The following is a 57,671-nucleotide window of genomic DNA, read 5'->3' as shown; positions in this document are numbered from 1 at the left end:
GTGTGCTTGGTGACGGTGTCGACGAACTTGGTTTTCTGCGCCGCGTTCGGCAGTTCGCCGTTCAGCAGCAGGTAGCACGATTCCATAAAGTCGGCGTTGACGGCCAACTGTTCAATCGGGTAACCACGGTACAGCAGCTCGCCCTTGTCGCCGTCGATATAGGTGATCGACGAGTTGCAGGCGGCCGTCGACATAAAGCCTGGGTCGTAGGTGAACTTGCCGCTACCGGCGTACAGTTTGCGGATGTCAATGACGTCCGGACCAACCGTGCCTTTGTAGATTGGAAATTCAAGCGATGGGCTGCCATCGGAGAACGACAGGGTAGCTTTTGTGTCAGAGATATTCATGGGCTCTTCCTTCTCGGGAGTGAGTCGAAATTAAAATCAAAAATTCTGGCTGCAATTCGCACCGCAATTCGGCAGTGCTACAGCGCGCCACTCGCACCGTTTGCAATATATCGCCCAGGCGTCTAGGCAATGCGCAGTCGTTGCAGCAGTGCGCGCACATGCGGCAGATCGACTTCGCCTTCCGGCTCTTTACGGGCCAGTACCAGATCCATTAACGCATTGTCCGATAAATCCAGCAAACGCGTCAGCGCGTCAACTTCTTCATCGGTCAATTCGGTTTCATACGCATCGAGAAAACGGGTCAGGATAATGTCGTTTTCCAGCAGGCCACGGCGTGAACGCCAGCGCAGGCGGGCGCGGTTGGCCGGGTCGGCCTGATGCGAGGACAAAATTGATTCTGTCATTTGGTTTACCACTTTACGTGTGCCTTGCGGCACGCTGCTGCTTTGCAGGCGCCGCCTGCAGGCAAGAGAGGATACCCTCTTCCAGCAAACGGCGCCCGGCGGACGCGATCAGGAGAATCAGATCGCGCGGCGGACCATCAATTCCTTGATCTTGCCGATCGCCTTGTTCGGGTTCAAGCCTTTCGGGCAGACGTCGACGCAGTTCATGATCGAATGGCAGCGGAACAGGCGGTACGGGTCTTCCAGATTGTCCAGACGCGCGCCGGTGGCTTCGTCGCGCGAATCGGCGATGAAGCGGTAGGCTTGCAGCAGGCCGGCCGGACCGACGAATTTGTCCGGATTCCACCAGAACGACGGGCACGACGTGGAGCAGCATGCGCACAGGATGCACTCGTACAGGCCATCGAGTTCTTCGCGCTGTTCCGGCGACTGCAGGCGTTCTTTTTCAGGCGGGATCGAATCGTTGATCAGGAAAGGCTTGATCGAATCGTATTGCTTGAAAAATTGCGTCATGTCGACGATCAAGTCGCGGATGACTGGCAAACCTGGCAACGGACGCAGCACGATAGGCTCCGACAGTTCGTTCAGGTTGGTGGTGCATGCCAGGCCGTTCTTGCCGTTGATGTTCATCGCGTCCGAACCGCACACGCCTTCGCGGCACGAGCGGCGCAGGGCCAGCGAGTCATCCACGTCCGCCTTGATGCGCTGCAGTGCGTCGAGCAGCATCTTGTCGGTGTCTTTCAGTTCGACCGTCAGGTCTTGCATGTACGGCTTGGCATCCTGGTCAGGATCGTAGCGGTAGATTTTGAATTTAAGAGTGCGTGCCATGGTATAGCCTTAGAAAGTACGTGGTTTCGGTTTGAAGGTATCAACCGTCAGCGGCTTGGTCACGACTGGCTTGTATGCCAGTCGGTTGCCTTCCGAATACCACAGAGTGTGCTTCATCCAGTTGTCGTCATCACGTTGCGGATAGTCGTCCTGGGCGTGGGCGCCGCGCGATTCCTTGCGGGCAGCGGCCGAAACGATGGTCGCTTTCGCCGTTTCGATCAGGTTGTCCAGTTCCAGCGCTTCCACGCGGGCCGTGTTGAAGACCATCGATTTATCCTTGAACGAGACGTGCTTGCGGCGCTCGTCAAGCTTCATGATTTCTTCGACGCCCTTGTTCAGCATCTCGTCGGTACGGAACACGCCACAGTACTTCTGCATCGTGGCGCGGATCTCGTTCGCCACGCCCTGCACGGTTTCCGTGCCGGTCGAATTTTCCAGGCGCGCCAGGCGGCCCATGGCAAAGTCGGCAGCATCGGCTGGCAAAGGCTTGTTTTCCTTGGCTTTCAGGCCGCTGTTGACAATGTGGTTGCCGGCCGCGCGGCCGAAGACCACCAGGTCGAGCAGCGAGTTCGTGCCCAGGCGGTTGGCGCCGTGCACCGACACGCAGGCGCATTCGCCGATTGCGTACAGGCCGTTGACGATCTTGGCCGAATTATCCGGACCGGTCGGGGTGACGACCTGGCCGTGGATGTTCGTCGGAATACCGCCCATCTGGTAGTGAATCGTCGGCACGACAGGAATCGGTTCCTTGGTGGCGTCGACGTTGGCGAACTTGTGGCCGATTTCCAGGATCGACGGCAGGCGCTTGGCGATGGTGTCGGCGCCGATATGGCGCAGGTCCAGCATCACGTGGTCCTTGTTCGGACCGCAGCCGCGGCCTTCCTTGATTTCCTGGTCCATCGAACGCGAGACGAAGTCGCGCGGCGCCAGATCCTTCAGGGTAGGCGCATAGCGCTCCATGAAGCGTTCGCCTTCGCTATTGATCAGGATCCCGCCTTCGCCGCGCACGCCTTCGGTGATCAAGACGCCTGCGCCGGCCACGCCGGTCGGGTGGAACTGCCAGAATTCCATGTCTTGCAGCGGCAGGCCCGCGCGTGCTGCCATGCCCATGCCGTCGCCCGTGTTGATGAAGGCATTCGTCGAGGCGGCGAAGATGCGGCCTGCGCCGCCCGTTGCCATCACCGTCGTCTTTGCTTCCAGGATCATGCATTCGCCGGTTTCCATTTCCAGCGCGACAACACCGATCACGTCGCCTTCGGCGTCACGGATCAGGTCGATTGCCATCCATTCGACGAAGAAGTGCGTGCGCGCGCGCACGTTGCGCTGGTACAGCGTGTGCAACAGGGCGTGGCCGGTACGGTCGGCTGCAGCGCAGGCGCGCTGCACCGGCTTTTCGCCGAAGTGGGCCGTGTGCCCGCCGAATGGACGCTGATAGATGGTGCCGTCAGGGTTGCGGTCGAATGGCATGCCGAAGTGTTCCAGTTCGTACACGACTTTCGGTGCTTCGCGGCACATGAATTCGATGGCATCCTGGTCGCCCAGATAGTCGCCACCCTTGACGGTGTCGAACATGTGCCAGAACCAGTTGTCTTCAGCCATGTTGCCGAGCGACGCGCCGATACCGCCCTGCGCCGCAACGGTGTGCGAGCGGGTCGGGAAGACTTTCGACAAGACAGCGACGTTCAGGCCGGCTTCAGCCAGTTGCAACGACGCGCGCATGCCGGAACCGCCGGCGCCAATGATCACCGCATCAAAGCGGCGGGTAGGGATTGCAGATTTATATGCTGCCACGATTACACACTCCAGAGTATCTGTACCGTCCAGCCGGCACAAGCGATCAACCACAGCATGGTGGCAATTTGCAGGGTCAAACGGAGGCCAGCGCTTTTCACGTAGTCCATCCAGATGTCGCGTACGCCGACCCATGCGTGGTAGAACAGCGCCAGGAAAGTCACCAGGCTGAACAATTTAAACCACTGCTGTGCGAACAGACCAGCCCAGCCTTCATAGCTGAAGTTGCTGCCAGTCAAGAAAGAAATCAGCAGGATGGCCACATACGCCACCATGACGATGGCGGTGACGCGTTGCGCCAGCCAATCGCGCAAGCCGTAATGGGCACCGACGACGAGGCGTTTCGGTCCGATATTATTGTCTGCCATGTTTAAAATACTCCAAACAGTTTCAAAGCGACCAAGGCCGTCAACACCAGGCTCACGACCAGTACGGACGTCGCGGTCTTGCGGGCCGAATCTTTTTCGATGGCAACGTGCACATCCATGAACAAATGACGGATGCCGGCGCAGAAGTGGTGCAGGAAGGCCCAGACCAGACCCAGGGTGATCAGCTTGACGAACCAGTGCGAGGCGATGCCCTGGAAGTAGGCGTAGGACATCTCGGAGCGCAGGCTCAGTTCCAGCATGTACAGGATGCATGGCAGCAGGGCGAAAATGATGAAACCGCTGATGCGATGCAGGATCGAGACGATGGCGCCGACAGCCATGCGGTAGTTCGACAATTCGGTAACATGAATGTTACGGAATTGCGGCCGTTCTTTTTTTGGTACTTCTCTTACGGCTTCGGACATAACAAAAACCTCCCCTTTGAATTTCAACTAAATATTGAAGCCGCGATTTTCGCCGATTTTCGCAACCCATACCAATATCTATTGTTACATATAACCAAAATGGTTTTTTACTACAAAATACCGCGCTACTTTCCGTAGTTCACGTAATTTAATTACAGAATCACCGGCAAAGCACGGCCCGCCGGGGCAGGCCATGCTATCGCTGCGCTTTCCGTTGTCTCCGGTGCCCGCCTTGCGGCAGGCATCTTGCAAGCGATGCACGTCAGCCTTGCCGCTTTTCCGGGCACCCGGAGGCACCCGTCCACTTCAGCTGAGTTCATTCTGATAATGATGACGACTGGTCAGGTACAAGCCCCGGCGCAGTTCGACCGGCTTGTCGCCGTAGGTAAACGACACGCGCTCGGAACTGAGCAAGGGCGTGCCGAGGTCGATATTTAACAATTGCGCGGCGCCCGCATCGGCGCACACGGCGCGGATCTGCTCGGACGCGCGTATCATGCGCGTGCCAAATTCCGTTTCAAACAGGCCATACATGGGGCCCTTGTATTCCACCAGGCGCTCGGCCGTCAGGCCCTTGAAGATCAGGCCGGGCAGCCACAGCTCCTCGACGATGGTCGGCACGCCGTCGAAATACTGCACGCGCTTGATGAAGATGACGGCGTCGCCAGACTTCAGGTCCATCAGGCGCGCCACGTCGGCGGGCGCGCGCACGCGTCTGACTTCGATGAACTTGCTTTCAGGATAATGCGGCACGCCTTCGTCCGGCACCAGGCGCAGGAAGCGAAAATGCGCGCGCGCCTCATGGTGGGTGGAAACAAAAGTACCCTTGCCCTGGCGGCGCATGACGAGGTTCTCGGCGGCCAGTTCATCGATGGCCTTGCGCACCGTGCCCTGGCTGACCTTGAAGCGCCCTGCCAGCTCGACTTCGCTGGGAATGAGCTCGCCCGGCTTCCACTCGCCCGATTGCAGGCTCTGCGTAATGAGCGCCTTGATCTGCTGGTACAGGGGACTGAAGGTGGGTGAGGCATTGACTACAGGCGTGGCGACGGGCATCGCCGTAGTGGTATCGCTGCTGGACACCACAGTGACTGGCGTGCTGGCAGCTGCGGCGACGGACGTGGCCGGGGAGCTCGCGGTCGGACTGACCGCCCCGCTTGCAGCAGTGGCATTATTGGTCAGATTGGACGAGGCGGAATTCATAGTCCGACATTTCAACACAAATCACCGCCCGCGTCCAGTAAAACACCTATAGTTATCTGTCTTATATAAGACATAAGATATGATTGACAGATACAGATCAGAGGCCTAAACTGCCCTCGATAAAACTTGTGAGCCAGCGTTTTATGTTGTCGGCCAGCCACTCTGGCCTCGTGCAGCACGAGCGTGACGGCAGCGTACACCAGCAATTCGGTGGCGCCGGCCGGTTTTGGTATCATTATAGTTTTTCCGGATAAGCGTAAGCCCAGCTTCAAGCCCGTTTTCTTTCCCACTTTGGAGATTCATCATGGCTAAAACCCCAATGCGTGTTGCAGTGACCGGCGCCGCCGGCCAGATCGGCTACGCCCTGTTGTTCCGCATCGCCAATGGCGACATGCTCGGCAAAGACCAGCCTGTCATCTTGCAACTGCTTGAAATCCCGGACGAAAAAGCCCAGAAGGCGCTCAAGGGCGTGATGATGGAAATCGACGATTGCGCCTTCCCGCTGCTGACGGAAATGACCGCCCACTCCGATCCGCTGACCGCATTCAAGGATGTCGACGTCGCCGTACTGGTGGGCGCGCGTCCACGCGGCCCGGGTATGGAACGCAAAGATCTGCTGGAAGCTAACGCGCAGATCTTCACGGTACAAGGCAAGGCGCTCGACGCCGTCGCTTCGCGCAATGTCAAAGTTCTGGTGGTCGGCAACCCAGCCAACACCAACGCTTACATCGCCATGAAATCGGCACCGTCGCTGCCGGCGAAAAACTTCACCGCCATGCTGCGCCTGGACCACAACCGCGCGCTGTCGCAAGTCGCGGCTAAGACCGGCACCGCCGTCAAGGACATCGAGAAGCTGACCGTCTGGGGCAACCACTCGCCAACCATGTACGCCGACTACCGTTTCGCCACCGTCAACGGCAAGGCCGTCAAGGACTTGATCAACGACCAGGAATGGAACGCCAACACCTTCCTGCCGACCGTCGGCAAGCGCGGCGCGGCCATCATCGAAGCGCGCGGCCTGTCGTCGGCAGCGTCGGCAGCGAACGCCGCCATCGACCACATCCATGACTGGATGCTGGGCACGGCTGGCAAGTGGACCACCATGGGCGTACCTTCCGATGGCTCGTATGGCATCCCTGAAGGCACCGTGTTCGGCTTCCCGGTCACCACCGACAACGGTGAGTACGCCATCGTTCAAGGTCTGGAAATCGATGCATTCTCGCAAGAGCGCATCAACCTGACCCTGAAAGAACTGACCGAAGAGCGCGAAGGCGTGAAACACCTGCTGGCATAAATCCAGCATTGGCGGCGCGGCCTGCGCGCCGCCCGCCAAGAAGGCCGCCCCGCGAGATTCGCGGCGCGGCTGTTTTATCAAGTAGTTTTTACCTGCAGAAATGCCTTAAGCATGCACCCTTCCGAGGTTTTATTCCAAGGCAAACGCCAGCCGCTGTTGCTCGCCGCTTGCGACCACTACGCCGGCTCTGAAAAGCTGATGCGTAAATCGATTGCTTTGCAACAAGAGCTTGGGCCCCTGTTCGACATCACGTTCGACTGCGAAGACGGCGCCAGCGCCGGCAACGAAGAAACCCACGCCCACATGATCGCCGGCCTGCTGGCCAGCGACGAGAACCAGTTCAACCGGATCGGCGTACGCGTGCACGACGTCGACAGCCCGTTTTTCGCGCGCGACGTGGAAATCATCTGCGCCGCCGCGGCCCGCCTGGCCTACATCGCCGTACCCAAGGTGGGCGGCGTGCAAGATGCCATGCTGGCCATCGACCTGATCAACCTGCACGCGCGCCGCGCCGGCCGCGACAACCTGCCCGTGCATATCCTGATCGAGACGCATGGCGCGCTGCGCGACGCCTACGCCATCGCCGCCCTGCCCCAGGTCGAATGCCTGTCCTTCGGCATCATGGATTTCGTCTCGGCCCATTACGGCGCCATTCCCGCCGCCGCCATGCGCACGCCGGGCCAATTTACGCACCCGCTGGTGGTGCGCGCCAAGCTCGAGGTGGCGGCCGCCTGCCACGCGCACGGCAAGGTTCCGTCGCACAACGTGACGACGGACGTGCGCGATTCGGCCGTGGTGGCGAATGACGCCCAGCGCGCGACGGCCGAGTTCGGTTACACGCGCATGTGGAGCATCCATCCGGACCAGATCAAGCCCATTATCAAGGCCTTTACGCCGCGACTGTCGGAAGTCAACGAAGCCAGCAACATCCTGAATGAGGCGCTGCGCGCCAACTGGGGACCGATTGCGCAAAATGGCCGCTTGCACGACCGCGCCAGCTACCGATATTATTGGACCGTTTTGCAACGCGCCAAACTGGCAGGCCTCGGCTTGCCCGAGGCTGCCGCTGCATTACTCAACGCGCTGCCTACCAGCACCACTGAAAACTGACAGGAATTACACGATGTCCCTCTCCAAATTAGCCATTGCCTGCAGCGTCGCGCTGGGCGCCATGACCCTCACGCTGGCGCCAGCCAGCTTCGCTGCCACGGCCAGCAAAGAGCCGGCAAAAGCCAAGGCTGTGAAGGCCAAGCCGAAGGCCAGGGCCGTCAAGGCCAAGGCAGCCGCCAAGGAAGCGCATCCGCTCGCCATGTCGGTGCTCGACAAGGAAGAAGCCGATGAGCCGAACACCGTTGGCTCGGCCTCCACCGATTTCAATTGTGAACTTGGTAATAAAATTACCATCTACACCAATGCGACTGACGACAAACACATCGCCCTGCGCTGGAAGAAGCGTTTGCACCGCCTGAGCCGCGTTGGCACCACCACCGGCGCCAACCGCTTCGAGAACCGCTTGTACGGTCTGGTCTGGATCGGCATCCCGGCCAAAGGCATGCTGCTCGATTCCAAGCAGGGCCGCCAGTTGGCCAATGAATGCAAGGATGCGGAGCAAGCCAAGTCGGCAGCCTCGGTGGAAGCCCCGCCATCGCTGGGCGTCTTGCCAGTCACCGGCGGCTGATGTGCGTAGCAAGGGCCTCTTCGGGGGCTCAGTCATGTTTTGTAATTTGAATCATCAATAAATAGACGATACCCAACAAGGAGAGGTCATGTCCCGCAACACTCTGAACACGCTCAAGGACTTTAATATTTCGGATAGCAAGAAGGGCAAGCTGTATTCCCTGCCGGCACTGGAAAAAAGCCTGGGCATCAATGTCTCCCGCCTGCCAGTGTCGATACGCATCGTGCTCGAATCGGTATTGCGCAACTGCGACGGCAAAAAAGTCACCGAAGAACACGTCAAGCAATTGGCGAGCTGGGGCCCGACCGCCGAGCGCACCGACGAGATCCCGTTCGTAGTGTCGCGCGTCGTGCTGCAAGACTTCACCGGCGTGCCATTGCTGGCAGACCTGGCAGCGATGCGCAACGTGGCCGCCAAGATGGGCATCAACGCCAAGAAGATCGAACCGCTGGTACCGGTCGACCTGGTGGTCGACCACTCGGTGACCATCGACCACTACCGCGAAAAGAAAGCCCTGGACCTGAACATGAAACTGGAATTCTCGCGTAACAACGAGCGTTACCAGTTCATGAAATGGGGCATGCAGGCCTTCGACACCTTCGGCGTCGTGCCACCAGGCTTCGGCATCGTCCACCAGGTCAACCTGGAATACCTGGCGCGCGGCGTGCACTACGCAGGCAAGAAAGCCGGCGACGTGTACTACCCTGACACCCTGGTCGGCACCGACTCGCACACCACCATGATCAACGGCATCGGCGTGGTCGGCTGGGGCGTGGGCGGCATCGAGGCGGAAGCCGGCATGCTGGGCCAACCAGTCTACTTCCTGACGCCTGACGTCATCGGCGTTAACCTGACCGGCGCGCTGCGCGAAGGCTGCACCGCCACCGATCTGGTGCTGACCATCACCGAATTGCTGCGCAAAGAGAAAGTCGTCGGCAAGTTCGTCGAGTTCTTCGGTGTAGGCACGGAATCGCTGACCCTGACGGACCGCGCGACGATCGCCAACATGGCACCGGAATACGGCGCGACCATGGGCTTCTTCCCGGTCGACGATGCGACCATCGATTATTTCAAGGGCACCGGCCGCAGCAAGGCTGAAATCGCTGCGTTCGAAAGCTACTTCAAGGCGCAAAACCTGTACGGCATTCCAAAAGCGGGCGACATCGACTACACCCGCGTGGTGGAACTGAACCTGGCCACGGTCGCACCGTCGCTGGCTGGCCCGAAACGCCCGCAAGACCGTATCGAAATCGGCAACGTGAAAGCGAACTTCGCCGAGCTGTTCGCCAAGCCAACCACGGAAAACGGCTTCAACAAGAACCCGGCCGACCTGAACACCGTGTACGAAACGACGAATGGCGTGAAAGTGTCGAACGGCGACGTGCTGATCGCCGCGATCACCTCGTGCACCAACACCTCGAACCCGAGCGTGATGCTGGCTGCCGGCTTGCTGGCCAAGAAAGCCGTCGAAGCTGGCCTGAAAGTCGCGCCGCACATCAAGACCTCGCTGGCTCCCGGCTCGCGCGTCGTGACCGAGTACCTGACGGCTGCCGGCCTGCTGCCTTACCTGGAAAAACTGGGCTTTGGCGTCACCGCCTACGGCTGCACCACCTGTATCGGCAATGCGGGCGACCTGACGCCTGAGCTGAACGCCGCCATTGCCACGCACGACATCGTCGCCTCGGCCGTGCTGTCGGGCAACCGCAACTTCGAAGCGCGTATTCACCCGAACATCCGCTCGAACTTCCTGGCTTCGCCACCGCTGGTCGTCGCCTACGCCATCGCCGGCAACATGACGCGCGACCTGATGACGGAACCTGTCGGCAAGGGCAAGGGCGGCAAGGACGTCTACCTGGGCGACATCTGGCCGACCTCGGCTGAAGTGTCGGCCATGATGAAGTTCGCCATGAACGCCAAGGTGTTCAAGGACAACTACGCAGACGTCAAGGGCGCGCCAGGCAAGCTGTGGGAGAAAGTCACGACCGTCTCCGGTCAAGTCTACAACTGGCCGAAATCGACCTATATCGCGGAACCACCGTTCTTCGACAACTTCTCGATGACGCCCGCGCCAGTGGCCACCGGCATCGAAGGCGCGCGCGCACTGGGCGTGTTCGGCGATTCCATCACCACCGACCACATCTCGCCAGCCGGCTCGATCCAGGAAAATGGTCCTGCAGGCAAATGGCTGAAGGAAAACGGCGTCCTGAAAGCGGACTTCAACTCCTACGGCTCGCGTCGCGGTAACCATGAAATCATGATGCGCGGCACGTTTGCCAACGTGCGTATCAAGAACCGCATGATCCCTGCCAAGGCAGACGGTTCGGCGGTCGAAGGCGGCATCACGGTTCACCAGCCTTCCGGCGAAGAAATGTCGATCTACGACGCAGCGATGAAATATGTTGCTGAAGGCACGCCAACCATGGTCTTCGGCGGCGAAGAGTACGGTACGGGCTCGTCGCGCGACTGGGCCGCCAAGGGCACCCAGCTGCTGGGCGTGAAAGCCGTGATCACCCGTTCGTTCGAGCGTATTCACCGCTCGAACCTGGTGGGCATGGGCGTGCTGCCGCTGCAATTCATCGGCGACGACAGCGTGCAAACCCTGGGCATCACCGGCAATGAAACCTTCGACCTGAAAGGCCTCGAAGGCGAAATCAAGCCACAGCAACTGGCCACCCTGGTGATCCACCGCGCCGACGGCAGCAGCGTCGACGTGAAAGTGCTGCTGCGCATCGATACGCCGATCGAAGTCGATTACTACAAGCATGGCGGTATCCTGCCATTCGTGCTGCGTCAGCTGCTGGCCGAGTAATCAGACCAGCTGTGAGGCAAGATAAGAGCGCCGGTTTCGACCGGCGCTTTTTTTCGTCCCTGCGTCCCGTTTTTCCTTGAAATTCAGACTATTGGCACGATCTGAGGAGAGCTTACGTATTGCGTGCGGCCGAATCCTCTACAATACGGTTATAAGGGTTTATCCTTGTTAGCCTGATCCATTTTTTTCACTTTCCGAGACTCTTATCCCGCCATGCGTCGTCCTTCCAAAGATTCATCCCATAAACTGACTGCCGACAGCCAGCGCCTGGTCACCTTTGCCCAGGCGATTGTACAGGCAGCCAGCCGTCTCGAAGAGCGGTCCTGGGAACACAGCCTGGATACGCAGCTCCAGAAATTACTCAAAACCGGCCACCAGGACACCATCGACAACACCCTGGGCAGCCTGTTCAAGGAAGACTTGAACGCCTACGACGTGCTGATGGACTGCGTTGAAGCCGTCAGCGAATCGACCGTCATCACGCATGAAGACGTGCGCTACGACGCCCTGCTGGTGGCCGTGCCCATCCTCGCGTGGACGCGCTTTTCCATCGCTTCCGGCCCCATGGCCGGCGATGCGCACGGCGTATTGTCCGCGCATTTCGCCGCCCACCTGCTGGCCGATGGCACGAAGATGGCCATGGCGCCGACCCTGTATTCGATCGACCAGTTGCCGCGCAGCCACGTCGAAACCTATGCCAAGACGCAGAAGCTGGCACTGGCGGCCCTGAAAGGCACGGCCGTCAAGCCCTCAAGCAAAGAGGCGGAAACGGCGCCCTTCCTGGCCGACACGCGCTACCTGCTGGTAGCCGTGGTGGCGCCAAGCGGTGCCCCGCTGTTCCGCTGGCAGACGCCGTCGAGCCAGCTCGACTTCATCGCCGAGCGCAGCGCCGCCCTGGAACAATGGCGCACGCAGGCGACGCCGACCATCGCCCGTTTGCTGCCCGGCTGCGGCCTGGAACTGCTGTTGCCGGAAGCGTACTACGTGGCCTGCCGCGAAGCGGACAAGCTGATACGCCCCGTCTCCGTACGCGCCGCCGTGCACTACCTGATGCACACCTTGGCCATCGAACCGTCGGAACTGCGTGCCGTCATCGCCGGCTTTGGTGAAGAAGCGGCCGATGGCCAGGTCGACGAGTACCGCATCGCCTTCACCCTGCGCCAGACGCCGGACGTCATCTACGGCATCGTCTGGCCCCTGTACGGCCAGGAAGACGAGGATGGCACGCCCATCGAAGGCCTGATCCAGGTCGGCATTGCCGCGCTGGACAAGCAAAAGACGCCCGTCGATGAAATCATCGAGCACCTGAACGCGGCCGGCGTGACGCAGATCAAGCGCCATGCGGAACGTTTTGTCGGTGAATACTGCGACGATTGCGGCGCGCCTTTGTTTGCCGACCCTGTCGGTGAGCTGGCGCATGCGGAAATGCCGGAAGATACGCCGCAAGGCACCGAACACTTCCACTAAATCGGCAGACGTAAAAAAGGCGGAACCTAGGTTCCGCCTTTTTGCATTTCAAGCCGCGTTTATCGCCCCATCACCACTGTGAAAACGGCTGGCGGATCAAGTTCGCGTTGTAGTAGCGCGCATCGCCCGACACTTCCGCGCCGACCCAGTCGGGTTTCTCGAAGGGCTGGTCTTCCGAGGCCAGTTCGATCTCGGCCACGATCAAGCCCGCATTCGCGCCCAGGAACTCGTCGACTTCCCACACCATGCCCGCGTGCTCGATGCGGTGGCGGACTTTTTCGATCAGCGGCTGTTCGCACAGGCCGTCGAGCAGTTCGACGGCGTCCGCCAGCGGAATCGGATACTCCCACTCGCCGCGCGTCGCGCCCACGTTCGCGCCCTTGATGGTCAGCATCGCCTGCTCACCCTCGATGCGCACGCGCACCACGCGCTCGCGCGCGGACGATAAATAGCCCTGGCGCAGCAACACTGCCTGCCCCAGGCCGCGCCAGGCATCGCCTTGCAACAGGAATTTACGCTCGATCTCGACGCCCATGATCAACGCCGTTCAATCCAGCGACAGCAGGATAGGCTGCAGCATGGCCGCGCCCAGTGCCGCGCTGCGCGCGCCGTTCCAGCCCACGGCCGGATCGGGCAAGTCGGCGTTTTCCTTGAACGGCATTTCCAGGGTCAGCGCCAGGCAGCCGAAGTGGTGGCCGATGTATTTCGACGCCAGGGTCAGCATGTCCGACTTGTACTTGCTGGCCGCGTAGCCGAACTTGTCCTGGAAGTCAGGGCTGGCCTGCTTGTAGCGCTCGATGAAGGCCTTCTGGTGCGCCGCTTGCGCCGGCGTGAAGTTTTCCAGCATTTCATTGCCGGCCACAAAGTTGTACGGCAGCGCTTCATCGCCGTGGATGTCGAAGAACATGTCGACGCCCGTTTCGTGGATCTTGTTTTTCACGCACAGCACTTCCGGGCTGGACGCCAGCGATGGCGTCATCCATTCGCGGTTCAGGTTGGCGCCGGCCGCATTCGTGCGCAGGTTGCCGCGGATGGAACCATCCGGATTCATGTTTGGCACGATGTGGAACACGGCGCGCTGCAGCAGCTTGCGCGCGATCGGGTTGGCATCATCCAGCAGGGAATCGATCAGGCCTTCGACAAACCATTCGGCCATCGATTCGCCTGGATGCTGGCGCGCGATGACCCAGATTTTCTTTTCCGCCTGCGGGTTGCCGATGGTAACCATGTTCATGTCGCGGCCGTCGACCGTGCTGCCCAGGTCAGAGACGCGCGCCAGCGGATGCTCGGCTACTTCGCCCAGCAGGCGCAAATGGCGTTCCCACGAATACGGCTCGAAATAGGCGTAGTACACGCTGTCGAGTTCCGGCGTATGCGTAATTGTCATGACCTGGCCATCGAACGCAGTCGGCACGCGGAACCAGTTTTCGCTGTCGTAACTGGCCACGGCCTGGTAGCCTTCATAGCCGGCCGGATAGGTGGCCTGGCCCGCGTTCAGGATGCGCAGCGTGCACGCCTGGTCACGCGCGCCCTGCAGGCGGAAATGGAACCACTGGTGGATATCGGCGTGGCTATCCTTGCGCAAGTTCAGGTCGATGGCGTTGGCGCTGGTAGCGCTCACCACCTCGATGGCGCCCGAGTCGAAGTTTTGGCTGATTTTAATGGTCATATAATGATACCGTCCAATGTAAGAGTTCCGGCGCTGCCTCGTGGGCTAGCGCCGTCGCGCTAAAAACGCAGTGTAAGCTATCCCGGTATTTTCCGCCCTTTGGCCCCGTTCGCAAAGCCTGGGCGGGTGATTTATGCACCAATCCGGGGCATCGATGGAAAAGTGCCGGGTAAAAGGGCGAAAAATCGGTGCGTTGTCGCATCGGCCGGACAAAAAACCGAATTGTAACAATGCCAGACACATTGGCAGCCCATCGCCCCCCTATAATTCTTGCTTTCATCGTGTCGCCAGGAAAGAGTCGTGGACAAGAAGTTGACCAATATTCAGGAAAGAAAGTTGCGCGAGGCCCAGGCGCGGCGCGAGCACATCATCGACGTCGTCAAAGATCTCATCAAGAAGGGCGGCGCGCGCGCCGTCTCCATCCGCAAGGTGGCCGAGGCGGCCGGTTTTTCCACCACGGTCGTGTACGCGCTGTTCCGCGACAAGGCTACCTTGATTGCCCAGGCCATGGACAAGGACTTGCTGGAACTGGTGCGCGCCATGCGCACGGCCTGCGCCACCAGCATTGACCCATGGGATCGCATCCGCCTGGTCGGCCGCGCCTACATCGAGTACGGTTTCCAGCATCCGGACGAGTATTCGCTGATCTTCATGGAATTGCGCCCGCATGCGGAAATCGACGCCGTCGAAGTCGAACACGGCAATATCGAGCAAGACCCGTACGCCTATGCGCTGCACCTGTTCGGCGAACTGGCGCAGGCGGGCAAGGTGCGCCAAGACGAGCCGGCGCTGCATACGATGACGCAAATCTTCTGGCAATCGCTGCACGGCCTCGTTTCCCTGCGCATCGTCATGGATGCGGGCGACCCATGGACGCCGCACCCGGAAGTGAATGCGCATATCGACGACTTGCTGGCTGTCGTCACGGCAGGCATCCGCCTGCGCTTTGCACCTGCGGCCTAAGCTTTGATCTGGCGCAACATGCGCCAGGCGAAAAGGCGCACGCGCGGTGATGCGCCGCCCTGCCCTGTCTTGATGCCAACGAAGCTTACTGCGCTGCCAGCATGCTCTGCGTTTCCTGGTAGCGCGTATGCCACGACAGCGCCTGCTCCAGGATGTGCGGCGTGTGACCGCCACGCTGGCATGCCGCGTCAAAATACGCGCGCAATTGATCGCGGTAATCGGGATGCGTGCAGCGCTCGATGATCAACGGCGCCCGTTCGCGCGGCGCCAGGCCACGCAAGTCCGCATAGCCCCACTCCGTCACCAGCACGTCGACGTCATGCTCCGTATGGTCCACATGCGAGACCATCGGCACGACGCTGGAAATACGCGCGCCCTTGGCCGCCGATTTCGACACGAACATCGACACTTGCCCGTTGCGTGCAAAGTCGCCCGAGCCGCCGATGCCGTTCATCATGTGCGTGCCGCACACGTGCGTGGAATTGACGTTGCCGTAGATGTCAAACTCGAGCGCCGTGTTGAGGGCGATGATGCCCAGGCGGCGCACGATTTCCGGATGGTTGCTGATCTCTTGCGGGCGCAGCACGATTTTTGAGCGGTAATGGTCGATATTGTCCATCAGCTTTTGATGCACGGCGGCCGACAGGGTGATCGACGAGGCAGAGGCAAACGCCAGCTGGCCCGAATCGAGCAGCGCGATGGCGCTATCCTGCAACACTTCCGAATACATCGTCATGTTCTGGAAGGGCGAACCGATCAAGCCATGCAGCACGGCGTTGGCGATGGTGCCGATGCCCGCCTGCAGGGGCAGCAATTCCGGGCCCATGCGCCCGGCTGCCACTTCGCCTTCGAGGAAGGCGATCACGTGGCTGGCAATCGCCTGCGTTTCCGCGTCGGGCGGCAAGGCGTTCGACGGGCTGTCCGGACTGTCCGTGATGACGATGGCGGCGATGCGCGCCGGGTCGATGGCAATGGCCGTGCTGCCGAGGCGCTGGTCGACGCGCGTGAGGGGTATCGGCTCGCGGCCCGGCAGGGCTTGCGGAACATAAATTTCGTGCAAGCCTTCCAGCGCCAGCGGCGTGGACAGATTGATTTCGATGATGACCTGCGTTGCCTGCTGGGCGAAGGCGGCGGAATTGCCCACCGACATGGTCGGAATGATGGCGCCAGCGGCCGTGATGGCCGTCGCTTCGATGACGGCGATATCGACGGCAGCCAGGTTACCCGAACGCAACTGCTCGGCCGTTTCCGACAGATGCTGGTCGATGAACATGACTTCGCCCTTGTTGATCTTGCCGCGCAAGACCGGGTCGACCTGGAACGGCATGCGGCGCGCCAGCACGCCCGCCTCGGCCATCAGGCCATCGCTGCCATTGCCCAGCGAAGCACCGGTGATCAGGGTCAGGCTCAAGGGCTCTTGCAGGGCGCGCTCGGCCAGCGCGCGCGGCAGGGCCTTGGCGTCGCCGGCACGGGTAAAGCCGCTCATGCCAACACGCATGCCGTTGTGGAACAATTTGGCTGCCTCATCGGCGCTCATGATTTTGCTGAGCAAGCCTGGGTGGCGGATACGGTCCTCGTACATCGTGATGCTCCTGATATTCTTAGTATTCTCAAACTGGATGGCTGTCATACGCCAGCCCCATAAGTCGATTCAGTATAAAATCCCGACTACATGCATGGCATGAATTAATTTCTTCACATCCAGTCGATATTTTCATACCGCGCCGAGGCGAGCCCCATCTTGGATATCCGTTCCCTGCGCTATTTTGTCGAAACCGTGCGCCTGTCGAGCTTTACGCAGGCGGCCGAATCGCTGCACCTGACCCAGTCGACCATCAGCAAGATGGTGCGCCAGCTGGAAGAGGAAGTGGGCGCCCAGCTGCTGGTGCGCGACGGGCGCAAGCTGACCCTGACGGACACGGGCCGCATCGTCTACCAGCACGGGCAGGAAATGCTGGCGAACATGCGCCAGCTGACCCTGGAAGTGCGCGACACCCAGGCCTTGCAGCGCGGCAGCCTGACGGTCGGCATCCCGCCCATGATCAATGTGTTGTTTACACCCGTATTGAAGGCGTTCCGCGCGCGCCACCCACATATCAGCCTGACCCTGCAGGAAGACACGGGCCAGCAGATAGAACGCAAGGTGGCGGCCGGCGAACTGGAAATCGGCATGACGGTGCTGCCGGCAGACCCGCAACTGGACCTCGTGGCCGTGGAAGTGGCCAGCTACCCGATCTGGGCCCTGGCCGAACCGGGCACGTTCCAAAAAAAACGCACGGCACTGCCCTTCAAGGCGCTGGCCGAGCTGCCGCTGGTGCTGTTAAAAGATGATTTCGCCCTCACGCGCAGCCTGCGCCAGCATTTCGCGCAAGCGGGCTTCACGCCGACCATTGCGGCCCAGAGCGGCCAGTGGGACTGGCTGGTGGCGATGGCCTCGGCCGGCTTGGGCGTGGCCCTGCTGCCCGAGCCGTTCATCCACCGCCTTGCCGGCGAACCGCTGGAGGCGGTGCGCCTCGTCGAACCGGAGGTGGCATGGCAGGTGGCGCACGTCTGGAGCGGGCGCTATCTGTCGCACGCGGCGCGCGCCTGGCTCGAGGTCTGCCAGGACGTACTGGGCACGCAATTCGCGCACTGATGAAAAAAAAGGTGGCCGAGGCCACCCTTTTGATTGATCACGACAGCGCGGCTTATTTTGCGCCTTCGCTGTACATGCTGGCGTATTTCCAGCCGAAGTACAAAATGAAGGTGTAGCACAGGGCCGGCACGAGGAAGGACAGCTGCAGGTTGATGTGGTCGGCCAGGAAGCCCTGAATGAACGGCACGATGGCGCCGCCGACGATGGCCATGCACAGGATGCCCGAACCCTGCCCCGTTTGCGCACCCAGCTTGTTCAGGGCCATGCTGAAGATGGTCGGGAACATGATGGAATTGAACAGACCGACGGCGATCAATGCCCACATGGCCGTGTGACCGCTGGAGAACACGGCGACGAGGATCAGCGCGATGACGATGGCGGCGTTGAAGGCCAGCGTCTTGCCAGGGCTGACATAGCGCATCACGGCAAAGCCGACGAAGCGACCCAGCATGGCGCCACCCCAGTAATAGCTGACGAAATAGGCGGCGTCGGCGTGGCTGAGGCCAGCGATATGGCTCTCGCCCAGGAAGTTGATCAGGAAGCTGCCGATGCTGACTTCACCGCCCACATACAGGAAGATGGCCAGCGCGCCCAGCACCAGGTGGCGGTGCGACCAGATCGAGACCTTGTGGCCATCCTGCGCCAGGGCAGCGGCATCGTCCGCATGCGAAATCTTCGGCAATTTTGCCAGTGCGAACAGCACGGCCAGGATCACCAAGGTGGCGGCCAGCACCAGGTAAGGACCTTGCACGGAGGCCGCTTCCTTGGCGCGGTAGGCCAGTTGCTCGGCGGCCGGCAGCAGGTCGAACTGCTGCACCGTCAACACGGTGCCCGACAAAATCAGCATGCCGCCCAGCGCCGGCGCCACCGTGGTACCCAGCGCGTTGAACGCTTGCGTCAGGGTCAAACGGCTAGACGCCTTCTGCGGGTCGCCCAGTTCCGTCACGTAGGGATTGGCTGCCACTTGCAGCACGGTGATGCCGGCCGCCAGGATGAAGAAGGACAGCAGGAACAGCGCATAGCTGCCGGTGGACGCGGGGTAAAACATGGCGCAGCCGGCAGCGGCGATCAGCAAGCCCGCGACGACGCCGCGCTGGTAGCCGATCTTCTTGATCAGCATGCCGGCCGGCAGCGAAACGATGGCGTAGGCGCCAAAGAAGCAGAACTGCACCAGCATCGCCTGGACATAACTCAAGGTGTAGATCGAGCGCAGATGGGGAATCAGCACATCATTGAGCGAGGTCAGCAGTCCCCACATGAAAAACAGCACCGTGACAATGATCAGGGCGCCTGTATTGTTTTGCGTGCCGGCCTGTGCGGAGGACTGTACGCCCTGGCCTTGCTTTACGTATTCCATACCTTCTCCATTTTTCAATTCCAAGTTGATCTTGCCAGGCATGGAAGCGTTTCCACCCGGGCAGCACCAGGGCGCGCAAGCGCCACGCAATAGCCACGCAGATATCAGCGTGGGCCATGACTGCCATCAGCGATACAGGGGCGGACATGACGACTCTTGCGCGCGGCAGGCGCACGGCCGACTGTTTCTCCTCAGAACGATGTCTTGTGGGCGCGGCACGCCTGCGGGCTGCGTCTGAAAACAACATCCAGGACAAAACAGTCTTGTAGTAAAACTACGATACTGCGCCGGCATTATGCCTTAAAGCCCCGTATTGCGCAGCTTTCCCGCCTGTTATTCGAAAAATGAATAGCTGACATTTGAAATAAAAAGTAGCCTTATAACTTAGAATCGCTATACTTATATTGCAGTGCAGCACAACGCGGCACGCCACACTAGGAGTCTGCCATGTCTACCGCATTTACTTATCACACCACGCAAAACAGCAATATCGTCGCCACCCTGGTCAACGCCGCCAAACGTCTGGGCGCCTGGCTGAACCACAGCAGCGACCGCCGCGAACGCGCTTACGAAGAAGCCTACCTGGCCGAATCGACCGACCGTTATGATCTGGAATACCGCATGCGCGAACTGGCCCGTGCCAACCCGCAGCCTAGCTGGATGAGCGGCCTGAGCCGTTAAGAGTGCCGCAGTACCCAGCCACGCATCGCAGCCCATCATAGGCTGTTGCAATATCGATAGCGCCATCCTGCTCGCCTTGCGCTTGAGCACAGGATGGGCTATACAGACGGGATGCAGACACCCATCACCATCCTCGCCATCGCCGGCAGCCTGCGCGCCGCCTCGCTGAACACCGCCCTGCTGCACGCCATCGCCCGGCTTGCCCCAGCGGCATATGCAATCCGCATCTATCAGGGACTGGGCGAATTACCCCTGTTCAATCCCGACCTCAACGCCGACAACTTGCCGGCTGTGACGGGCCTGCGCGACGCCATCCTGGCGGCCGACGTGCTGATGCTGGCCAGCCCCGAGTACGCGCACGGCGTGAGCGGACCCATGAAAAATGCGCTGGACTGGATGGTGGGAAATGAATCGTTCATCGACAAGCCGCTGGTGCTGCTGAACGCCTCGCCGCGCGCCACGCACGCGCAGGCGGCCTTGCGCGAAACGGTGCGCACCATGTCGGCGCGCCTGATCGACGAGGCCTGCATCAGCCTGCCTTTACTGGGATCGGGTCTCGATGCCGACGGCATCGCCGCAGACCCGGCATTGCGCCGCGGGCCATCCTGGATATGCTGCGGTGCATCAGGTCATTTTAATGACCCTCTGCATGTTTTATCATCAGTTCATCTAGTTTTACTACGTAATTCTACGGGCCGCTCAGTGCGGGATCATACCGGTGAATACGTAGGCCTGCAGCAGGGTGATGATGCCGATGCTGACGGCAAACAGCAGGCTGTGCTTCAAGGTAAAGCGGAACAGGTCCGACTCCTAGCCCAACGAGATCATCTTCGCCGTCACGTGGCCCTTGATGCGCAGCGCCAACCGATTCGGCTCGATGCGCCCTGCAACAGATTCACTGGCAGGACCCATTATCGGCAGCATGCTAGTGCAACGCGTCGTGCCTTATCGCAGGGGCGGGCAAGAATGGGGGCGCGATTCGCTACGCAGCGGCGAGCACCTGTACGAGACGCCGTTGAGCACGGAACAGCAATTGCAGGAACGCGAGGATGGCTCGCTGCACCTGAGCGCCACCGTACCCAACACGCGCGAACTGCAATGGTGCTTGCTCGGTCTGCACGGTGGCGTGGAAGTGCTGGCGCCCGCCGCGCTGCGCTGCGCGAACAGATGAAAAGCAGCATCGCCAGCATGGCCAACGGCTACGCCAGCTGACGACGGGCCACGGCCGCAGCAAAAACTGCTACCATCGCGCGCCGCCACTCCTTTCGCCCGCACATGACCGTCCTCAGCCACACTCATCCGTTGGTACTCCAGCTAGAAAACGACTTGCTGCCCCTGTTCCGCGCCGCCCTGCCGCCACTCGCGACCGCTGCGCCACAGGTGCTCGCCTCCGTGTTCGCCTTTTCCAGCGGTACGGCCAGCGCTTTCGAGGATTATCATTTCGGCATTTCCTGCCTGCTCGGGGAAGTGTCCGAGGATGCCCCCGAAGAGGTCGCCCTGCTGGTCAGCGTTACGGGACTCGGCGCCGGCGCCCGGCTGAACGCCAAGGTCGTCTGGGGCCAGCCATCGGGCCTGGTGGAAATGCAGACCGAGCTGCAGGATGGCGAGCTGCCTGCCTTGCATGCGGCCCTGCCCCGCTTGCTGGCCTGCTTGCAACAGGCAGCCTGCCGTGGCAGGCCGGGTGTGACAGGCACATGAAAAAGTGCCAGGAAACAACAACTTACGATTTCCGTAGCGCAACTTTATTGACTTCCACTAGCCCTAGCCCCTATCCTTTCAGTTACGTTTGGTGAGAATGTAGGCATGTTCCTGCGAACATGCACGCGGCGTCGCCTTGCTTGCGCAAAATCCATTCCGCATTTTATTGCAACCATCAGGGCAACGTGCCTGGACGGCCGCTGCCAGCAAATACGGAGCCGACTGCCATGCCATCGAACCGCCATTTCCCCGGAACATCCTTGCTGGGCTGTGTCTTCCTGCTCGCCACCCTGCCCGTGCAGGCGCAGACCACGGACAGCACCACCGCCACCTTCAGCGCCAATGCCAGCCTCGCCTCGCAATACATTTCGCGCGGCTTTCGCCAGACCTGGGGCAAACCCGCGCTGCAAGCGGGTGCCGACTACGCGCACCCCAGCGGCTGGTCGCTGGGGACATGGGCTTCCACCGTCAGCGACCGCTATATCCAGGATGCAAGCTTCGAATGGGACCTGTATGGCGGCTACGGCGGCACGGTGGGCGAACTCGGCTATAGCGTGCTGGCGTATTACTACAAGTATCCGGGTGCCATCTACCGCGCCACGGGCGTCAAGTACGACTATGGCGAACTGTCGCTGGGCCTGAGCTACAAGATGCTGTACGCCAAGTACAACCATACCGTCACACGGGACTTTTTCGGCATCAGCAATGCGCGCGGCACGGGCTACCTGGACGTGGGCGCGAATGTCGACCTGGGCAATGCCTGGACCTTGAACCTGCACGCCGGCAATGGCCGGGTGGCGGGCAGCGGCAATGCCATCTGGAACTGGCGCGACGCCAAGGTCGGCGTCACCAGGGCCTTCGACGGCGGCTGGAGCGCCAGCGCCGCCATCACGCGCGCCTGGGGCGCCAGCGACGCCTACGACCATTACACGCTGGGCATACCGAATGCGGCCGGCCAGTTCGACACCTCGAATCCCGCCGCAGCCACGCTGGTCGTGGCCATCAGCAAGGCATTCTAGGTGCGCCACGCGCGCCGCCCATGACACCGATATCCTCTCTATCAAGGAACCGCATCATGCAACTCTCACTCAACAGCAAAATCTGCGTCGCCGCCACCGCGCTCGCCGTCATCAGTCTGGGCGTCACGGCGGCGGTGATCGGCTACAAAAGCAGCGCCAGCGCCGAGGCGGCCGCTTTGGCACTGGCGCGCACGTCGGCGCGCGAAGTGGCGGGCGCATTGCAGGCACGCATCGCCAGCAACCTGTCCAGCGTCAGCAGCCTGGCCGGCGCCATGCGCGGCACCAAAAGCGCCAGCCTGCCCCTGCAGCGCGAGCAGATCAATGAACTGACCAAGGCCACCCTGACCAGTTCGGACGACTTGCTGGGCGCGGCCGTGACGTGGGAGCCGAACGCGCTTGACGGCAAGGATGCGGAATTTGCCAACCAGAAGCCGAACTACGACGCCAGCGGCCGCTTCATGCCCTACTGGACGCGGGGCGCCGGCGGCAAGCTGCAAGTCGAACCCATCGTCTTCGACCCGAAACCGGGTGCCAACGACTGGTATGACGTGCCCAAGCGCACGGGAAAAACCTTCTTTACGGAACCGTATATCTACCCCGTCGATGGCAAGGATGTGCTGATGGCTTCGCTGGTCGCGCCCATCATGATCGACGGCAGCTTCAAGGGCGTGGCCAGCGCCGACTTCATGCTCACGCGCCTGGCGAAAATCCTGGCCGACCTGAAAGTGATCGAGGGAGGCAAGCTGGCCCTGATCTCGAACGGCGGCCTGTACGCGAGTCACCCCGTGCCCGAACGGCTGGGCAAGAAGGCCGACGACGTGCCGGCCGCCGGCCTGGAAAAAGTACGCCAGGGCCAGCCGTATGAATACGAGGACGACAAGGGCTACATCCACTTGCTGCAGCCGCTGCATATCCACCCCGATATCGCGCCGTGGAGCGTGGAACTGAACTTCCCGAAAAGCGTGGCCATCGCCTCGGCGCGCGAGCTGATGATCTACACCCTGATCGTTGCCCTGCTGTGTGCGGCAGCCACGGCAGGCATCTTGATCCTCGTCGTCAACCAGCTGACGCGCCCCTTGCGCACCCTGGGCCGCACCATGACGGACCTGTCCAGCGGCGACGCCGACCTGCGCGTCAAGCTGGAAGTCAAGGGCACCGACGAGCTGGCCGTGATCGGCAAGGGTTTCAACGACTTCGTGGAAAAGATCCATGCCGTGCTGCTGCAAGTGCAGGCCAGCGCCGACAACGTGGCCCGTGCCAGTGCGGAAATTGCACAAGGCAATAACGACCTGTCGGCCCGCACGGAACAGCAAGCCAGCTCGCTGGAAGAAACGGCCGCTTCGGTGGAGGAGCTGACGGGCACGGTCAAGGAAAACGCCGACCATGCGCGCCAGGCCAATCAATTGGCGGCCTCCGCGTCCAGCGTGGCACAAAAGAGCGGTGAAGTGGTTGGCAAGGTCATAGCAACCATGACCTCGATCAATGACTCGTCGAACAAGATCGTCGACATCATCAGCGTGATTGACGGTATCGCCTTCCAGACGAATATCCTGGCCCTGAACGCGGCCGTGGAAGCGGCGCGCGCGGGCGAACAGGGACGCGGCTTTGCCGTCGTCGCCACGGAAGTGCGCAACCTGGCGCAGCGCTCGGCCGCCGCGGCCAAGGAAATCAAGCTGCTGATCGACGATTCCGTCGGCAAGGTGGCCGCCGGCAGCAAACTCGTCGATGAAGCGGGCGCCACCATGGAGCAGGTGGTCGACAGCGTGCGCAAGGTCACCGCCATCATGGCCGACATCAGCGTTGCCACCACCGAGCAAAGCGACGGCATCGCCCAGGTCAACCAGGCGCTGGCGCAAATGGATGGCGTGACGCAGCAAAACGCGGCCCTGGTCGAGGAAGCGGCAGCCGCCGCCGAAAGCCTGCAAGACCAGGCCAGCCATCTGGCCCAGGTGGTCAGCGTCTTCAAGCTGGGCGAGCAGGTGCGCCAGACGGCACCGGCAGCAAACGTGGCTGCGCCGCGCGCCGCGCCGCCCAAAACACCCGTGCCAGCCAAGCGCCTGAGCGTCGCCAAGCCGCCATCGGCACAGCGCGCGCCCGCCAAGGCAGCGGCCGGCGATGACTGGGAAGAGTTTTAAGCGGCATGCACCAAAAACTACACGGCAGGCAAGATAAACAGAATTAAATGCTGCCGGGATAGATTCGGTGAGAATTTCCCCCTGTCGATACTCCTATAATCAGGCCGCGTTTACGGCACGCAACGCTGCCGGATAAAAAGGACTCTGAATGAAAAAATTATTGGCAGTCTTGGCAGGTTCGGCCACGGCACTCCTGACCGCCTGCGGTGGCGGTGGAGGTACGACACAGCAGCTTGCCGGCGATTCCGGCAGCACCTCGCCGCTGGCCGCGTATGTCGGCACCTGGCAGTCGGCTTGCGACCATCACGACCGCCAATTGCTCGTCATCGCGTTCAAGACCGACGGCAGCGGTTCGCTGGAACTGACGCCGACCGGCGAGACCTACTTCAAGTCCGATTGCTCTGGCCCCGTGGTCGCGACAGACGGCATGAGCGCGCAGATCACCGGCAAGCCGGACGGCACCGCCGACATGCAGATCAAGCTGGCGGAAAACGCTGCGGCAACGACCTTGCGCGTCGACAAGATCACCTCGTCGGTCCCAGCCTATAGGTTCCAGAGGACCGGTGCCAGCGTGAAATATGTACTGCTGGATGGCAAGAACAACTGGTGCGTCGACGTGGACAATGGCGATTCCTGCATGGAGGACAAAGGCATGCATCCCGCATTAAGCGTCCCCGGCGGCCTGTCCCTGCGCGGCAACGACCTGTATACGGTGATGCTGGACAAGGGTGCGTATGTGCTGGACATGCATTATGTGAAAAAATAAGCGCTTGATCTGCTGTGGGGCCGCGCGGAGCCGTCGCGCCCGCTGCCGCATAGACTCGAGGCCGTTAGCGAGTGTATGTGCAGAATCGAACATACATTGCGAAAATACAAAGCTATTCTGTTGAAAAACAGGAGCTTGCCATGTCGCCCAATGCCTTTTCCCTGCCGTCCAACGTGGCACTGGCTGCGCTGCTGCAGACACAGGACAGCGCTTTCCATCCGATCGAAGGCTTGCGGCGCCTGCGCGACGCGGGGCTGGATCAATTACCCCTGCCCGGCCACGGCGCCACCCTGCAGCGCTGGCAAATGCTGGCCGCCATCGCCGCCATCGACCTGTCCCTGCTCAAGCTGTATGAGGGTCATACCGATGCGCTGGCCATCCTGGCGGAAATCGACGGTCCCGGCGTGCCGGCCGGCAGCAGCTGGGGCGTATGGTGCGCGGAAATGCCGGGCGCACGCGTGCAGTTGCAACAGGCGGCCGATGGCCGCTATGTGCTCGATGGCCGCAAGGCCTGGTGCTCCGGGGCGAATGGACTCAGCCATGCCTTGATCAGCTGCTGGAACGAGGACGGCCGGGCATGCCTGGCCTCCGTGGCCCTGTCGCAGCCGGGCGTACACGTCACGGATGAAGGCTGGCAAGCCGTCGGCATGCTTGCCTGCGCCAGCGTCGACGTGACCTTTGCCGGCGCGCGGGCCTTTCCCGTGGGCGCGCCGGGCGCGTATCTGCAGCGCCCCGGCTTCTGGCATGGCGGCGCCGGCATCGCGGCCGCCTGGTATGGCGCGGCCTGCGCCGTCGCCAGCCACCTGCATGCGCGCGCGCAGCATGCAGCCCCTGATGCCGTCCGCCTGGCGCAACTGGGGCAAATCGACTGCGCGCTGCGCGCCGCCGGCGCCCTGCTGCGCGAAGGCGCGGCCCACATCGACGCACAACCGCAGCGCGACGCCATGGGCCTGGCGCTGCGCCTGCGCCTGACGGTGGAAGATGCCGCCACTCTGGTCCTGCACCTGGCCACGCGTGCGCTGGGCGCCGCCCCCCTGTGCCGCGATGCCCGCTTCGCGCGCCTGGCGGCCGACCTGCCCGTATTCCTGCGCCAGAGCCATGCCGAACGCGATCAGGCCGTGTTGGGCGGCATCGTCGCCGGCGCCGAAGAACATCCGTGGGCGCTGTGACATGCTCGCCCATTCCGATACGCATGCGCGCCGCCTCGACGGCGGCGGCACGCCAGCCCAGGCCTGGCTATCCTGGCCGGGGCTGAACGACCTGCCCACCATCGGCGCGCACGCACTGGTGCCGCCAGGGACGCGCGCCGTCATCGTCGCGCCCCATCCCGACGATGAAATCCTCGCCTGCGGCGGCTTGCTGCAACTGCTGGCGGCGCAGGGCAGCCGATTGCTGTTCGTCGCCGTCACCGATGGCGATGCCAGCCACCCGGGCTCGCCCCTCTGGCCGCAGGAACGCCTGCGCCAGGTGCGCCCGCAAGAATCCGCGCAAGCGCTGGCCACGCTGGGATTGGCACCGCCCACGTGGCTGCGCCTGCACCTGCCCGATGGCGGCGTGGCCAGCATGACGCCGCAGCTGAGCACAACACTGGCCGCGCAACTGCGTCCCGGCGACATCGTCTTCACGACGTGGCGCCTGGACGGCCACCCGGACCATGAAGCGTGCGGCTGGGCCTGCGCCTCGGCATGTTCGGCCAGCGGCGCCACCCTGGTAGAAATGCCCGTCTGGGGCTGGCACTGGGCCGTACCCGGCGATATGCGCGTACCGTGGCACCGCGCACACCGCCTGCCATTGCCAGCCCCCGTCTTGCAGCGCAAGCGCGCGGCCCTGCGCTGCTTCGCCAGCCAGATGCAAGACGACCCGTCGACGGGCCGCCCCGCCATCGTCGCCGGCGACGCCTTGCAACGCCTGCTGCACGCCTGGGAGGTGTATTTTCTATGAACGCCTCTTCCACGCCGGACGACCAGCGCGGCAGCTATTTCGAGCAGCTGTATCGCCAGGATGCCGACCCCTGGCTGGTGCGCCAGCGCTGGTACGAGGTGCGCAAGCGCGCCCTGCTGCTGGCCAGCCTGCCGCAGCAGCACTACCGCCACGCATTTGAACCGGGCTGCGGCAATGGCGAGCTGACGGTCGAACTGGCGCAGCGCTGCGACCGGGTGCTGGCGGCCGATCTCTCGGCTGAAGCATTGCGGCTGGCGCACCAGCGTCTGCTGGACGCAGGGTGCGGCGCCAACGTCAGCCTGGCACAACACCGGCTGCCGCAGGACTGGCCGCGCATCCTGCCCGGCGCCGACAAGTTCGACCTGATCGTCCTCAGCGAGATCGCCTATTACCTGTCGGCGGAAGAGCTGGCGCGGGTGGTCGAACACAGCATCGCCAGCCTGGCGCCGGGCGGCAGCATCGTCCTGTGCCACTGGCGCGCGCCGTTTGCACAGCGCATCGTCTCGACCGTGCGCGTGCATGCGGCCTTCCAGGACGCGCCCGGCCTGCACCGCGTGCTGCGGCACGAAGAAACCGACTTCCTGCTGGGGATCTGGTCAAACGATGCGCGTTCGGTGGCGCAGCGCGAGGGCTACGCATGATCGGCGTGGTAGTGCCCGTACATAATGAGGAAGCGTGTCTGGGCGCCTGCCTGGAAGCGTTGCGCCTTGCCGCCACCTGTCCCTTGCTGCATGGCGAGGCGGTATGCATCATCATCGTGCTCGATGCCTGCAGCGACCAGTCGCAACGCATCGTGCTGGCGCATGCCATGCAGGCGGACCTGCGCTGGCGCCTGGACTGCATCGCCGTGAATGCGCAAAACGTGGGCGCCGCGCGCGCCGCCGGCGCGCAACTGCTGTTGCAACGGGGCGCCCGCTGGCTGGCCTTTACGGATGCGGACACGCGCGTTTCGCCCTCGTGGCTGAGCACCCAGCTGGGTTTGAACGCCGATGCCGTGTGCGGCACGGTCGCGGTGGACGACTGGTCGCCGCACGGGTCCAACGCTGCGGCCCTGCTCGCACACTTCACCCGTACCTATACGGATGCCGACGGCCACCGCCACATCCATGGCGCCAACTTCGGCGTGCGCGCCAGCGCCTACCTGCGCGCCGGCGGCTTTGCACCATTGGCCTGCAGCGAAGACGTGGCCCTGGTGGCCGCCTTGCAGGCGTGCGGCGCACACATCGCCTGGAGCGCTGCGCCGCGCGTCACCACCAGCGCCCGCCGCCATGCCAGGGCACGGGGCGGCTTTGGCGATACCTTGCTGCAGGTGGTGGTGGCGATGGAAGCGTCCCCACGCCTGACACTGACATAGCCAAAAAAAAAATCGCCGGCCCGGATTGATTCCGGGCCGGCGATCAGGTCTTGCCTGCTAGCTGGCCGATTACTTGAGCGGCATGGCGATACCAAACATCACCGACTGGGTACGCCCGCTATCGATGTTCAGATTGCTGTTGTAGTCCAGCGTGATGGTCATCCCATTCGACAGCAACAGCTTCACGCCCAGCCCCGCAGCCCAGTTGCCCGTCTGCTGCGGCACCGTGCGGATCACGTACACGGGGCCATCGGCCGCCAGGTCGGCATACGCCAGGCGCGCATCATCGGCGCCCTGGAACTGGTGGCGGTACTCAAGCCGCGCACGCGGGAACCACGTGCCCAGGCCCCCCACGTACAAGCCCTCGGCCCGCACGCCCAGCGCGCCGATGCGCGAACGCACGGTTTGCTTGAAGTAGCTCAAGGCATTCATGCCCGCCGCCTTCTCCGTGTACGGATCGAGCTGGGCCGACATCAGTTCCACGCGGCCATACGGCGACCACATCCAGGTCTCATGGCGCATCTCGATACCGCCTACAACAGCGCCGAACACTTGCTTGCCGTCGCGGTCACCGGTGGCGAAACCGCTGCCATCGGCGAGGTAGCGCGACTCGTCGTATTGCAAGGTGCCGTAGCCGAGCACGCCGTCGAGGAAGACGCCCTTGCTCGGACGCAGGCTGCCATACACGGCCGCCACGGCGCTGTCGGCCGTGCTGCGGCTGCCGTTCTGCCCCACGTCGCTGCGGTCATGGCTGAAACCGGCACCCACGCCCAGGGTCGCCAGGTCGCTGAGGCGATAATCGCCACCCACGCTCACGCCATTCGTGCGGAAACGGAAGCCCGTATCGCGGCCATTCACATAGTGCTGGCCGAAGTCGACCGCGCCACCGAGCCACAGCGACAAGGCCTGCTTCTGCGTGTCCGGCCTCTGCGGCATGTCCGGCAAGCCATTCGTGGCGCCGCTGACATCCACCTGTTGCCGGTCGCTACTGAAACCGGCATCGGTCTGGCGCAAGGCCGCCTTGCGCATGAACGGTTTCACGGCCGTGCCAAACACGCGGTCCGCTTCGTCCGCCTGCCAGCGCGCCAGCGCCGCCGTCGGATTGCCGCTGTCATTCGGCGGCGTCAGACTCAGGCCAAAGCTGGAACGTCCCCAGCCGTCGCCATGCAGGCTTTCCAGACGCTGCGTGAAGTTCGACAGCTGCGCGCTGGCGAAGCGCCGCGCCGCATCCGCTTGCGCCGCCTGCAGGCCGATCACTTCCGGATCGACCGACGGATCGCGGCGCGCCGTCACGGTGACGTTGACCACGCCCGGCTTCGACGTCGCATAAGCATTGCTCAGCGTGTAGCTGACCACCGCCGCGCCGGCAAACTTGCCCGAAGCCGCAAAGCTCAGTTGGTACGCTGGTTTGCCTGCCGTGCCCACGTCGCGCACCACCGCCTTGCCCGCCTCCGCCGGCGTGACGCTGAGCACATTGGCCGCCGTGAACGGGCCGCCCGTGGCGCCAGCCGTCAGGTCCACATTGACCGTCAGGCCGGCCACCACCGTGGCGCTCTGGCTGGCCACCTGTGGCATCGGATTGACGCTGATCGTCGCTATGACCGGCGCCGAGGTGCCGAACAGGTTCGACACGGTGTAGCCGATGCTGATGTCGCCGCTGGTGTTAATGCCTGGCGTGTAGACGATGTCCATGCCATTGACGACTGCCGTGCCGCTGGCTGGCTGCGTGGTAATCGCCACTGCCGTGAACGGCCCGCCCGTGGCGCCTTCCGTCACGTTCAGCGTCACCGGCGTGCCGGCCAATACCGTCGCCGTCTTGGCGACAGGCACGGGCACCGGCTGCGGCGCTACCACCAGGCTGACCGTGGCTGGCGCGGACGTGCCGCCAGGGCCCGTCGCCGTGTAGCTGAAGGCGTCCGGACCGAAGTAGTTCGCATTCGGCACATACGTCACCTTGAAAGCGCGGCCGCTGCCGCCCCCCGCCGCGCCGCTCGCCACCACCGTGACGCGCCCGTGCTGCGGCGGCGTGACGATGGTCACATCCGTGATCGGGCTGCCATCGGTGGAAGCGATGGTCAGGCTCACTTCCTGGTTGGCAGAAGTGGTCGCCGTTTCATTGGGCACCGGTGGCGGCGCCTGGTTCACCTGCAGGGTCAGTGCTTGCTGCACCGTGAACTGGTGCGCGTCCGCCGCGCGTAGCGTGAAAACGAAGCTGCCGAACGCGGTCGGTGTGCCACTCAGCACGCCGCTCGCCGCATCGAGCATCAGGCCTGCAGGCAAGGCCCCGCTGCTGACCGAATATGCATACGGCGCGACGCCGCCGGCAGCCGTGAACTGCTGGCTGTAGGCATCACCGGCGCGTATCGCCGCCAGGCTGGCTGGCGTCAGACTCATGGCCGGTGCCGCAATCGTCACGGTGTAGCTATTGCTCGCGCTGAACGGCGCGCCCACGCCCGTGCTGCTGTCGCTGGCGCGCAGGCTGAAGGTGAAGCTACCCGCCACATTCGTCGTGCCGGACAGCACGCCCGTGGCCGTGTTCAGGCTCAGGCCGGCAGGCAGGCTGCCGCTGGCCACGCTATAGGTGTAGGGCGCCGTGCCGCCTGCTGCCGTCAGGGTAGCAGTGTAGGCAGCTTCCGCCGTCGGGTTGGGCAAGCTGGCCGGCGTCAGGCTGAGCGTGGCAGATGCGACGACCAGGGTATAGCTTTGCGTGCCGGTAAACAAATGCGCATCGGCCGCTTGCACGGTCAGGGTGAAACTGCCGGCCGCCGTTGGCGTACCGCTCAGCAAACCACTGCTGCTCAGAGTGAGACCGGCCGGCAGGCTGCCACTCAACACCGTATAGGCATACGGAGCGACGCCGCCGCTGGCCGACAGTTGCTGGCTGTAAGCCGTGGCCACTATCGCCGCCGGCAGCGTTGCCGGCGTCACCGAGATCGTCGGCGCGCCGACGCTCACGGTATAGCTGTTGGTCGCGCTGAACGGAGCACCCGCGCCCGTGCTGCTGTCGCTGGCGCGCAGGCTGAAGGTGAAGCTGCCCGCCACATTCGTCGTACCCGAAACCACACCGGTGGCCGCATTCAGGCTCAAACCGGCAGGCAGGCTGCCGCTGCTGACGCTAAATGTGTAGGGCGCCGTGCCGCCTGCTGCCGTCAGGGTAGCAGTGTAGGCAGCTTCCGCCGTCGGGTTGGGCAAGCTGGCCGGCGTCAGGCTGACACTGGGAACGCTCACCGTTACTGTCACGGTAGCTTGCGCCGAAGTGCCGCCGCTATTGCTGGCCGTGTAGGTAAAGCTGTCTGGCCCGGAATACCCTGCCGTCGGCGTATAGCTGATACTCGTACCGCTGACCGTCGCCGTGCCATGACTGGCGGCGGATGCCAGGGCCACCGACGTTGCCGCGCCGCCGCTCAAACTCAGTGGTATCACGGTGGCACCGCTGCCATAGGCCACGGTGGCGCTGACATTGCCGGCAATGGGCGCGTTGGGCGTCACCGTGATCGTCACGGTAGCTTGCGCCGAAGTGCCGCCGCTATTGCTGGCCGTGTAGGTAAAGCTGTCTGGCCCGGAATACCCTGCCGTCGGCGTATAGCTGATACTCGTACCGCTGACCGTCGCCGTGCCATGACTGGCGGCGGATGCCAGGGCCACCGACGTTGCCGCGCCGCCGCTCAAACTCAGTGGTATCACGGTGGCACCGCTGCCATAGGCCACCGTGGCACTGACATTGCCGGCAATGGGCGCGTTGGGCGTCACCGTGATCGTCACGGTAGCTTGCGCCGAAGTGCCGCCGCTATTGCTGGCCGTGTAGGTAAAGCTGTCTGGCCCGGAATACCCTGCCGTCGGCGTATAGCTGATACTCGTACCGCTGACCGTCGCCGTGCCATGACTGGCGGCGGATGCCAGGGCCACCGACGTCGCCGCGCCGCCGCTCAAACTCAGTGGCATCACGGTGGCACCGCTGCCATAGGCCACCGTGGCACTGACATTGGCGGCAATGGGCGCAAGGTTCGCCACCGTGACGGAATACGCGCGCGACCCCATATAGGGTCCGCTGCCGGTGCTGCTGTCGGTCGCGGTGACGGTGAAGTTATACGGTCCCGCTGCCGTGGGGGTGCCGGACAAGGTGCCGTCCGATGCCAGGCTCAGACCCGTGGGCAGACTGCCGCCGGTGATGGCATAAGCATATGGCCCCGTGCCGTTTGCTGCAGTGATGCCCTGGCTGTAGGCGACGCCGGCTGTCATCGCCGGCATCGTCGTCGGCGTGATGCTGATCGTTGGCGCCGCCACCGTCAGCGAGTAGGCCCGCGTGCCGGAATACGGGCCGCTGCCCGCCGAACTGTCCGTGGCGCGCACGGTAAAGTTGAAGCTACCGCCCGCCGTCGGCGTGCCCGACAGCGCACCAGTGGAAGTATTCAGGCTCACCCCGGCCGGCAAGGCGCCAGCGCTGATCGCGTAGGTGTACGGCGTAGCACCGTTCGCGGCCGTCACGTTCTGGCTGTAGGCCGTACCCACGGCTGCTGCCGGCACGGTGCTTGGCGTAATTGTGATGGTGGGCCCACTGACCGTGATCGTCACAGTGGCCGGCGCAGAGGTGCCGATGCCGTTGCTGGCCGTGTAGCTAAAGCTGTCGCTACCGCCATAACCGGCCGTCGGCGTGTAAGTGATGCTGGTGCCGCTGGCGGTCGCCGTGCCGTGCAAGGCGCCGGACGCTACCGCCACCGACGTCGCCGCGCCGCCGCTCAGGTTCAACGTGATCAAGTTGGCGCTGCTGCCATAGGCCACCGTGGCGCTGACGTTGCCAGCAACGGGCGCACCCGCCGCCACGGTGACGGAATACGCGCGCGACCCCGTATAGGGTCCGCTGCCGGTGCTGCTGTCGGTGGCGGTGACGGTGAAGTTATACGGTCCCGCTGCCGTGGGGGTGCCGGACAAGGTGCCGTCCGATGCCAGGCTCAGACCCGTGGGCAGACTGCCGCCGGTGATGGCATAGGTAGTTGGCGCCGTGCCGTTTGCCGCAGTGACGCTCTGGCTGTAGGCGACGCCGGCCGTCATCGCCGGCATCGTCGTCGGCGTGATAGTGACCGTCGGCGCATTGACTGACAGTGAGTAAGCGCGCGTGCCACTGGCGGCCAGCGAGTCCGTGGCGCGCACGGTGAAATTGAACGCGCCTCCCGCCGTCGGCGTGCCAGACAAGCTCCCTGCGCTAGACAGGCTCATGCCTGCAGGCAGGCTGCCGGCCGTCACCGCGTATGTATATGGCGCCGCGCCACCCGTCGCGCTCAGGGCCGTTACCGAGTAAGCCTGGGCCACCGTGGCACTGGGCACGGTGGCAGGCGTCAGCGTGATGGCGGAAGTGATCGTGACGTTATACACGATGGGCTGCGCCACATCGTCCTTGACGGTAAAGGTATCGGAGGTCGCGCTGAGATTCGTGTTCTTGTAACGCACGGCATTCGTGACATTCGAATCCTCCAGCGTACCGTATTGCGGCGCCACCAGGGTACCCGTCAGGCCGAAGGGGGAGCAAGCCGAATTGGAGTAGTCCTCGTAATACTCTTGCCCTGCCACTACGCTGATGCTGCGCGGACTCGGGCAGGCACTGGCGGCAGAGGCTTGAAGGGAAAACAGGGAGAGCAAGGGAAACAGCAGGGCCGCCGCCAGCCGCATCAGCCAGGGCGAGCGCCACGACATGCCAGCCGGTGTCACCACCACCGCGCAGGCGACAGCCACATCAAGGCCACGGACAGGAGCAGAAAGCCATCCAAATTTCGTCAAATTTAGAAACATTTGTCTTCCCTCGATACATTTATCTTGGCGCTGGGCCCTGCACGGATAACGGTCATGGCAAACATGCACGCCGATGACAGCTAGCCATCCACAAGGCTGAAGATGGCTCCCCAGCATGATTGAACCTTGCTTTACGTCAATCTATGCTACTACGCATTAAAAACAAGGCAACAATAAAAAATTATTAAATGCGCAGATATTTACGGAAAATCAATTGCAATAACAAAATGTCTTTATTCAACAACAATCTCAAGAGAGGAAGGCCCCTTTAACCACTGTATTGACCAATTCGCCATGCGCCATGCTCGCGCCACAACTTGCCGATCACAGGTGCAGCAGGGGATAGCTGCTCTTTTTCCGCCCAGGACTGGTGGCACCGCAACCGAAAAGCGGCATTGCATGGCGCGACTTCGGCAAGCGCATGCCTGCCGCTTTACCTGCCGTGACCACATCAAACAGGCATAGCGCCTCCCCGGCAATCAGTGGTATGCACGCCACGCGGGAGGCTGTCACCTTGCAAGCCACCTGCACAATTTATTGCCAGCCGGCAGCACTGCCCGCCAGATTTATTGCAGCGCCTGTGTCAAACCCGGCGCAAACTCGGCGCCATGCTTGACCTGCGCGGTGGACGTCTTCCGAGTGGCGCCGATCGGCTCGGTGCGGCCAGCCAGGCCTTGCCCCAGAAAATTTTCCGTCACCGCATTGAAGGCGATGTTGTTCACGGGCCGGGCAAAGCCATGGCCCTCATCGGGGAAGAGTACATACGTGACGGGAATATTCTACGCCGCCATGGCCGCCACGATCTGGTCCGATTCAGCCACGTTCACGCGCGGATCGTTCGCCCCCTGACCAATCAGCAAGGGCCGCTGGATATGCTGCGCAAAGTTCAGCGGCGAGCGCTCCTTCAGCAGCGCCCTGCCTTCTTCCGTGCTCGGGTCGCCCATGCGCTTGTAGAACTGCTGCTTGCCCGCTTTCCAGCACGGTGAAATGGTTTGCAGCAGGGTAAACAGCTTCGACGGGCCGACGATGTCGACGCCGCGGGCGAACGTGGCGGGCGTGAACGCCATGCCGGCCAGGGTGCCTACCGTCGTTACCTGGGCGTGATCGCGGACGAGTTCGAAGAATTCCATGCATCCCAGGTAACAACCAAGGACTGCGCAGGCTTCATGCGCGACAACTTCAAAAGCACGCCGAACACAGCGAAGAGGTATGCGGCGCTGATGAGCAGGCTGTTCAAGTTCATCATTGGCGCACTAGGCCTGCGCCAGGATAAGCGCGTCGACCAACTCGACATGTCCAGCTACAAGACCGGCCGCCGCGAGGTGCGGGCCACACATGCTCAGGTGCAAGCGATCCGCGAGGCGGGAATGATGAGCAAGGAGCGCAAGGGTACGGGCCTTGGCATCCCGACGGCCAGCGGCCCAATGTTCGCCTGCATCATCGACATGTCCTACCTACTATGGGCACGCGGGATCGATATCCGCATGCTGAAGGAATCGCAGATCGAGGATGGCAGGATCCGCATCAAGCCGAGCAAGACGCAGAAGACCAGCGGCAAGGCAGTCGATATCGTCGTCACCCCCGAGATTGCCGAGATGATCGCGCGAGCCAGGGGGCTGAAGATCAAGTATGGACTGATCAGCCAGTACGTGTTTCCGACGCAAAAAGGAGGCGCCTATACCCGCTCCGGGTTGAGTTCAAGGTGGGATCGGGCCAAGGAGCGCATCGGCATGAAGGATGATGTGGTGTTCCGGGATAGACGGGCGCTAGTGCCACCGATGCGGCGCGCCGTGGTGAGGACCGTGGTGACATTCAAAAGCGCCTGGTACACACGTCTGGAAAGACCACCGACGTCTATATCAAGGAGGTTATCCCCGACGCATCCGAGATTCCGATGGCACTGCCATGGCTCGAATAGCTCACGTAAACGGAAAAACCCAGCACCGATATTATACAAACGTATAATATCGGTGCTGGGTTTTTATACAGCTTAAGCCGTAACTCCTTGAATCCTATGGTCGGGACGGGAAGATTCGAACTTCCGACCCCATGCACCCCATGCATGTACGCTACCAGGCTGCGCTACGCCCCGACGAGGTGGGAATTATAGCAGAGGCTTTTAGGTTTTTGCCATGCTTTGCGCATGATTCATAGCGAACTGCGCAAAGTTTTTTCAGCCTGAGGGCAAAGCGTTCTACTCGCCCAGCAGCAATGCCGTCAGGACGATGCGGAAACCGGCGATCAAGGGTTCCACCTTGACATCGGGATTATGCACCAGACGCACGGGCAAGCCCTGGTACATGGCGATCATGGTATTCAGCCGGCCCTCCAGCATTTCCTCGTCGGCCGGCAAGCCGCGCTTGATGCGCGCTTCCTTGATGATCATCAGGAATAGCTCGCGCGAGCGCTGGTCCGAACAATGCAACAGGTCGGCGATGGCGGGATTACGCGATGCCTCGGCAAAGATCTCCAGAGGCATCAGCCAGGTTGTCGGGTCCAGGCTTTCCAGCACATGCTCGCCCGCATTGTCGATCACGGCCTGCAGCGGGTCTTCGCGCTGTGCCAAGTCCTGCATCAGGTTCGACACCCGCTCCGTATTCTGCATGACGAAGGCGGCGATGATCGTATCCTTGCTGTCAAAATAATTATAGATGTGGCCCGCGCTCATGCCGGCCGCTTTCGATATCTCGGCCATGCTGGCGCCGTGGAAACCGCGGCGGCTGAAACAGCTTTCGGCCGCATCGAGCACCTGCTTGCGCCGCGTGTTGGCGCGCTCGGGATCCGGATGCTTCTTTTCAACTTGGTTCATGATTTTCCAGTAGCGCGCCGGCCCTGCCCTTGCGGACAAGGACGGCGTCGGCGTCCCCGTGATTATTGGACGCCGCCAGCCGCCGCAACGGCTGTCTGCTCAGGCTGCCAACCGCCGCCCAGCACCTTGTACAAGGTCACCAGATTGGTCGATTTGGCCAGGCGTGCCGTGATCAGGCTTTGCTGCGCCGTGTACAGCGCGCGCTGGGCCACCAGGGCGTTCAGGTAGGACTCGGCACCCTGCTTGTAGCGCGCCTCGTGGATGGTGTAGCTCTTCGTCGACGCCTCGACCAGCGAGACCTGCGATTGCAGGCGCTCGTCAATGGTGCCGCGCTGGGCCAGTGCATCGGACACTTCACGGAAGGCGACCTGGATCGCCTTTTCGTATTGCGCCACCGAGATTTCACGCTGCACCTTGGCAATATCGAGGTTGGCGCGGTTCACGCCACCATCGAAGATCGGCAAGCTGATCTGCGGAATGAAGCTCCACGTGCCGCTGCCCGCCTTGAACAGGCCCGACAGGTTGTCGCTGAGCGAACCTGCCGTGGCCGTCAGCGAAATGCGCGGGAAGAAGGCTGCGCGCGCCGCGCCGATGTTGGCGTTGGCAGCGCGCAAGGTGCGCTCGGCCGCCAGCACGTCGGGACGGCGTTGCAGCACGTCCGACGGCACGCCAGCCGGAATGTCCGTCAGCGCCGTCACGGCGCCGAACTCGGCTGGCGGCAGCAAGTCGGCCGGCACGGGGCCGCCCACCAGCAAGACGAGCGCGTTTTGATCCAGCGCAACCTGGCTGGTGAACACGGCCACGTCGGAACGGGCCGACTCGACACTGGTCTGGGCATCGTACTTGTCCAGGCCCGAAGTGGCGCCGGCGTTGAAGCGGCGCACGGCCAGGTCATACGACGACTGCTGGCTCTTCAGCGTATCTTGCGCCACGCGCAGGCGCTGCTGGTCGGCCACCAGATTCAGATAGGTGCTGGCCACTTCGCCCACCAGGCTGATCTGCTGCGCACGGCGTGCTTCTTCCGTGCCCAGATATTGCTCCAGCGCGCTGTCGGACAGGCTGCGCACGCGGCCAAAGAAGTCCAGTTCGTACGCCGACACGCCCAGGTTCGCCGTGTACTGGCGGTTGATGGACGCTTCGCCGTTGGCGCTGGCGTTCTTCGGCACGCGGCTGGCCGACTGGCCGCCCGAGGCCGACAGGGTCGGGATCAGCGCGGCGCGTTCGATGCCATACGTGGCGCGCGCCTTCTCGATGTTGAGGATCGAGACGCGCAGGTCGCGGTTGTTGGCCAGCGCCAGTTCCAATACCTGGCGCAGGCGCGCATCGGCAAAGAACTCGCGCCAGGCGACGTCCGCCACCGGCTTGGCGTCGGCGGCCGTGTCGGCCTTGTAGGAAGGGCCCGTCGGCCACGCCGTGGGCGCCGGCGCTGCCGGACGCTCATACGTGGGAGCCAGGCTGCAACCGGCCAGCAAGGCCAGTGCCGCCATGGAGAGTAGCGTTTTTTTCATATTAATGCGCATCCTTAGAAAGCGTGACGGCTGGCGAGCCAGGCGTCGCCGGCGTGGTTGGCGCGTCCGGCTTCGAGAAGAAGCCGCGCACCAGCACGAAGAACACCGGCACGAAGAAGATACCGAGGAACGTGGCCGTCAACATACCGCCCAGCACGCCGATACCGATGGCGTTCTGGCTGCCGGAACCGGCGCCGCTGGAGATGGCCAGTGGCAACACACCGAGGCCGAAGGCAATCGAGGTCATCAGAATCGGACGCAGACGCAAACGCACCGCATGCAAGGTCGCGTCCAGCAGCGACATGCCCGATTCCTGCATTTCCTTGGCAAATTCCACGATCAGAATCGCGTTCTTCGCCGACAGGCCCACCACCGTGAGCAAGCCCACCTGGAAGTACACGTCATTCGACAGGCCGAACATCCACGTACCGAGCACGGCGCCGATCACGCCCAGCGGTACCACCAGCAGCACGGAAAACGGAATCGACCAGCTTTCATACAGCGCTGCCAGGCACAGGAACACGATCAGCAAGGACAGCGCGTACAGCTGCGGCGTCTGCGAACCGGATTCGCGCTCTTCCAGCGAGACGCCGGTCCAGCTGAAGCCGATGCCAGGCGGCAGTTTGGCGACCATCTCTTCCATCGCGTTCATGGCCGCGCCCGTGCTCTGGCCCGGTGCCGGCGTACCCAGGATCTCTACGGACGGCAAGCCGTTGTAGCGTTCCAGGCGTGGCGATGCGTAAATCCACTTGCCGGTGGCAAAGGCCGAGAACGGCACCATCTGGCCAGCCGTATTGCGCACGAACCACTTGTTCAAGTCTTCCGGCAGCATGCGCGATTCGGCATTGCCTTGCATGAACACTTTCTTCACACGACCGCGGTCGAGGAAGTCGTTCACATACGAACTACCCCAGCCCACGCTCAGCACGCGGTTGATTTCCGAGATCTGCAAGCCCAGCGCTGTCGCTTTCTGCTGGTCGATGTCGATCTTGTACTGCGGCGTATCTTCCTGGCCGTTCGGACGCACGCCGACCATGGCCGGATTCTGCGAAGCCATGCCCAGCAACTGGTTACGCGCCGCCATCAGGGCGTCATGGCCGACACCGCCGATATCCTGCAGCTGCATGTCGAAACCGGTGGCGTTACCCAGTTCCAGCACGGCAGGCGGTGCAAACGTAAACACCATCGCATCCTTGATCTGCAACAACTTGCCCATGGCGCGACCGGCCACGGCCGGCGCTTTTTGCGCCACATCCTTGCGCAGCGACCAGTCTTTCAGGCGAACGAAGGCGATACCCGTGTTCTGGCCGTTACCGCCGAAGCTGAAACCGGCGACGGCAAACACGGAAGCGACGTTGTCTTTCTCGCTGTTCATGAAGTGGTCTTCGACCTGTTCGATCACTTTCAGGGTGCGCTCTTGCGTGGCGCCCGTCGGCAATTGAATCTGCGTAAACAGGATGCCCTGATCTTCTTCCGGCAGGAAGGAGGTCGGCAGGCGCATGAAGACGACTACCAGGCCGGCCAGCAAGATGACATACAGCAACATCGAACGGCCGCGGTGGCGGATCATGCTGCCAACCAGGCCCTGGTATCTGTTGCTGCTGCTGTCGAAGCTGCGGTTGAACCAGCCAAAGAAACCCTTGTTGCTGGCGTGATGGCCCTTCTCGACCGGCTTGAGCAAGGTGGCGCACAAGGCTGGCGTAAACACCAGCGCGACGATGACGGAGAGCACCATCGACGAGACGATCGTGATCGAAAACTGGCGGTAAATCACGCCCGTCGAACCGCCAAAGAAGGCCATCGGCACGAACACGGCCGACAGCACCATGGCGATACCGACCAGCGCGCCCGTGATCTGCGTCATGGACTTGCGCGTCGCTTCCAGCGGCGACAAGCCCTCTTCGCTCATCACGCGCTCAACGTTTTCCACCACCACGATGGCATCATCGACCAGCAAACCAATCGCCAGTACCATGGCGAACATGGTCAAGGTGTTGATCGAATAGCCAAACGCGTTCAGGATGCCGAAAGTACCGAGCAGCACGACCGGCACGGCCATGGTCGGGATCAGGGTGGCCCGGAAGTTCTGCAGGAACAGATACATCACCAGGAATACCAGGATGACCGCTTCGACCAGGGTCTTGACCACTTCTTCGATAGACAGTTTCACGAACGGGGTGGTGTCGAACGCTACCTGGTAGCTCATGCCTTCAGGGAATTGCTTGCTCAGCTTGCCCAGCATGGCTTTCGCCGCATTGGCCGTATCGAGTGCATTCGCGCCCGTCGCCAGCTTGATCGCCACGCCGGTAGCCGCATGACCGTTGTAGCGGGCCACGGTGTTGTAGTTCTCGCGGCCCAGTTCCATGCTGGCCACGTCCTTCAGGTACACCATGGCACCGTTGGTCGAGGTTTTCAGCAAGATGGCGCCGAACTGCTCCGCCGTTTGCAAGCGGCTTTGCGCCGACACGGTGGCGTTCAGCTGCTGGCCCTTGACGGACGGCGTGCCGCCCAGCTCACCGGCCGACACTTCCGCATTCTGCGCCTGCACGGCCGTGATCACGTCCGCCGGGGTCAGGCTGAAGCTTTGCAGCTTGGCAGGGTCGAGCCAGATACGCATGGCGTACTGCGAACCGAACAGTGTCACGTCGCCCACGCCGGCAACACGGCTGAGCGGATCGACGACGTTGGCGGCCACATAGTCGCTCAAGTCGGTCTGGTCCATCTTGCCGTTTTCGGAAATGAAGCCGAACACCATCAGGAAGTTCTTCGTGGCTTTCGACACGACCAGGCCTTGCTGCGTGACAGCCGTCGGCAGCAGTGGCGTGGCCAGCTGCAGCTTGTTCTGTACTTGCACCTGGGCGATGTCGGGATTGGTGCCGCTGCTAAACGTCAGCGTGATGCTGATGCCGCCAGTCGCATCGCTCGACGACGCCATGTAGCGCAAGCCGTCGATACCCTTCATCTTTTGTTCGATGACCTGGGTCACCGCATCTTCCACGGTCTTGGCGGAAGCGCCAGGGTAGGAGCCGCTGATCGAAATCGACGGCGGAGCGATGCTCGGGTACTGCGCGATCGGCAGGCTGAGGATCGAAATCACGCCGGCAAGCATGATGACGATCGCGATCACCCATGCAAAAATCGGGCGATCAATGAAAAAACGGGCCATTAATATTCTCCTGAATTAGTGGGCGCTGGCAGCCGACGCGGCGGCAGAAGCGGCAGCGGCAGGCGCAGCAGCAGCCTTGGCCGGCACGGCAACGGCTGGCGCGCCTGGCTTGATTTTTTGCAAGCCTTCCACGATCACGCGGTCGCCTGCGGCCAGGCCGGACGTCACCAGCCAGTCAGTGCCGACGGCCCCGCTGGTGGTCAGCACGCGTTGCTCGACCTTGTTTTCCTTGTTCAGGATCAAGGCGGTCGCCTGGCCTTTCTGGTTGCGCGTCACGCCCACTTGCGGCACGGTGATGGCTTTTTCATCCACGCCCGTTTCCAGCTGCGCACGCACGTACATGCCTGGCAGCAATTCGCCTTTCGGGTTCGGGAACAGCGCGCGCAAGATCACGTTGCCGGTGGTCGGATCGACCGTCACGCCGGCAAACTGCAGCTTGCCCGGTTCGCTGTACTTGCTGCCGTCCGGCAGGATCAGGTCGACCTTGGCCTGGCCTTCGCCCACTTTCTTCAGCGAGCCGTCAGCCATCTGGCGTTTCAGGCGCAGCAGGTCGGTGCTCGACTGGGTCACGTCGACATACATCGGATCGAGTTGCTGCACGGTCGTCAGCGCTTCGGCCTGGCCCGCCGTGACCAGCGCGCCGGCCGTCACGGAAGAGCGGCTGGTGCGGCCGCTGATCGGTGCCGTCACGGTACTGTATTTCAAGTTAATGTTGGCCGATTCCAGTGTCGCAGTAGCGGACTCAACGTCTGCCTTGGCTTGCTCGAACGCAGCGATAGCATCATCGTATTCCTGGCGGCTCACGCCTTCGATGGCAACCAGTTCCTTGTAGCGGGAGGCTTTCGGGCCGGCCGTCAGCAGGTTGGCCTTGGCTTTCGACAACGCAGCCTTGGCTGAATTATAGGCCGCCTGGTAGGTGGCCGAATCGATCTGGTACAGGGCCGTGCCCGCTTTCACCTCGCTACCTTCGACAAACAGGCGCTTCTGGATCAAGCCACCGACTTGCGGGCGCACATCGGCGACCTGATAGGCATTCGTGCGGCCGGGCAATTCGGCGCTCATCGGCAACGCGGCCGGATTAACAGTAAACACGACCACCTGTGGCGCTTGCTGCGCGTGAGGTGCTTCCTGTTTTTTACTGCAGCCGGCCATGATTACAGTGGCGCACAGAACGGCAATAGCGCCGCTCGTACGCGGCGACGTCAAGGAAAAGGTTGGTTGCATCTTGGACTTTCTGAAAAAGAAGCTGGCTAGTGTCGTTAGAAATGACTAAATTTATTAACGCAGATCAAAGAATGAACGATCATTCTAAAATCGTCAAGCATCGTTACAATTGAAACATAGCAACTATCAAGCGAATTTAATTATCAATGAGGCAATAAAATGAGGACAGCAACTGCGGTGGCACACCAGCAAAGTTGACCAGGAACCTGGCGGGCGGTGGCAAAAACGACACAGCGGAAAAGGTGGATTGCGTGAATACTTTAGCAGGGTCAAGATTTCTTTGCTGAACTGACCGACAAGGACGCAACACTGGCCCTGACGGCAGGCGTGGTCAAATAATTATTTACCAATGGTATCGAAAAGACATGCATCGGCAGACGCGCTAATATACACATCACAGTGTGGCAAAGCGGGGGCGCGATGACGACAGCACAGGCGCAAGGAATGGCGCAACGAATGGCGCAACACGAGGACGCAAACGGCCTGGACGCGCCGCCACTGCTGTCGACAGGCGTCCCCGGCCTCGACACCGTACTGACGGGCGGCTTGCTGGCCGAGCGCCTGTACCTGGTCGAAGGCATGCCAGGCACAGGCAAGACCACCCTGGCGCTGCAATTTCTGGCTGAAGGCGCGCGCAGCGGCGCGTCCGTGCTGTATATCGCCCTGGCCGAATCCGAGATCGAGCTGCGCGGCGCCGCGCTGTCGCATGGCTGGGACCTGGCCGGCATCGCCATCGAAGAAGTGGCGCCCAGCGAGGACATGCTCGACCCGGAGCGCCAGTACACCATCTTCCATCCGTCCGAAATCGAGCTGGCCTCGACCAACCAACGCATCCTGGCCGCCATCGACAAGCACCATCCGGCCCGCCTGGTGCTCGATTCGCTGTCCGAACTGCAGTTGCTGGCGGAAAATCCCCTGCGCTACCGGCGCCAGGTAGTGGCGTTGAAGCAATTCCTGGCCAGCCGGCACTGCACCACCCTCTTGATCGATGACCGTTCCACGCTCGACGACGGCTTGCAAGTGCGTAGCGTGGCCCATTGCGTGATCTCGCTGGAACTGCAAAACCAGGCGTATGGCAATGACCGGCGCCGCGTGCGGGTGGTGAAATACCGGGGCGTGCCGTTTCGCAGCGGCACGCACGACTGCAAGATCGCCCGTGACGGCCTGGTCGTCTATCCGCGCCTGGTGGCAGCCGACACGCGGCGCGATGGCGACCATCGGCGCCTGTCGAGCGGTGTGCCCGAACTCGACGCCATGACGGGCGGCGGCCTGGAAGAAGGCTCGAGCACCCTCATTTCCGGCCCCGCCGGCAGCGGCAAGTCCACCCTGGCGGCGCAATTCGTGCACGCGGCAACAAAGCGCGGCGAAGCGTGCGCCATGTTCCTGTTCGAGGAAGCACGCAGCAAGCTGCTGAACCGGGCCGACAACGTGGGCATGCGCCTGCAGGCCGCGCTCGACACAGGCCTGTTGAGCGCGCAGCAGATCGATCCGGCCGAGCTGACACCGGGCGAATTCGCCCAGGCCGTGGTCGACGCGGCGGAACGGGGCGCCCGCGTGATTGTCATCGATAGCCTGAACGGCTACATGCATGCGGTGCCCGATGAACGCTTCCAGAGCACCCACCTGCATGAACTGCTCAATTACCTGGGCCAGCGCGGCGTGGTCACCCTGCTGGTCGGCGTGCAGCAACACATGCTGGGCACCTGCATGAGCACTTCGGCCGACGCCAGCTACCTGGCCGACAGCGTCATCATGTTGCGCTATGACGAAACGGAAGGCGAGGTGAGGCAAGCTATTTCCATCGTCAAGAAACGCGGCAGCGCGCACGAACGCAGCAGCCGCCGCTTCGAAATCAGCCCGCAGGGCATCCGCATCGGCCCGGCCCTGGCCGGTTTTCACGGCATCCTGTCGGGCTTGCCCTAGAAATTGCCATGGAGCAGCGCATCCTGATCTACGCGCCTGGCGGCCAGGACGCCGCCCTGGCCGCCAAGGTGCTCGCCAGAGATGCCATCGCCAGCCATGCCTGCCGCTCCGCCGACGAGCTGGCCGAGCAGTTGGCGCTGGGCGCCGGCGGCGTGCTGACGGTGGACGAGGCCTTGCATGCAGGCGTCTACTCCGCGCTCGAAGCCTACGCCTGTCAGCAGCCAGACTGGTCCGACTTGCCCCTCATTCTGCTGACGCACGCGGGGTGCGATTCCCTGCCCTTGCGGCAAGCCATTGCCACCCTGGGCAATCTGACCCTGCTGGAACGCCCCGTGCACATATTGACCCTGATCACGTCGGCGCACGCCATGCTGCACGCGCGCCAGCGCCAGTACCAGATGCGCGAGACGCAGCGGCGCAAGGACGAGTTCATTGCCAGCCTCGGGCATGAGCTACGCAATCCGCTGGCGCCCATCAAGTCGTCCGTGGCCCTGCTCAAACACCTGTTCCCGACATCCGAGCAGGTCGGCAAGGTGAGCGACGTGATCGAGCGCCAGGTGACGCACCTGACGCGGCTGGTGGATGACTTGCTCGACGTGGCGCGCATCAGCAACGGCAAGGTGTTGCTGATGCGCGCGGAGTTTGAATTACAACAAGTGCTCGACCATGTGACAGAGTTGTGCCAGCCTGCGGCCAGCAAGCGGCACATCAGCATCGCCCTCGATCTGCCATCGCATGCCGTAACCTTGCACGCCGACTACGCCAGGGTGGTGCAAATCTTTGCCAATATCGTCTCGAATGCCGTGAAGTTCACGCCAGACGGCGGCCACATCGACATTACGGCACGCCAGGCGCAGGGCCAGTTGCAGGTGGCGGTCGAAGACAATGGCATCGGCATCGAGCCGGAAGCCATCGCGCGCATCTTTTCCATGTTCGAACAGGGACGCACGGTGACGGGCCAGATGACCAGCGGCCTGGGTATCGGCCTCAGCCTGGCGCGCCAATTTGCCGAAATGCACGGTGGCAGCATCGACGCCTACAGCGACGGCCCCGGCCGTGGTAGCCGCTTCATCGTCACGCTGCCGGCCAGCGCCAGCGACATGCCGGCCTCCACGCCGGGCGCCGCCGGGAGCGAGTCGCCCGCCAGCGCGCACCAGCCGGTGCAAGTGCTGGTGGTGGACGACAATCGCGACGCGGCCGATTCCTTGCAAAGGCTGTTCCAGCTGGACGGCTATGCCGCCAGCGTCGCATATGGCGGCAAACAGGCGCTGGCGGCCGTTGATATGGCATGGCCACAACTGGTCGTGATGGACCTGGGCATGCCGGACATGGATGGTTATGAAGCGGCACGCCAGATACGCCAGCGTGCGCAGGGACGCGAGGTGCTGATGATCGCCCTGACGGGCTGGGGTCAGGGCGAGGCGCGCTCACGCACGGAGCAAGCCGGTTTTGCGCATCACCTGACGAAACCGGTGGATTTCGACGCCATCGGCGCCCTGCTCCGCGCACACCTGGCGCAGCGGACGGGAGCCGCTACGCGAGCGCAATGACGTTCATTTCCACTTGCCGCGCAATTCCTGCACCTTTTGCTGCAGCAATTCCGGCGTGGCGGCCTCGGGCGCCACGGGCATGCCCACGGCCAGCGACAAACGCGAGCGCAAGCCCGCCTTGAAGGCGCGCTCGAACAAATGGCCATTGCGGTGGCTCAACAGATGGCCCCACAAGCCGCGCAGGGCCAGCGGAATCACGGGCACCTTGCTGCGCTCGACGATTTTGGCGATGCCGCCCTTGAATTCGCCGAGCTGGCCCGTGCGCGTCAGCTTGCCTTCAGGGAAGATGCACACGAGTTCGCCCTGGTGCAGCGCTTGCGCGATATCGATGAAGGCCTTTTCCATCAGGAAAGGATCTTCCTTGGCCGGCGCGATGGGAATCGCCTTGGCCGTGCGGAAAATCCAGCCCATCAGCGGCATCTTGAAGATGCGGTGATCCATGACGAAACGGATGGGACGAGGGCTGGCCGCCATGATGACGATGGCGTCCACATAGCTGACGTGGTTGCACACCAGCACCGCCGCGCCTTCCGTGGGGATGCGTTCGCCATCGACGACTTTCACGCGGTGCACGGTCTGGATGAGTATCCAGGCCAGGAAGCGCATGAGAAATTCCGGCACCAGCGAGAAGATATAGGCCGCTACCAGCGCATTCAAAATGGCCGTGACAAGGAACAGCTGGGGTATGCTAAAGCCTTGGCCCAGCAGCACGATGGCTACGCCGGCTGCCGCCACCATGAACAGGGCATTCAAAATATTCATGCCGGCGATCGTGCGCGAAATGTGTTTCGGGTCGCAGCGCGTCTGGATCAGGGCAAACAGGGGCACAATGAAGAAGCCGCCGAACACGCCGATCATGACGATGTCGAGCAAGATGCGCGGCACGCCCGCCTGGCTGACGAAAGCCAGCGCGTCGACCATTTGCGTATTCGCATAGGCATTGCTGGCGAAATACAGGTCGATGCCGAACAGCGACAAGCCGATGGAGCCGAACGGCACCAGGCCGATCTCGATCTTGTGGCCGGACAGGCGCTCGCACAGCAGCGAACCGGTGCCGATGCCGACGGAGAACACGGTCAGCAACAGCACGAATACGCTGTGGTCGCCATGCAGAAAATCCTTCGAATACACGGGGAACTGTGCCAGGATCAGGGCGCCGTAAAACCAGAACCAGGAATTGCCCAGCATGGCCAGGAAGACGGGACGGTTCTTGCGCGAGAAATTCAGGTTGCGGAACGATTCGGCGACAAAGTTCAGGCTCACCTTCAGCTCCGGCTCGGGCGCCGGCGTGCGCGGCACGCGGTAGCTGGCGAGCAGCCCGAAAATGGCCACGACAATCGTCGCGCCGGCCACCAGTTCCACGCCCAGCGGCTTGTGCACGATCAGGACGGCGCCCAGGATTTCGCCCAATAAAATGCCGACAAAGGTGCCCATCTCGATCAGGCCATTACCGCCGACCAATTCTTCAGGCTTCAGTTGCTGCGGCAAATACGCATACTTGACGGGACCGAACAGGGTCGAATGCACGCCCATGCCCACCACGGCTGCTACCAGCAGCCACAAAGTATGCGTCATCCAGCCGGTGGCGGCCACGGCCATGATGGCCAGTTCCATCCATTTGACGAAGCGCGCCAGGCCCGCTTTTTCGAATTTGTCGGCCAGCTGGCCCGCCGTCGCCGAAAACACCACGTAGGGCAAAATGAACAGGCCGGGGATCAGATTGGTGATGGTGGACGGGTCCAGCGTGGTCCAGCTTAGCGCGTCATAGGCGAGAATCACCATCAGGGCCGTCTTGAACAGATTGTCGTTGAAGGCGCCAAAGAACTGGGTCCAGAAGAAGGGCCCGAAACGGCGCTGCGACAATAAGGAAAACTGGCTGCTTTGACTCATGGCATGGGGAACTGGCAATTAAGGAATTGCTAAAATACAGCACTATCTCGCGCACGACAATCTGAATGTCATCATCTTGCTCGGCATCAATAGAAAAGCCCGCTGCGGCCCCATGCTTGTCTTGCAGCCGAACAAGGCCCGGCACTTGCCCTGGCACGACAAAAATCGCCTGTTTCTTGATAATAAGGTAATGTGCGCATACCGTGGGCACCTTCGCCCCGCTCTTCCAGGAAAGCTGCCCCATGTTTGGATTGATCACGCTGTTCATCCTTGGCTTGCTGATTACCGGCTTCGTGCTGGTGCTGCAGTACCGCAGAAAAGTGGCCGATCTGGAGTTGCTGACGGCCCGCCTGCGCAAGGAAGTCGATAGCATACACAAGCGCCTGCAAACGCTGGAAGGCCAGGACAAAGCGCCGGCTATCGCGCCCCCCGTGGAGCGTGCTGCGCCTGCGCCTGTGCCGGTGCCTGCTCCTATTTCCGCGCCTGCACCGGTGCCGAAAGCAGCCATGATGGCGCCGGTCGAACTGGCAAAAGTCGCGCCAGCCGCTCCAGTCCACACATTCGCACCCGCGCCATCGGCACCACCTCCCCCAACCAAGCCCGCACCTGCCGCCCCCAACACCCCATCCTGGATCGCGCACCCGGACGGCCTCGTTGCCAAGGCGAAGAACTGGCTATTTACCGGCAACCTGGTCGCCAAGCTGGGCTTGCTGATCCTGTTCCTCGGCGTCAGCTTCCTGCTCAAGTACGTGTCGGCGCAGGTCACGCTGCCCATCGAGCTGCGCCTGGCCGGCATCGTGCTGGCCGATATTGCCCTGCTGGCCTGGGCCTGGCGCATCCGACTCAGCCGTCCCGGCATCAGCTTGCCGCTGCAGGGCACGGCGCTGGCGATATTGATGCTGGTGACGTTCGGCGCCTTTCGCCTGTATGAACTGATCCCGGCGGGCCTGGCGTTTGCCGTGCTGTTCGTACTGACGGCGTTCACCTGCCTGCTGGCCGTGCTGCAAAACGCCGTCTGGCTGGCCGTCTTCGGCATCGTCGGCGGCTTTGCCGTGCCCTTGCTTGTGTCGACGGGCAGCGGCAGCCATATCGGCCTGTTCAGCTATTACGCACTGCTCAACGCGGGCGTCTTTGCCATCGCCTTGAAACGCGCCTGGCGCGTCCTGAATGTGCTGAGCTTTGGCTTTACCTTTGTCGTCGCCACCACCTGGGGCGTGCTGCGCTACACGCCCGAGCACTACCTGTCGACGCAGCTGTTTTTGATCCTGTTCGTGCTGTTCTATATCGGCATTGCGATCGCCTACTGCGCGCGCCAGGCGCCGCGCCTGAAACACTATGTGGATGGCACGCTCGTCTTCGGCACGCCGCTGGCGGCCATGGGCTTGCAATACGGTCTGGCCCAGCACTTTCACTTCGGCCTGGCGTTTTCTGCGCTGATTGCCGGCTTGGGCTACACGGGTCTGGCCGTGGAGCTGTGGCGCCGCGCAGGTTTCACACTGCTGGCGGAAGCCTTCCTGGCGCTGGGCATCGTCTTCGGCACGCTGGCCATTCCGTTCGCCCTCGACGGCCGCTGGACGTCCGCCGCCTGGGCGCTGGAAGGCGCGGGCATCGTCTGGGTCGGCTTGCGCCAGCGCCAGACCCTGGCCTGGGCCTTCGGCCTGCTGGTGCAGGCGGCCGCCTGGATTTCCTTCCTCGTTGCCATGCAGAAACTCGATACGGCAGCGGCCCTGCACGCCAACATCTGGCTCGGCTGCGCGTTGCTGGCCGCTGCCGCGCTGGTGATGGCCTTCAATTTCCGCCGCCACGGCGGCCACATGTATCCGGAATTCATGAGCAGCCTGTCCGTGCTGTTCCTGACCGCCGCCACGGCCTGGCTGCTGGGCGGCATCTGGAGCGAAATCCTGCTGCGCACAGATGCCACCGCGCAGCTGAACCTGCTGACCGTCAGCGCCCTGGGCGTGACCGCCCTGCTGGCGGCGCTGGCGCGACGCGAACAATGGCATGCGCCGCGCGCCCTGCTGCTGGCCGTGCAAGTCCTCGCAGGACTGGTGTTACTGAGCCGCGCCAGCTGGGTCTGGGACCAGCACCCGGCCAGCCTGTTCGACGGTTCATTCCTCAGCGCCCTGTTGCTGGGCGCCGCCGCCTTTGCCAGCGCCCGCCTCCTTGCGCTGCGCACGCGCGGCGGCGACGAGCTGCTGGCCCTGGTCGCGCGGCCCCTGCTGCTCTGGAGCGGCCTGCTGTGGTTTGCCGCCATCCTCGTGCCGCTTGTCAGCTGGCTGCTGCGCCTGATCGACGGCGACCTGTCCCTGAAGTCGCACGCGGGCGAACACTGGCTGGCGCTGTACCTGATTGCCGTGTGCGTCACGACACCCGTGTTCGCCCTCCTGGCGCGGCGCCTCGATTGGCCGCAACTGCGCTGGTTCAGCATGGCCGCCTGGCTCGGCCTGGGCTTGTGGAGCGCCAACCTGCTGCTGGCGCTGTACCTGCGCGACTACCTGCCGACCGGCTTGAGCTGGCTGGCCCTGACCTGTGCCCTGGTAGCCGGCGAATACTTGCTGCGAACCTGGCCGCAAGCGGGCTGGCAACTCGACGTGCGGGCGCTGCGTTCCTTGCATACGCTGCGCACGGCCGCTCCATGGCTGATGCTGTGGCCCGTGGGCGCCATGCACGTCAACGCCTGGCTGGCTGGCCATGAAGGCAGCGTCAGCCCCGCCTGGGCCCGCTACTTGCCGGCCTGGAGCATGATGCTGGCGCTGGCCTGGCTGATCCATCGGTGCCGCGCAGGCGCCTGGCCGGTGGCGCCGATTGCCGCGTGGTACCAGCGTACCCTGATACCACTGGGGGCGCTATGGTCGCTGCTGCTGATTGCTGCATGGAATATTGTCGATGATGGCGCCATGGCGCCCCTGCCCTATTTACCATTGCTCAATCCGCTGGACTTGAGCACCGGCTTTGCCATCCTGCTGGCCATTGCCAGCTACCGTTTGCTGCCGGCGAAACAAGTGCCGTTGCCCGCCCTGTGGCAAGCGCGCTTGCCGGCCGTGGCCGCCTGCTGCGTGTATGTCTGGTTCAACCTGATGCTGCTGCGCACGGTAACGAATTACCTGGGCGTGCCCTACCGTTTCGACGCCATGCTGGCCTCGCAATTCGTGCAAGCCATGCTGTCGCTGGTATGGAGCATCACGGCCCTGCTGCTGATGCGCCACGCGGCCCGCCAGCAGCGGCGCCAGCAATGGAGCATGGGTGCCGTGCTACTGGGCCTGGTCGTGCTGAAACTGTTCCTGATCGACCTGTCGAACGTGGGCGGCATCGAGCGTATTGTGTCCTTCGTGGGCGTGGGCTTGCTGATGGTCTTGATCGGCTACCTGGCGCCTTTCCCAAAGGCTGCTGCGCCCGCGCCGGCCGAAGCTCAGCAAGGAGTCGCATGAAATCCCCATTCCTCCTCGGCACATGCCTGATCGCTGGCGGCGCGCTGGCCACCACCCCGGCGCCACTCGACCGGCCGCAGGACTATGGCTGGAGCATGCCAGTGCGGGTGCCGGCCGGCGCAGGCCTTGTCCAGTTCTCCCTGCCCCGGGAAGTCTACCTGCACGCCAGGTCGCCCAGCCTGGCCGACGTGCGGCTGTTCGATGGCGACGGCAAGCGCCTGGCCTATGCCATAGTCGCGCCGCCCGTGCAATCGGCCACGCAGCAGACAAACATTCCAGCGCGCATTTTTCCCGTGACGGGCACGCCAGGCATTGGCTTGCAAGGCATCGATATCCGCACGGCGGACGATGGCCGTCTGCTCTCGGTCAGCACGCGCGCCAGCACGGCAGCGAGCACGGCAGCGCTGCAGGCGCTGATCCTCGACCTGGGCAAGCAGAAGGAAGGCCGGCGCATCGCCGCCCTGCGCTTCACGCCACCAGCCAGCACGGACAATTACAGTGCGCAAGTGCTACTGGAAATGAGCGATGACCTGAAACAATGGGATGCCATTGGCACCACCACCCTGAATTGGCTCAGCAACAGCGACACGCAAACCCTCGCCAACGACAGCATCGCCTTCGCGCCACGTGCCTTCCGCTATGCGCGCCTGAGCTGGCAAGCGGGCGAAGCTTTGGCATTTTCTGCGATCACGGCGCAAGCCGTCAGCGAAACGGAAGTCACCCCGCCGCGCGCCGCCATCGTGCTGCAAGGCTTGCCCGGCAAGCAAGACGATGAATGGCGCTATGCCACGCCCATCGCCATTCCCGCCGACAGCATCGCCCTGCAATTTACACAAAGCAATGTGGTTATGCCCGTGACCCTTGGAGTGTATCGCCAGAACAGCTATATTCCCCGGCACCGGCTGCACCTGCGCCAGCAAGCGCGTCCCGCACAGGGCGCGTATTTTGATCCCTTGCTGAGCACCACGTTTTACCGCATCGGCATCGATGGCAAGGAAAGGATCTCGGGTGAACTGGCCATGCCCGTGACGCAGACGGCACAATGGGTGATGCAGACGTCGCCAGAGCAAGCGCTCTCCGCCGGCAATGCCCCCACTTTACGCCTGGGCTGGACACCCGCCACCGTCGTCTTGCTGGCCAGCGGCAAACCGCCCTATCGGCTGGCATTCGGCAGGAGCGATGCGGCGTCCGTGGTCCAGCCGCTGTCGCAGGTGGCACCCGGCTTCAAGGCAGACGAATTACTGGCGCTCAAGACGGTCAGCACCGGCCCGCTGCAGGCCAACGGGGGCGCAGCCCCCGCGCCCACCATCGCCAGCGATGGCGCACCATGGCGCCTGGCCGCGCTGTGGGCGGCACTGCTGCTGGGCGTGGCCGTGCTAGGCTTTTTTGCCTGGCGCTTGCTGGCGCAGATGAAACAGGAGAAAACGGACCAGTAGCAAACACGCGACGGCACGCAGTGCGACTAATGGGCAGCAACGGACCTCGCTGTGGGCCTTCTTGCAGGCCATGCTGGCTTGCCACCATGCTTAGGCTGGTTGGCTTATTGCCGCAGCAGCGCCTTGAACGTCTGCGGCATCCAGGGCCGGGCCGCCAGCATGAAGCTGATGGCCAGGCGCTCTTCGCCAGGCAGGCGCGCGTCTTCCTGGTGCTGCTGCGAAAACTCCACCGCCACTTGCTTGAGCCTGTCCAGCAAGGCTGCCGTGGATTTTTTCGACAACATCACGTTCACCAGGCGCAGCAACTCTGTCTCGCCATCGAATTGCGAATTCAGGTAATCGCCATACGCTTCCTTTTTGAAATAGGTATGTATCGGGCCATTCGGTATCCACGCAAACGTGCGTGCCACCAGCAATTTGACCCGGTTGTTCGGCAGTAGTTCCAGGAAACCGATTTTGTCGAGGCGCAGCAGGTATTTGACGGCTTGCGCCTCGCTGATGTCGTAGATGGCAACGATCTGTTCCAGCGGCAACAGGTTCAGGGCGGAGACGGCCACCACGAACAGCCGGGTGTCGTCGATGATTTCCTTTTCCTGTGCATACGTCAGCCCCGTGATCAGGGTCGGTGCGGCATGCGCCGCCTGCACGGCCATCGCCAGTTGCTGGAAATCGCTGCCCACGGCCACCAGTATCTGGTCCAGCCGCTGCAGGGTGAATTGTTTCTGCGAAAACATCCGCTTGACGCTGGCTTCGGACACGCCGATGCGCTGGGCCAGTTCGGCATACGTGACGGCGCGCGCTTTCAACAGGCGCTTCAAGGCTTCGATCAAGGCGTGGGTTTGCGGCATGCACTTCCTTTATAAAAATAGCATCGGTTCTGGCGGCAAAAAAGTAGCGCAATACGCTACCTGCAGTATGCCTTCCCGCTACGAGTAGCGTTTTCATTGACCAATTGCCCACAGTCTACAATGATGGCGATGCCACTTGGCACACTTGAAGGAGAAACACATGAAACGCCTGCTGCCCCTCTGCCTGTCCCTGTCGCTGTTGACGCTCTCCGTGGCCGCTCCCGGCCTGGTCCACGCTGCCGCGTCCGAGAATCTGTCGAATGGCTCGCAAAACCTCAGCCAGGGTTCCGCCGTCGTCGTCGCCGGCTCCATGTCGATGCTGGTTGCTTCCGGCCAGGTGCTCGTCGCCAGCGTGGAAACAGTGGGCGAAGGCATCGTCATCGTACTGAAAGGCGCTTCCGAGGCTGGCGGCGCGTCCATCCAGATGAGCGCGCAAGCGGCCAAAGGCCTGTCGCTGGCAGCCGGCACCGTGGTCAATGTGGTGGCGTTGTCCACCGGCCACATGCTGGTCATGTCCGGCAAGGCCATTGCCTTCATCCCGAACGAACTGGGCAAAGCGCTGCTGCACCACTCAAAAGTGTAATGCACCCATCAAGAAGAACAGGATCTCCATGAAACACGTACTCGTCATTACCCTGCTGTGCGCCGCCAGCCTGACGGCCCAGGCCGCCAACTCCGATACCACCAACGCGTCCGACAACGCCAGCATGGCGTCGGCCATCGTACTGGTCGGCTCCATGTCGGTGCTGGCCGCCGCCGGTGAAATCGTCATCGACAAGGTGGAAGACACGGCCGACGGCAGCATCCTTGTGCTCAAAAGCGTGGCCAAAGGCGCGTCCTCCGCCGCCACGGCCTCCGTCAAGCTGAGCCAGAAAGCCACGCAAGGCCTGTCGCTGGCAGCCGGCACAGCGGTCAACGTCGTCACCGTCTCGACGGGCCACATGCTGCTGCTGTCGGGCAAGGCCATCGCCTATGTGCCGAACGCGGCTGGCAATGCCATCCTCTACCATTCGAAAGCGTGAACCCATGAAACGCCTGACTGCCATTATCATCAGCCTGGCCCTGGCCGGTGCCGCCCATGCGGGGCGCTCATGCGAGGAAAAGCAAACGGATGCCACCACGCTCGTCAAATCGATGGACCTGGCGCAAAAGACCTTACAGGCGCTCGATGCCTCGGGCGCGCAAGTGGCGCTGGTGGCACGCGCCGGCCAGGACCTGTCGAAGTACAATTTGCGCTATTCGCACATGGCGCTGGCCTGGCGCGACCACCCGAAAGGGCGCTGGCTGGTGGTGCATGAACTCAATGAATGCGGCACGGCACAATCGTCGCTGTACAACGAAGGCTTGGGTAATTTCTTCATGGATGATGTGTTCATGTATGAAACCTTGATCCTGATTCCGGGCCAGGATACGCAGCAGCAACTGGTGCGCCTGCTGACGTCGAGCACGCCCAAGCGCCTGCATGAGGCGCATTACAATATGCTGGCCTACCCGTTTTCCACCAAGTACCAGAACTCGAACCAATGGGTACTGGAAACCCTGGCCGCCGCCAGCAACGAGCCTGGCAAGATCGAAACGCGCGCCGAAGCACAAAGCTGGCTGCGCAGCGCCAGCTACGCGCCGCAAACGCTCAGCATACCCGCCGCCACGCGCCTGGGCGCGCGCATGTTCCGTGCCAATATCGCTTTTGACGACCACCCGTTCGAGCGCCGCATGACGCGCCAGATCGACGTCGTCACCGTCGACTCCATCGTGCGCTTCGTGCGCCAACGCGAGCCGAAGGCGAAGGAAATCGTGGTGCGGGGAAATTAGTCTGGCGCCAGGCCGGACTATAGCCAGGCGGGCGCCTGCGCCAGCGGCGCAGCGCTGCACAACACGATGGACAACTCGGCATGCGCGATAGTCACACAAGCAGCGGCATCCATGCCCAACTTGTAGCGCGCCTCAGCCTCGCTCCAGCGCTGGTAAAACGCCACCCGACGCTCCTCTGGCGGCAACTTTTCCAGCTCGGCCACCACGGCCGCACCAAACGCCTGCTGCGCCAGCGCCAGCACGTCGCGCCGCACGTCGCACAACTCAATGTCGAGTCCCAGAGGCGTAGTATCGCTCAGCGCGCAGGCGACCCAGTGGCCGCTGTGCGAAATGCTGAAATAGGGACCGCCGGCGTGTGCCAACAGTCGCGGCGCCTGGCCTGGTCTCTCTTCCAGCGCGATGGACTCCGGCGCCATCTCCAGTATTTCCCCCATGGCCGCGCGCAACAAGGCGCGCCCCAGCAGGAACTGGCGCCGTCGCAACGGCCGCACAAAGCGCGCGTATCGGGCCGCTTCCGCCGCACCCAGCCAGGATTCATATTGATGAAGCTGCGCAACAGCGATGGTGCGGATATCGAGCAGGCAGATGCTGGCGCCGGACAGAGCTGGGGACATGGCAGCAGATGGATAGGCAAAGGCGCAGTCTGCCACAAATCGGCAGCACGAAGGCCGGTAAAAGAGCACGGCAAAAAAAAGTGGCAGCGCGGTCTCCCATCGCTGCCATTTTTAGCAACCTCGCTGACGCTTGCGCGCCGTGCCGGTCTTAGTTCGTCATGGGTGCCGCGACGGCTTTGTCATCGGCGCCAGTCGCGCCGCCTTCGGCACGCACGTAGTTGGCCTTGATGTACGCGCTGGTCAGGTTGGCAATGCGCGTCAACATCAGGTTGTCATGCACGCCAAACGTAAAACCGGCGGCCATGGCGTCGGCACGCTGGAAGAACTCCGGTGTCGCAACCAGCGCCCCCTTGTTATCACGGATCATGACGCGCATACGAACGCCCGAACTGCCAGCCAACGGGCCCAGGAATACGCGCTTGGCGCCGCTCTTGAACTGGATTTCTTCCACAATCGGCTCAATGATCAATACGCGGCCATTGGCCGGCGCCGCGTTCCAGGTCCTCAGCGATTCGGCCAGGCCCTTACGGATGTTTTCGTCGATTTTTGCCATGCCAGCCTGGTTGCCCTTGTAGCCCTCGGCAAATACCGTCGGCTTGACTTCGATACGGCCAAACGACGAAAACGCCTCGCTCGGTGCCGGATTCTGCGTGGACGATGCCTTGATTGGCGTGGCACAGCCCTGCAACATGGATACTGTCAGCAATGCGCCGGCCAGGGTGACAGGGCGATTGCATGAAGGGTAGGTGCTCGGAGTGACGATAGGGTGAAATATTGCTTGTAAACACGTTGAGAAAGGCGTTTACTCTCGGTATTTGGACGCGTAAATGGCAAACGAACCGATCTCTCT

General features: G+C 62.5%; 46 protein-coding genes, 1 tRNA gene and 1 pseudogene (1 of these 48 running past the window's edge). 25 read left to right on the top strand and 23 right to left on the bottom strand.

Going from position 1 to position 57,671, the window contains the following annotated elements; all coding sequences use genetic code 11:
- The 7 genes from gltA to CSZ94_RS11165 form a co-directional block, all read right to left on the bottom strand.
- Positions 1-347, bottom strand: partial view of a citrate synthase gene (gene gltA / locus CSZ94_RS11195; RefSeq protein ID WP_102121572.1) — the 5' portion only. The gene continues 955 nt to the left of window position 1, outside the view; only the first 347 of its 1,302 coding nucleotides appear in the window; the start codon lies at positions 345-347; the stop codon falls past the left edge of the window.
- A 122-nt stretch (positions 348-469) separates the two neighbouring features.
- Positions 470-751 carry an FAD assembly factor SdhE gene (locus tag CSZ94_RS11190; RefSeq protein ID WP_034752073.1) on the bottom strand — a complete coding sequence of 94 codons (282 nt, stop codon included), beginning with the start codon at positions 749-751 and terminating at the stop codon, positions 470-472.
- 117 nt (positions 752-868) lie between these two features.
- A complete protein-coding gene (locus tag CSZ94_RS11185; protein WP_034752075.1) occupies positions 869-1,579 on the bottom strand; it encodes a succinate dehydrogenase iron-sulfur subunit in 711 nt (236 codons plus the stop codon).
- Between the two features lie 9 nt (positions 1,580-1,588).
- Positions 1,589-3,370, bottom strand: coding sequence for a succinate dehydrogenase flavoprotein subunit (gene sdhA / locus CSZ94_RS11180; protein WP_102121571.1), 1,782 nt, complete (start codon positions 3,368-3,370; stop codon positions 1,589-1,591).
- A gap of 2 nt (positions 3,371-3,372) precedes the next feature.
- Entirely contained in the window at positions 3,373-3,738 is a 366-nt protein-coding gene (gene sdhD, locus CSZ94_RS11175; protein ID WP_102121570.1) for a succinate dehydrogenase, hydrophobic membrane anchor protein, read from the bottom strand.
- Between the two features lie 2 nt (positions 3,739-3,740).
- Complete coding sequence (sdhC, locus tag CSZ94_RS11170; RefSeq protein ID WP_102121569.1) at positions 3,741-4,163, bottom strand: succinate dehydrogenase, cytochrome b556 subunit; 423 nt, start codon at positions 4,161-4,163, stop codon at positions 3,741-3,743.
- A gap of 306 nt (positions 4,164-4,469) precedes the next feature.
- Positions 4,470-5,363: a GntR family transcriptional regulator gene (locus CSZ94_RS11165; RefSeq protein ID WP_102121568.1), complete on the bottom strand. Its 894-nt coding sequence runs from the start codon at positions 5,361-5,363 to the stop codon at positions 4,470-4,472.
- A gap of 304 nt (positions 5,364-5,667) precedes the next feature.
- Here CSZ94_RS11165 and CSZ94_RS11160 point away from each other — a divergent pair, with 304 nt between their 5' ends.
- The 5 genes from CSZ94_RS11160 to CSZ94_RS11140 all read left to right on the top strand — a co-directional run bounded on the left by CSZ94_RS11160 (position 5,668) and on the right by CSZ94_RS11140 (position 12,611).
- Positions 5,668-6,657, top strand: a complete 990-nt coding sequence (locus CSZ94_RS11160; protein WP_102121567.1) for a malate dehydrogenase — start codon at positions 5,668-5,670, stop codon at positions 6,655-6,657.
- Positions 6,658-6,768: 111 nt separating this feature from the next.
- Positions 6,769-7,767 (top strand): HpcH/HpaI aldolase/citrate lyase family protein, encoded by a 999-nt coding sequence (locus CSZ94_RS11155; RefSeq protein ID WP_102121566.1) that lies wholly within the window; start codon positions 6,769-6,771, stop codon positions 7,765-7,767.
- Positions 7,768-7,780: 13 nt separating this feature from the next.
- Complete coding sequence (locus tag CSZ94_RS11150; RefSeq protein WP_102121565.1) at positions 7,781-8,335, top strand: hypothetical protein; 555 nt, start codon at positions 7,781-7,783, stop codon at positions 8,333-8,335.
- An 88-nt stretch (positions 8,336-8,423) separates the two neighbouring features.
- A complete protein-coding gene (acnA, locus tag CSZ94_RS11145; protein WP_102121564.1) occupies positions 8,424-11,144 on the top strand; it encodes an aconitate hydratase AcnA in 2,721 nt (906 codons plus the stop codon).
- A gap of 213 nt (positions 11,145-11,357) precedes the next feature.
- Positions 11,358-12,611, top strand: a complete 1,254-nt coding sequence (locus CSZ94_RS11140) for a DUF2863 family protein (protein ID WP_102121563.1) — start codon at positions 11,358-11,360, stop codon at positions 12,609-12,611.
- Positions 12,612-12,681: 70 nt separating this feature from the next.
- Here the strand turns inward: CSZ94_RS11140 and CSZ94_RS11135 are convergent, their stop codons facing one another.
- Together CSZ94_RS11135 and CSZ94_RS11130 are read right to left on the bottom strand one after the other, a co-directional pair.
- A complete protein-coding gene (locus CSZ94_RS11135) occupies positions 12,682-13,146 on the bottom strand; it encodes a CYTH domain-containing protein (protein ID WP_102121592.1) in 465 nt (154 codons plus the stop codon).
- 12 nt (positions 13,147-13,158) lie between these two features.
- Entirely contained in the window at positions 13,159-14,280 is a 1,122-nt protein-coding gene (locus CSZ94_RS11130; protein WP_102121562.1) for a M14 family metallopeptidase, read from the bottom strand.
- Positions 14,281-14,580: 300 nt separating this feature from the next.
- Here CSZ94_RS11130 and CSZ94_RS11125 point away from each other — a divergent pair, with 300 nt between their 5' ends.
- On the top strand, positions 14,581-15,243 hold the full coding sequence (locus CSZ94_RS11125; RefSeq protein WP_102121561.1) for a TetR/AcrR family transcriptional regulator: 663 nt from the start codon (positions 14,581-14,583) through the stop codon (positions 15,241-15,243).
- 85 nt (positions 15,244-15,328) lie between these two features.
- Here CSZ94_RS11125 and CSZ94_RS11120 read toward each other — a convergent pair whose 3' ends face one another.
- The gene (locus tag CSZ94_RS11120; protein WP_102121560.1) at positions 15,329-16,825 is read right to left on the bottom strand and encodes a succinate CoA transferase; all 1,497 of its coding nucleotides are present in this window, start codon (positions 16,823-16,825) and stop codon (positions 15,329-15,331) included.
- Positions 16,826-16,984: 159 nt separating this feature from the next.
- Here CSZ94_RS11120 and CSZ94_RS11115 point away from each other — a divergent pair, with 159 nt between their 5' ends.
- On the top strand, positions 16,985-17,878 hold the full coding sequence (locus tag CSZ94_RS11115; RefSeq protein WP_102121559.1) for a LysR substrate-binding domain-containing protein: 894 nt from the start codon (positions 16,985-16,987) through the stop codon (positions 17,876-17,878).
- Between the two features lie 52 nt (positions 17,879-17,930).
- On the opposite strand, the gene fucP is transcribed toward CSZ94_RS11115, so the two are convergent.
- Positions 17,931-19,235 (bottom strand): L-fucose:H+ symporter permease, encoded by a 1,305-nt coding sequence (gene fucP / locus CSZ94_RS11110; RefSeq protein ID WP_102121591.1) that lies wholly within the window; start codon positions 19,233-19,235, stop codon positions 17,931-17,933.
- Between the two features lie 447 nt (positions 19,236-19,682).
- On the opposite strand from fucP, the gene CSZ94_RS11105 reads away from it, so the two are divergent.
- The 10 genes and pseudogenes from CSZ94_RS11105 to CSZ94_RS11055 all read left to right on the top strand — a co-directional run bounded on the left by CSZ94_RS11105 (position 19,683) and on the right by CSZ94_RS11055 (position 28,829).
- Positions 19,683-19,916: a DUF3563 family protein gene (locus CSZ94_RS11105; protein WP_102121558.1), complete on the top strand. Its 234-nt coding sequence runs from the start codon at positions 19,683-19,685 to the stop codon at positions 19,914-19,916.
- A 93-nt stretch (positions 19,917-20,009) separates the two neighbouring features.
- Positions 20,010-20,411: pseudogene (locus tag CSZ94_RS11100) on the top strand (NADPH-dependent FMN reductase); the annotation flags it as partial.
- A gap of 831 nt (positions 20,412-21,242) precedes the next feature.
- Positions 21,243-21,614, top strand: a complete 372-nt coding sequence (locus CSZ94_RS11090) for a hypothetical protein (protein WP_102121556.1) — start codon at positions 21,243-21,245, stop codon at positions 21,612-21,614.
- A 227-nt stretch (positions 21,615-21,841) separates the two neighbouring features.
- On the top strand, positions 21,842-22,633 hold the full coding sequence (locus CSZ94_RS11085) for a TorF family putative porin (RefSeq protein WP_180977434.1): 792 nt from the start codon (positions 21,842-21,844) through the stop codon (positions 22,631-22,633).
- A gap of 56 nt (positions 22,634-22,689) precedes the next feature.
- Positions 22,690-24,768 carry a methyl-accepting chemotaxis protein gene (locus CSZ94_RS11080; protein ID WP_102121554.1) on the top strand — a complete coding sequence of 693 codons (2,079 nt, stop codon included), beginning with the start codon at positions 22,690-22,692 and terminating at the stop codon, positions 24,766-24,768.
- 148 nt (positions 24,769-24,916) lie between these two features.
- Positions 24,917-25,534 carry a hypothetical protein gene (locus tag CSZ94_RS11075; protein ID WP_102121553.1) on the top strand — a complete coding sequence of 206 codons (618 nt, stop codon included), beginning with the start codon at positions 24,917-24,919 and terminating at the stop codon, positions 25,532-25,534.
- 140 nt (positions 25,535-25,674) lie between these two features.
- Positions 25,675-26,703, top strand: coding sequence for an acyl-CoA dehydrogenase (locus tag CSZ94_RS11070; protein ID WP_258000925.1), 1,029 nt, complete (start codon positions 25,675-25,677; stop codon positions 26,701-26,703).
- Position 26,704: 1 nt separating this feature from the next.
- Positions 26,705-27,475 carry a PIG-L deacetylase family protein gene (locus CSZ94_RS11065; protein ID WP_102121552.1) on the top strand — a complete coding sequence of 257 codons (771 nt, stop codon included), beginning with the start codon at positions 26,705-26,707 and terminating at the stop codon, positions 27,473-27,475.
- Entirely contained in the window at positions 27,472-28,116 is a 645-nt protein-coding gene (locus tag CSZ94_RS11060; protein WP_102121551.1) for a class I SAM-dependent DNA methyltransferase, read from the top strand. The genes CSZ94_RS11065 and CSZ94_RS11060 overlap by 4 nt, the downstream gene beginning before the upstream one ends.
- Positions 28,113-28,829 carry a glycosyltransferase gene (locus CSZ94_RS11055; RefSeq protein WP_102121550.1) on the top strand — a complete coding sequence of 239 codons (717 nt, stop codon included), beginning with the start codon at positions 28,113-28,115 and terminating at the stop codon, positions 28,827-28,829. Before CSZ94_RS11060 ends, CSZ94_RS11055 begins: the two co-directional genes overlap by 4 nt.
- 69 nt (positions 28,830-28,898) lie before the next feature.
- Here CSZ94_RS11055 and CSZ94_RS11050 read toward each other — a convergent pair whose 3' ends face one another.
- The 3 genes from CSZ94_RS11050 to CSZ94_RS28620 all read right to left on the bottom strand — a co-directional run bounded on the left by CSZ94_RS11050 (position 28,899) and on the right by CSZ94_RS28620 (position 35,743).
- On the bottom strand, positions 28,899-34,556 hold the full coding sequence (locus tag CSZ94_RS11050) for a putative Ig domain-containing protein (RefSeq protein WP_180977433.1): 5,658 nt from the start codon (positions 34,554-34,556) through the stop codon (positions 28,899-28,901).
- A 623-nt stretch (positions 34,557-35,179) separates the two neighbouring features.
- Positions 35,180-35,335 (bottom strand): hypothetical protein, encoded by a 156-nt coding sequence (locus CSZ94_RS28625; RefSeq protein ID WP_258000924.1) that lies wholly within the window; start codon positions 35,333-35,335, stop codon positions 35,180-35,182.
- 57 nt (positions 35,336-35,392) lie between these two features.
- A complete protein-coding gene (locus tag CSZ94_RS28620; RefSeq protein WP_258000923.1) occupies positions 35,393-35,743 on the bottom strand; it encodes an alpha/beta hydrolase family protein in 351 nt (116 codons plus the stop codon).
- Between the two features lie 36 nt (positions 35,744-35,779).
- Here CSZ94_RS28620 and CSZ94_RS11040 point away from each other — a divergent pair, with 36 nt between their 5' ends.
- Complete coding sequence (locus CSZ94_RS11040; protein WP_102121548.1) at positions 35,780-36,607, top strand: hypothetical protein; 828 nt, start codon at positions 35,780-35,782, stop codon at positions 36,605-36,607.
- 21 nt (positions 36,608-36,628) lie between these two features.
- Here CSZ94_RS11040 and CSZ94_RS11035 read toward each other — a convergent pair.
- The 5 genes from CSZ94_RS11035 to CSZ94_RS11015 all read right to left on the bottom strand — a co-directional run bounded on the left by CSZ94_RS11035 (position 36,629) and on the right by CSZ94_RS11015 (position 43,320).
- Positions 36,629-36,705, bottom strand: a tRNA-Pro gene (locus tag CSZ94_RS11035).
- Positions 36,706-36,807: 102 nt separating this feature from the next.
- Positions 36,808-37,422: a TetR/AcrR family transcriptional regulator gene (locus CSZ94_RS11030; protein WP_102121547.1), complete on the bottom strand. Its 615-nt coding sequence runs from the start codon at positions 37,420-37,422 to the stop codon at positions 36,808-36,810.
- Positions 37,423-37,484: 62 nt separating this feature from the next.
- A complete protein-coding gene (adeC, locus tag CSZ94_RS11025) occupies positions 37,485-38,930 on the bottom strand; it encodes an AdeC/AdeK/OprM family multidrug efflux complex outer membrane factor (protein ID WP_102121546.1) in 1,446 nt (481 codons plus the stop codon).
- A 1-nt stretch (position 38,931) separates the two neighbouring features.
- Positions 38,932-42,096, bottom strand: coding sequence for an efflux RND transporter permease subunit (locus CSZ94_RS11020; protein WP_102121545.1), 3,165 nt, complete (start codon positions 42,094-42,096; stop codon positions 38,932-38,934).
- Between the two features lie 15 nt (positions 42,097-42,111).
- Positions 42,112-43,320 carry an efflux RND transporter periplasmic adaptor subunit gene (locus CSZ94_RS11015; RefSeq protein WP_102121544.1) on the bottom strand — a complete coding sequence of 403 codons (1,209 nt, stop codon included), beginning with the start codon at positions 43,318-43,320 and terminating at the stop codon, positions 42,112-42,114.
- Positions 43,321-43,776: 456 nt separating this feature from the next.
- Here CSZ94_RS11015 and CSZ94_RS11010 point away from each other — a divergent pair, with 456 nt between their 5' ends.
- Both CSZ94_RS11010 and CSZ94_RS11005 read left to right on the top strand, forming a co-directional pair.
- Positions 43,777-45,243, top strand: coding sequence for an ATPase domain-containing protein (locus tag CSZ94_RS11010; protein ID WP_102121543.1), 1,467 nt, complete (start codon positions 43,777-43,779; stop codon positions 45,241-45,243).
- A gap of 8 nt (positions 45,244-45,251) precedes the next feature.
- The gene (locus CSZ94_RS11005; protein ID WP_102121542.1) at positions 45,252-46,793 is read left to right on the top strand and encodes a hybrid sensor histidine kinase/response regulator; all 1,542 of its coding nucleotides are present in this window, start codon (positions 45,252-45,254) and stop codon (positions 46,791-46,793) included.
- A gap of 3 nt (positions 46,794-46,796) precedes the next feature.
- Here the strand turns inward: CSZ94_RS11005 and CSZ94_RS11000 are convergent, their stop codons facing one another.
- Entirely contained in the window at positions 46,797-48,683 is a 1,887-nt protein-coding gene (locus tag CSZ94_RS11000) for an MFS transporter (RefSeq protein WP_102121541.1), read from the bottom strand.
- Positions 48,684-48,925: 242 nt separating this feature from the next.
- Here CSZ94_RS11000 and CSZ94_RS10995 point away from each other — a divergent pair, with 242 nt between their 5' ends.
- Positions 48,926-52,111, top strand: a complete 3,186-nt coding sequence (locus tag CSZ94_RS10995) for a DUF2339 domain-containing protein (RefSeq protein WP_102121540.1) — start codon at positions 48,926-48,928, stop codon at positions 52,109-52,111.
- Entirely contained in the window at positions 52,108-53,547 is a 1,440-nt protein-coding gene (locus CSZ94_RS10990; protein ID WP_102121539.1) for a DUF3999 family protein, read from the top strand. The genes CSZ94_RS10995 and CSZ94_RS10990 overlap by 4 nt, the downstream gene beginning before the upstream one ends.
- Positions 53,548-53,651: 104 nt before the next feature.
- Here CSZ94_RS10990 and CSZ94_RS10985 read toward each other — a convergent pair whose 3' ends face one another.
- On the bottom strand, positions 53,652-54,395 hold the full coding sequence (locus CSZ94_RS10985) for a helix-turn-helix domain-containing protein (protein WP_258000922.1): 744 nt from the start codon (positions 54,393-54,395) through the stop codon (positions 53,652-53,654).
- A 160-nt stretch (positions 54,396-54,555) separates the two neighbouring features.
- Here CSZ94_RS10985 and CSZ94_RS10980 point away from each other — a divergent pair, with 160 nt between their 5' ends.
- The 3 genes from CSZ94_RS10980 to CSZ94_RS10970 are packed head-to-tail and all read left to right on the top strand — an operon-like array spanning position 54,556 to position 56,207.
- Positions 54,556-54,978 carry a hypothetical protein gene (locus tag CSZ94_RS10980; protein WP_102121538.1) on the top strand — a complete coding sequence of 141 codons (423 nt, stop codon included), beginning with the start codon at positions 54,556-54,558 and terminating at the stop codon, positions 54,976-54,978.
- 28 nt (positions 54,979-55,006) lie between these two features.
- Complete coding sequence (locus CSZ94_RS10975) at positions 55,007-55,417, top strand: hypothetical protein (RefSeq protein ID WP_102121537.1); 411 nt, start codon at positions 55,007-55,009, stop codon at positions 55,415-55,417.
- A gap of 4 nt (positions 55,418-55,421) precedes the next feature.
- Entirely contained in the window at positions 55,422-56,207 is a 786-nt protein-coding gene (locus tag CSZ94_RS10970; protein WP_102121536.1) for a DUF2145 domain-containing protein, read from the top strand.
- 17 nt (positions 56,208-56,224) lie between these two features.
- Here the strand turns inward: CSZ94_RS10970 and CSZ94_RS10965 are convergent, their stop codons facing one another.
- Both CSZ94_RS10965 and CSZ94_RS10960 read right to left on the bottom strand, forming a co-directional pair.
- Positions 56,225-56,821, bottom strand: coding sequence for a 4'-phosphopantetheinyl transferase family protein (locus tag CSZ94_RS10965; RefSeq protein ID WP_102121535.1), 597 nt, complete (start codon positions 56,819-56,821; stop codon positions 56,225-56,227).
- Positions 56,822-56,969: 148 nt separating this feature from the next.
- Entirely contained in the window at positions 56,970-57,527 is a 558-nt protein-coding gene (locus CSZ94_RS10960) for a hypothetical protein (RefSeq protein ID WP_146009784.1), read from the bottom strand.
- Between the last annotated feature and the right edge of the window lie 144 nt (positions 57,528-57,671).

It is taken from the genome of Janthinobacterium sp. ROICE36, assembly GCF_002869965.1.
Classification (GTDB): domain Bacteria; phylum Pseudomonadota; class Gammaproteobacteria; order Burkholderiales; family Burkholderiaceae_D; genus Janthinobacterium.
The sequence above is the reverse complement of the archived record's forward strand: the minus strand, read 5'-3'. Positions and strand labels throughout refer to the sequence as shown.

Bases quoted from the DNA above. Each gene is read 5' to 3' on its own strand.
- CSZ94_RS11190 (WP_034752073.1), bottom strand. From the start codon at position 751: ATGACAGAATCAATTTTGTCCTCGCATCAGGCCGACCCGGCCAACCGC.
- CSZ94_RS11185 (WP_034752075.1), bottom strand. From the start codon at position 1,579: ATGGCACGCACTCTTAAATTCAAAATCTACCGCTACGATCCTGACCAG.
- sdhD (WP_102121570.1), bottom strand. From the start codon at position 3,738: ATGGCAGACAATAATATCGGACCGAAACGCCTCGTCGTCGGTGCCCAT.
- sdhC (WP_102121569.1), bottom strand. From the start codon at position 4,163: ATGTCCGAAGCCGTAAGAGAAGTACCAAAAAAAGAACGGCCGCAATTC.
- CSZ94_RS11165 (WP_102121568.1), bottom strand. From the start codon at position 5,363: ATGAATTCCGCCTCGTCCAATCTGACCAATAATGCCACTGCTGCAAGC.
- CSZ94_RS11160 (WP_102121567.1), top strand. From the start codon at position 5,668: ATGGCTAAAACCCCAATGCGTGTTGCAGTGACCGGCGCCGCCGGCCAG.
- CSZ94_RS11155 (WP_102121566.1), top strand. From the start codon at position 6,769: ATGCACCCTTCCGAGGTTTTATTCCAAGGCAAACGCCAGCCGCTGTTG.
- CSZ94_RS11150 (WP_102121565.1), top strand. From the start codon at position 7,781: ATGTCCCTCTCCAAATTAGCCATTGCCTGCAGCGTCGCGCTGGGCGCC.
- acnA (WP_102121564.1), top strand. From the start codon at position 8,424: ATGTCCCGCAACACTCTGAACACGCTCAAGGACTTTAATATTTCGGAT.
- CSZ94_RS11140 (WP_102121563.1), top strand. From the start codon at position 11,358: ATGCGTCGTCCTTCCAAAGATTCATCCCATAAACTGACTGCCGACAGC.
- CSZ94_RS11135 (WP_102121592.1), bottom strand. From the start codon at position 13,146: ATGGGCGTCGAGATCGAGCGTAAATTCCTGTTGCAAGGCGATGCCTGG.
- CSZ94_RS11130 (WP_102121562.1), bottom strand. From the start codon at position 14,280: ATGACCATTAAAATCAGCCAAAACTTCGACTCGGGCGCCATCGAGGTG.
- CSZ94_RS11120 (WP_102121560.1), bottom strand. From the start codon at position 16,825: ATGTACGAGGACCGTATCCGCCACCCAGGCTTGCTCAGCAAAATCATG.
- fucP (WP_102121591.1), bottom strand. From the start codon at position 19,235: ATGGAATACGTAAAGCAAGGCCAGGGCGTACAGTCCTCCGCACAGGCC.
- CSZ94_RS11105 (WP_102121558.1), top strand. From the start codon at position 19,683: ATGTCTACCGCATTTACTTATCACACCACGCAAAACAGCAATATCGTC.
- CSZ94_RS11085 (WP_180977434.1), top strand. From the start codon at position 21,842: ATGCCATCGAACCGCCATTTCCCCGGAACATCCTTGCTGGGCTGTGTC.
- CSZ94_RS11080 (WP_102121554.1), top strand. From the start codon at position 22,690: ATGCAACTCTCACTCAACAGCAAAATCTGCGTCGCCGCCACCGCGCTC.
- CSZ94_RS11075 (WP_102121553.1), top strand. From the start codon at position 24,917: ATGAAAAAATTATTGGCAGTCTTGGCAGGTTCGGCCACGGCACTCCTG.
- CSZ94_RS11070 (WP_258000925.1), top strand. From the start codon at position 25,675: ATGTCGCCCAATGCCTTTTCCCTGCCGTCCAACGTGGCACTGGCTGCG.
- CSZ94_RS11065 (WP_102121552.1), top strand. From the start codon at position 26,705: ATGCTCGCCCATTCCGATACGCATGCGCGCCGCCTCGACGGCGGCGGC.
- CSZ94_RS11060 (WP_102121551.1), top strand. From the start codon at position 27,472: ATGAACGCCTCTTCCACGCCGGACGACCAGCGCGGCAGCTATTTCGAG.
- CSZ94_RS11055 (WP_102121550.1), top strand. From the start codon at position 28,113: ATGATCGGCGTGGTAGTGCCCGTACATAATGAGGAAGCGTGTCTGGGC.
- CSZ94_RS28620 (WP_258000923.1), bottom strand. From the start codon at position 35,743: ATGGAATTCTTCGAACTCGTCCGCGATCACGCCCAGGTAACGACGGTA.
- CSZ94_RS11040 (WP_102121548.1), top strand. From the start codon at position 35,780: ATGCGCGACAACTTCAAAAGCACGCCGAACACAGCGAAGAGGTATGCG.
- CSZ94_RS11030 (WP_102121547.1), bottom strand. From the start codon at position 37,422: ATGAACCAAGTTGAAAAGAAGCATCCGGATCCCGAGCGCGCCAACACG.
- adeC (WP_102121546.1), bottom strand. From the start codon at position 38,930: ATGAAAAAAACGCTACTCTCCATGGCGGCACTGGCCTTGCTGGCCGGT.
- CSZ94_RS11020 (WP_102121545.1), bottom strand. From the start codon at position 42,096: ATGGCCCGTTTTTTCATTGATCGCCCGATTTTTGCATGGGTGATCGCG.
- CSZ94_RS11015 (WP_102121544.1), bottom strand. From the start codon at position 43,320: ATGCAACCAACCTTTTCCTTGACGTCGCCGCGTACGAGCGGCGCTATT.
- CSZ94_RS11010 (WP_102121543.1), top strand. From the start codon at position 43,777: ATGGCGCAACACGAGGACGCAAACGGCCTGGACGCGCCGCCACTGCTG.
- CSZ94_RS11005 (WP_102121542.1), top strand. From the start codon at position 45,252: ATGGAGCAGCGCATCCTGATCTACGCGCCTGGCGGCCAGGACGCCGCC.
- CSZ94_RS11000 (WP_102121541.1), bottom strand. From the start codon at position 48,683: ATGAGTCAAAGCAGCCAGTTTTCCTTATTGTCGCAGCGCCGTTTCGGG.
- CSZ94_RS10995 (WP_102121540.1), top strand. From the start codon at position 48,926: ATGTTTGGATTGATCACGCTGTTCATCCTTGGCTTGCTGATTACCGGC.
- CSZ94_RS10990 (WP_102121539.1), top strand. From the start codon at position 52,108: ATGAAATCCCCATTCCTCCTCGGCACATGCCTGATCGCTGGCGGCGCG.
- CSZ94_RS10985 (WP_258000922.1), bottom strand. From the start codon at position 54,395: ATGCCGCAAACCCACGCCTTGATCGAAGCCTTGAAGCGCCTGTTGAAA.
- CSZ94_RS10980 (WP_102121538.1), top strand. From the start codon at position 54,556: ATGAAACGCCTGCTGCCCCTCTGCCTGTCCCTGTCGCTGTTGACGCTC.
- CSZ94_RS10975 (WP_102121537.1), top strand. From the start codon at position 55,007: ATGAAACACGTACTCGTCATTACCCTGCTGTGCGCCGCCAGCCTGACG.
- CSZ94_RS10970 (WP_102121536.1), top strand. From the start codon at position 55,422: ATGAAACGCCTGACTGCCATTATCATCAGCCTGGCCCTGGCCGGTGCC.
- CSZ94_RS10965 (WP_102121535.1), bottom strand. From the start codon at position 56,821: ATGTCCCCAGCTCTGTCCGGCGCCAGCATCTGCCTGCTCGATATCCGC.